Consider the following 43358-nt stretch of genomic DNA (forward strand, 5'->3'; position numbering starts at 1 on the left):
AGCGCGTCCAGGTCGGTGTGGCAGCGCTCTTCGGGGATGTGGTGGACGCCCGCGACACGGGCGAGGGTCGCGGGCGTGCGTGTCTGCAGGTGCAGCTCGACCCCCGGCAGGGTGGTGAGCACCGGCAGATACGCCTTCTGCGCGATGTCACCGAGTCCGATACAGCCGACCTTCACCACTGTCCCCTGTCTCCTTGCCGCTGTTCTCACGCTGCGCGAGTTCCGTCCCCGCAGCATACGGCTGCTGCGGCGGGCGCCAGTCGGCGATGGAGGCGAAGCTGCGCAGGATGAGGTTGGGCCCCAGACGTGCGGCCCCGGCGACGAGTGCGTCGCGCACGGCGATGAGCGGAGCGCTCGTCAGGTGGTTCATGCGGGCGGCGCGCGCCGCCTGCCGGACGATGGCCGTCGTACGGGGCACCCGTACCGCGCTGTAGCCGGCGAGGCCCGCGGCCAAGTCGCCGCCGGGGGCCGCGTGGTGGGCCAGGACGACGGCGTCCTCGATGGCCTGGTTGCCGCCCTGGGCCAGGGTGGGCGCCATGGCGTGCGCGGCGTCGCCGATGAGGGCGACCCGGCCCTGGTGGTAGTGGCTGAGCGGCGTGCTCATGTGGCGCACGTCGTTGCGCAGGATGTCCTCGGGGCGTGCGGCGGCGATGATCTCGGGGATCGGGTCGTGCCAGTCGGCGAAGCGGCGCGCCAACTCGGCCCGCTCGCCGTCGGGGCTGTGGCCGCCTTCGGGGACGGTCGCGGTGGCGTACGCGTAGATCCTGCCGTCCTTGAGGGGGTGCGTGCCCCAGACGCCGCCGCGTCCCCAGGTCTCGTGCGGTGCGAAGGGGCGGTCGGGGGCCGGGACGACGAGGCGCCAGGCCGTGAAACCGGCGTACGTCGGCTGGGGGTGCGCGGGGAACAGAGCTGAGCGCACGGCCGAGTTGATGCCGTCGGCGCCCACGACGAGGTCCGCCTGGATGTCTCCCTCATCGGTACGGACGACGGCCCTGCGGCCTGCCGCTCCCGGATCGGCGAGCTCGGCCCGCACTCCGGTGCGCAGGGCGTCGGCGGGCAGCGCCGAGACGAGCAGGTCGACGAGGGTCGCGCGGTGCACGAGCACGAGCGATCCGCCGAACTCAGCCGCGGCGGCGGTGGCGCTCATCCGCACGAGCCAGCGTCCGCTCTGCGCGCGCATCCCGCCGTCGCCCTCCCAGGCGGCGAGGTCGCGGACCCGGTCGCCGAGGCCCAGGACGTCAAGGGCGCGCTGGGAGTTGGGCGCGAGTCCGATGCCGGATCCGATGGGCTCCAAAGTGGCGGCCCGCTCCAGGACGGTGACCCGCCAGCCCGACTGGTGCAGGGCGATCGCCGCGGTGAGCCCGCCGATGCCGCCTCCGATGACTACCGCGTACGGCGCGCTGCCCTGCTGGGGCTGCCCCATGGCTCCTCCTCGAATCCGTTCACTACAGCTGTAGTGCTCGACGGTTCGACCGTACTACAGCTGTAGTGAACGGCGCTAGAGTGTCCTCCATGTCCGTACGCGCCGCGGGGTCGCCCCGCACCGAACTGATCGCCGATGCGGCCCTCGCCCTGCTCTCCGAGCGCGGCATGCGCGGGCTCACCCACCGGGCCGTGGACGAGACGGCGGGGCTCCCGCAGGGCTCGACCTCGAATTACGCGCGCACCCGGCTCGCCCTTCTGGAGGCGGCGGTACGGAGGCTGGCGGAGCGGGAGGCGAGCGCGCTCCTCCCGGCTGAGCGTGGCGACGGGAGCGACAGCGGCGGGAGTGACAGCGGCGGCGGGCGCGAGCCGCTGGTCGCGTCGCTCGCCATGGCCCTGCACCGCTACCTGACCGGCGAAAACCGCCACCTGCTGGTCGCCCGCTACGAACTGGCCCTGGAGGCGACCCGCAGGCCGGAGCTGCGCGCCTACTACGACGCGGCGGGCGCGCGGTTCAGGGCGACCCTGGCGGCGATGCTGCGGGCAGCGGGCTCACCGGACCCCGAGCGGCACACGCTGTCGCTGGTGGCGTGGTGCGACGGCCTGATGTTCTCCTGCGTGGCGGGCTCGTACCACGCGGTCGTACCGAGCGAGAAAGACCTGCGCTCCAGCATCGGGGAGCTGCTGCGGGGAATGCTGGACGGGGCATAGCCACGCCGGGCCTCACCTCCCCCCTGAGGGGAACAAGGCCCGTCACCCATGCGGGCCAACTTCCCCCCGTTGACTCGCCGAAAGGCACCCGCACCGTTCAGAGTTGCGCGAATGCACCGCACCACGACCACCGCCACGCTCCTGGTCACCGTCGCCGTCACCGCCGTCTCCGGATGCGTGAGCGTCGACCGGCAGCCCGCGCCAGGACCGTCCGCCGCGAGCGCGCCACCCCCGGCGCCGCGCCCCGACGGCAACTCCCGCCCCCGCGTCGTGGAAGCCCCCGCCCGCGAGGCCCTTGAGCTCATCGGCCCGCCCCACGAACCGGCCCCTCACGCCACCGGCAGCACCACGATGACCCCCGCCGCACCGCCACGGGCCACCCACCCCCCGCAGCCGGAACCCTCCGGCCCGCCCCCGCACCGCCACGGCCGGCGCCCCGAGGCCGCCGAACCGCCCACCCTCCGCGTCCCCTCCCCGCTGCCCACCCAGGCCGACCCCTGCGCCCTCGGCAAGCAGTACGGCGGCTGGCAGCCCGGCAGCCCGGAGGCAACCATCTGCGAGAACGTCTACGGCCGTTGACCACTCCCCCGGCTCCGCCCCGGCCTTCTCCTCAGCCTTCTCCCCTGCCTCACTCCACCTCGCTGCCCTCCCCCAGCTGCCGCTCAAGCCGCCCGATGGCCGCCCGGACCCCGTCCCCGTAGCCGTCGTCCCCCAGCGCCCCGACCGCGCCCCGCGCCCGCCGGATGTGATTGCGCGCCGCCTCGGGGCGCCCCAGCTTCGCGTAGTCGGCCGCGAGGTTGAGGTGCAGGGAGGGATAGAAGCCGCGGACCGCGATCGAGTCGTGGTGTTCGTGCAGGCGCTCGTCCGTGAGCTCGTCGGCGGCCGACAAAGCCCGCAGATCCCAGGCCAGTTCGGCCGAGGGATCCTCCTGCGTGTCCGCCATGTAGTGCGCGAGCGTGCAGCGGTGCAGCGGGTCGCCCTCTTCGCCGATCTCCGACCAGAGGCCGAGGAAGCGGCCCTGCGCCTCCTCCCTGTCACCCCCGTGATGCAGCATGACCGCCTGTCCGATCCGGGTCATCATGGCGTCTTCCGCCGCCGTCTCCTGCTGCTCCGCCACCGGGTCCTCCACACTCGTACGCCCATGGTGCCAACCGCTCTCGACGCTATCGGCCGCCACTGACAATCACGGTCAGGCGCGATCGGCCGCGAGGCGCTCACCCGTACCGCTGGGCCAGGCCGGTGACGGTCCTCGCCAGCTCGGTGCGGAGTTCGGGCGGGCCGAGCACCTCGGCTTCGAGGCCGAGCCTGAGCAGGTCGCTCACGGCCACGGGCAGCGTCTCGACCTCCAGATCGACCACCTGACGGCCCTCCGCGTCCGGCGCCTGAGCCGTCCGAAGGGCCCGCGTCCCCGCCTCCCCGAACAGCGCGGGCAGCAGCCGGAGCCCGGCCGGGGTGACCCGCACCCGCGCCGTGCCCCGCAGCACGCGCGCCCGCAGGTCGCGGGAGGCCGTCTCCCAGTAGGCGGCCAGGTCGAACCCCGCGGGACGCACGGAAGGCTCGTCCACCCCCGTCACCTCAAGGAAGCGCGAGACCCGGTACGTGCGTACGGTGCCGTCGGCCGCCGCCACCAGATACCAGTTGCCCGCCTTGAGGACGAGACCCAAAGGGTGGAGTTCGCGCCGCACTTCGCCGCCCCACCGCTGGTAGTGGGCCCGCAGGACGCGCTGCCTCCAGACCGCGTCCGCCACGACGGAGAGCAGGGGTGCGGGATCGGCCGAGCGGAACCAGCCCTCCGCGTCGAGATGGAATCGCTCCTGGATCCGCCGGGACCGCTCACCGAGACCGGCGGGCAGTGCGGCACCCAACTTGAGCTGCGCGGTGACCAGTTCGGCACCGAGGCCCAGGTCGGCCGCGGCGCCCGGCATGCCCGCGAGGGCCAGGGAGTCGGCCTCGTCGTCCGTGAGACCGGTCAGCCGGGTGCGGTAGCCGTCCATGAGCCGGAAGCCGCCGGCCGGGCCGCGCTCCGCGTACACCGGAACCCCGGAAGCGGCGAGCGCCTCCGCGTCCCGGTAGACGGTCCGCACCGAGACCTCCAGCTCCTCGGCGAGCTCGGGCGCGGTCATGCGGCCGCGGTTCTGGAGCAGCAGGAGCAGGGCGAGAAGCCGGTCGGCGCGCATGGGAACCAAGTCTGCACCGGTACTTGACAGAAGGTGTCAGGTACCGGTGAAAGTCTCTTCTCACAGCCAACGCAAGCCAACGCCGACGCCAACGAGCCAAGGCGAACCATCCGGAAGGGCCTCACATGATCACGAACAACACCAGCCCCGGCACCTTCACCTTCTCCCAGTGGGACGAGAAGCCCGTCGCCGGCGCGGACGGTGGCGCCCGCATCGCGCACGCCTCCGTCACCAACGACTTCACCGGCGCCATCGAGGCCACCGGGACCTCCTGCGAGTACACACTCGTGTACGCCGACGAGACCACCGGCGCCTTCGTCGGCTACGAGTTCATCGAGGGGACGGTCGGCGGCCGCACAGGCTCGTTCGTCCTGGAGCAGCGCGGCTCCTTCGGCGCCGACTCCACGATCACCTGCGTCCTGACCGTGCAACCCGGCTCCGGACGAGGCGAGTTGGCGGGGCTCACCGGCACCGGTGGGTTCACCGCGCGGCACGGTGAGCCCAGCGTGCCGTACACCCTCACGTACGACTTCGGCTGAGCTCAGCCGAGGTCCGGGATGCGCCAGTCGATCCTCTCGTGGCCCTGTGCGGCGACCGCCGCGTCGATCTGGGTGAAGGGGTGTGAGCCGAAGAACCGCTTGGCGGAGAGCGGCGAGGGGTGGGCGCCCTTCACGACCACGTGCCGCTCCTCGTCGATGAGGGGGAGCTTCTTCTGGGCGTAGTTGCCCCACAGGACGAAGACGGCGGGGTCGGGGCGGTCGGCCACCGCGCGGATCACCGCGTCCGTGAACTTCTCCCAGCCCTTGCCCTTGTGGGAGTTGGCCTCCCCCGCGCGGACCGTGAGGACCGCGTTCAGGAGCAGGACGCCCTGCTGGGCCCACGGCATCAGATAGCCGTTGTCCGGGACGGGGTGGCCGAGCTCGTCCTTCATCTCCTTGTAGATGTTCCGCAGCGAGGGCGGGGTCCGCACGCCGGGCCGCACGGAGAAGCACAGGCCGTGCCCCTGGCCCTCGCCGTGGTAGGGATCCTGGCCGAGGACGAGCACCTTGACCTGGTCGTACGGCGTCGCGTCGAGCGCGGCGAAGACCTCGTCACGCGGAGGGTAGACGGGGCCCTTGCCCCGCTCTTCCTCGACGAACTCGGTGAGCTCCTTGAAGTAGGGCTTCTGCAGCTCCTCGCCGAGGACTCCGCGCCAGGACGCGGGCAGCATGGCGATGTCGGTCACGTCAACAACCTCCGGTGTGCGGTCACTTCTCACCACAGAACCTACCGGCGGCCACTGACAATCGGACCGGGCGCCTGCTGCCCGCGTAGCCCGCTACCAGCTGGTCTTGCGCTCCAGCTCCCACATCATCATGATCGCCGACGGGTCGAGGGCGCGTTCGCCGCCCGCGATCTCCTCGCTCGCCATGATGTACTGCTTGCCCTGCCACAGCGGGAGCAGCCGGACGTCGTCGACGAGCAGCTGCTGGGCCCGCTCGAAGTCGTCGGCCACCGCGCCGCGGTCGGGCTCACGGCGTGAGCGAGGCAGCACCTCTTCGGTGATCTCGCGTGACGGGTAGGGCGTGTTGAGCACGTTCTTCGTACCGACGAACGGCGCGATGAAGTTCTCCGCGTCGGGGAAGTCCGGGAACCAGCCACGGCCGAAGACGGGGTACTCGCCCTTCTTGGTGCCCGCGTCGAACGCGGTCCAGGGGCGGCTCTTCAGCGTGATCTTGAACAGCCCCGAGTCCTCGAGCTGCCGCTTGATCTCGGTGAACTCCGCGGCGGTGGCGGAGCCGTAGCGGTCGGTCGTGTACCAGAGCGTGAGCGGCACGGGCCCGTTGATGCCCGCGCCCTTGAGGATGTCCGCGGCCTTGGCCACGCTCGGGTCTCCGTAGTCGTCGAAGAAGCCCGTGCCGTGCCCGGTGAGCCCCTGGGGGACCATCGAGTAGAGCGGCTCGACCGTGTCCTGGTAGACCTTGTGGGCGATGGCGGGACGGTCGATGACCTGGGCGAATGCCTGACGGACCGGCTTCTTGCGGACCCAGGGGTCGTCGGGGTTGAACACCAGGTAGCGGATCTCGGTGCCGGCGCCCTCGACGAGCTGGATGTCCTCGCTCTCGTGCTTGCCCTGCATCTCGACGATGTCCGACGACGCGAGACCACGGAAGGTGACGTCGATCTGCTTGTTCTTCAGGGCGTCGACCATGGCCGACGACTTCTTGAAGTAGCGGATCGTGACGGCGTCGTTCTTGCGCTCGGCCGCGCCCTCGTAGTTCGTGTTCTTGACCAGCTCGGCCCGCTCGCCGGGCGTGTACGACTCCAGGCCGTACGGCCCCGAACCCGCGATCGTGGTGCCCTCGCGGAGCTTGTCCGCCGGGTACTCGCTGGGGTCGACGATCGACATGGCCGGTGTGGAGAGCACGAACGGGAAGGTGGCGTCCGGCTTCTTGAGCCGGAACGTGACCGTTCGGTCACCGTGCGTCTCGATGGTCTTGAGTGATCCGAGCAGGCCTGCGGGGCCGCCCTTCACGTCGATCTTCCGCATCCGGTCGAAGGTGTACTTGACCGCCTTGGCGTCGAGCGCGTGGCCGTCGGAGAACTTCAGCCCCTCGCGCAGCTCGCAGGAGAAGACCATGTCCGTCGCATCCGTGAACTTGCAGGACTCAGCCGCGTCCGGTTCCGGCTCGGCGGCCCCGCTGGGGAAGCTCAGAAGCGTCTGGAAGACATTCCGGTACAGCTCCCAGGAGCTGTCCCAGGACGCGGCGGGATCGAGAGTGCTCGGCGCACTCATCGTGCCGACGGTGATCTGCTGCTCCTCGTCGGGCTCGTCCGACGAGAGGACTCCGCACCCCGCGACCAGGGACACGGACACCAGCGCCGCGGCCGGGCGCAGGCCCCGGCGGGGCAGCCCGGCCAGACCGCGGAGACCCGCCGCCGCCACCAGGCGAACTTCACTGAACACGCGCACGCTCCTCGATCGGCCATGCCATGGGTCGGCAGACAATATCGCAATGCCCCGCCGGGCCAACTTGTGGCGCCGACGGGGCACTTGATGCGTGCGTACGTCCCTTTTAGGGGGTGTACCTCGCGGTTGCGCGGGCTTCGTCAGCTCACGCCCGCATTGAGGAAGATGCCGCCATCGACCACGAGTGTCTGTCCCGTGATCCAGTCGGACTGGGAGGACGTGAGGAACGCGGCGGCGCCCCCGATGTCCTCCGGCACGCCGAGCCGCCCCAGGGGGTACGCGGCGGCGGCCTCGGCCTCACGGCCCTCGTACAGCGCCTGCGCGAACTTGGTCTTGACGACGGCCGGCGCGATCGAGTTGACCCGCACCTTCGGCGCGAACTCGTGCGCGAGCTGGAGGGTGAGGTTGACCATGGCGGCCTTGCTCATGCCGTACGCGCCGATGAACGGCGAGGGGGCGACGCCCGCGACGGAGGCGATGTTGACGATCGCGCCGCCGTTCTCGCTCTGCCAGGCCTTCCAGGTCTGCTGGGCGAAACCGAGCGCCGAGATCACGTTGGTCTCGAAGACCTTGCGTGCCACATTGAGGTCGAGCTCCGCCATCGGCCCGAACACCGGGTTCGTACCGGCGTTGTTGATCAGGAAGTCGACCCGTCCGAAGGCCTCCATGGCGCGCTCGACGGCGACCGCCTGGTGGGCCTCGTCGTGGGCCTTGCCCGCGACGCCGATGACGCGGTCGGAGCCGAGCTTCTCGACGGCCTCCTTGAGCGCGTCCTCGTTGCGTCCGGTGATGCACACGCGGTCACCGCGGGCGACGAGCGCCTCCGCGATGCCGTAGCCGATTCCGCGGCTGGCGCCCGTGATGAGCGCCGCCTTTCCACTGTCCTGCACTGTCATCTCCGCATCCCTCCGGGCTCCGGGTTACCGGACTAGTTGAGCGGGCCGCCGGCCACGTACATGACCTGACCCGATACGAAGCCCGCCGCGTCGCCGGTGAAGAAGGCGATGGCGTTGGCGATGTCCTCGGGGCGGCCGACGCGCTGCACCGGGATCTGGGTCGCGGCAGCGGCCTGGAAGTCCTCGAAGCCCATGCCGACGCGGTCGGCGGTGGCCTTGGTCATCTCGGTGACGATGAAGCCGGGGGCGACGGAGTTGGCGGTGACGCCGAACTTGCCGAGCTCCTTGGCGAGGGTCTTGGTGAAGCCCTGCAGGCCGGCCTTGGCCGCCGCGTAGTTCACCTGGCCGCGGTTGCCGAGCGCGGAGGACGAGGAGAGGTTCACGATCCGGCCGAACTTGGCGTCCACCATGTGCTTCTGGATCGCGCGGGACATCAGGAACGCGCCGCGCAGGTGCACGTTCATGACCATGTCCCAGTCGCTCGCGCTCATCTTGAAGAGGAGGTTGTCGCGGAGCACACCGGCGTTGTTCACGAGGATCGTGGGCGCGCCGAGCTCGTCGGCGATCCGGGCGATGGCGGCCTCGACCTGCGCCTCGTCGGACACGTCGCAGCCGACCGCGATCGCCTTGCCACCGGCAGCGGTGATCTGCGTGACCGTGTCCTTACAGGCGGCCTCGTCGAGGTCGATCACCGCGACGGCGCGGCCTTCGGCAGCCAGGCGCACGGCGGTCGCCGCGCCGATGCCTCGCGCTGCTCCGGTCACGACCGCGACACGCTGCTCAGTGGTGGACATGCTGGTTCTCCTCGCCCTTGGGATGCGGCTCTACGGTACGCCCCGATGGTGAGCGACCGCTTAGTACCTTCAGCTGAACGAGACGCTAGAAGCCCTGGCACCCGGTGTCAACGGCACACCGGGGGCTGTGATTCTTTACCTCACCAGGAGGTCGAGGAGCCGGTCCACCTCCGCGGCGGGATCCGCCGTCAGACCTGTGTGCACCGGCCCGGGCTGTACGACGGTGGAGCGCGGCGCGATCAGCCACCGAAAGCGCCGCCCGGCATCGTCGCGCTCGGCCTGACCCGCCCCTTCGCCACCCGCGCAGATCCGCTCGACGGCGCCGAGCGCGGCCCTGATGCCGCCGACGTCGGCCCGCGGGTCCAGGGCCCGCAGCTTGCTCTCGTCCAGGTGGGTGCGGGCGGCCACGAAGGACTTGGCCCGGCAGTAGACCACCACGCCCGCGTTGAACTGCTCCCCGCGCTCCACGCGCGGCACGACGCGCACCAGGGCGTACTCGAAGACGTCCCGCTCGGCCGACGGCTCCTTGGTCACTGGGTGGCGCCCTTCCGCTGCGGCTCGGGCAGCTGGATGCGTTCATGGATGGTCTTGGCGCGCGGCAGCAGGGCCGCCACATAGGCGCGGCGCACGGCGTCGGGGTTCTCGAAGCCGGGCTCGTCCGCCAGCCACGCGTCGGGCACGTCGGCCGCGGCCGCGGCGAGCAGCTCGGGCGTGACGAGCGGGGCGAGCTCGGCCGCGGCCGCCGCCACGTCGGGCGCGAACGGGGTCAGGGCATGGTCGGAGGCGTCGTACGGCTTGGCGGACGCGGTCTGCGCGGTGCGCCAGTTGTGGTGCCAGATCATGCTCGCGCCATGGTCGATGAGCCACAGCTCACCGCCTACGACGAGCATGTTCGGGTTGCGCCAGGAGCGGTCCACGTTGTTGATGAGCGCGTCGAACCACACAACGCGGCCCGCCTCTGCCGGGTCGACGTCGAAGGCGAGCGAGTCGAAGCCGAGCGCGCCCGAGAGGTAGTCCATCCCCAGATTGAGGCCGCCGCTCGACTTGAGCAGCTCCTGCACCTGCTGGTCGGGCTCGCCCAGGCCGAGCACGGGGTCGAGGCCGATGCCCACCAGACCCGGCACCCTGAGGCCGAGGCCGCGTGCGAGGCGCGCGCAGATCACCTCGGCGACGAGCGTCTTGCGGCCCTGTCCGGCACCGGTGAACTTCATGACGTACGTCGCGTACGTCCCCTCGGCGTCGGCGGCCTCGACGAGTCCGGGGAGCGATCCGCCCTCCCGCAGGGGCGTGGCGTAACGGACCGCGGTGACTTCGGTGAGCATTGCCCCAGGTTAATGCCGGTCCGAACGCGGGCCGCGCAAGTAGTGCTTGAGCGTTTGAACACAGCGGTTCGCCGCCTCGTACCACCAGGCATGACCCTTTCCAAGGAATCCCTGCCCGCGCCCTCCCGCCGTTCCGTCGTCACGGCGGCGGGCGTCGTCAGCCTGGCCGCCGCGCTCGCCGCCTGTGGAGAAGGCGGCGACGGCAAGGACAAGTCCGCACCCGCCGGGGCGCAGAAGCCAGATGACGTCGAGGAACCCGGTGGGGCCGCCGGGGCCGCGCTCGCCAAGACGTCTGAGATCCCGGTGGGCGGCGGCAAGATCTTCAAGGAGGAGGGGGTGGTGGTCACCCAGCCGACGAAGGGCGAGTTCAAGGCCTTCTCGAACCGCTGCACCCATAAGCAGTGCCCGGTCACGAGTGTCGAGGGAGGCACCATCAACTGCCCCTGCCACGGCAGCAAGTTCGACATCGCCGACGGTAGCGTGAAGGAGTCGCCCGCACCGAAACCGCTGCCCGCCGCCAAGATCAGCGTGGACGGGGACTCGATCACACTGGCCTGAGGCGCTTCCAGCTGCCGAGGACGTCCTTGGTGGTGGTGATGGTGGCGACCAGGGCGAGCGTGTTGCGGATCATCGCGGGGGTGTAGTCGGAGGGGACTCCCGCGATGGCGTCCGAGGGCACGACGGCGGTGTAGCCCAGGTTCACGGCGTCGAAGACGGCGTTCGGTATCGCCACGTTCGCCGAGACGCCGGTCACCAGGAGGGTGCGGCATCCCAGGTTGCGCAGCAGCGGGTCGACGTCGGTGCCCGCGAGGGGCGAGAGCCCGTGCAGCCTCCGTACGACGAAGTCCTCCTCGGCGACTTCGATGGGCGGCGCGATCCGCACGGCCCTGGTCCCGGAGAGCTGCTGCACGGGCAGCCGCCCGGCGGCGCGGAAGAGGCGGGCGTTGCGGTTGGCGCCGCGCCCGTCGGGCCGCCGTTCGGCGACGGCGTGCAGCACCTGGACCCCGGCCAGGTGGGCGGCGGACACCAGGCGCGCGACGTTGGCGAGTGCGCCCGATGAGCGTGCCTCCGCGGCGAGTTCGGGCAGCGCGCTCTCCGTCCCCACCACGCCTTGCTGGCACTCGACAGTCATCAGCACGGTGGTGGCGGGGTCGAGGAGTTCCCTGAGTTGTTCGTACGACGGCATTGGCTCCCCCAGTCGAAAAGGCCCGGGCCGGCCGGGTCACCGCGCACCCCGTGCCCGGGATGCGCGGAGGTTAGCCGCCATTGCGTCATGGCGGAAGAGGCCGCATGCTTTCCTGACGCGGCGCTCTGACGGTTCGTCAGTTCCGTTGGTGCGCCGACCTTTTCTTATGCCGCGGAGGACCGATGACCGTCACACAGCGCCGGGGCCGCAGGATCATGATGTCGCCGGACGAGCTCGACGCGTTCCTCTCCACGGAACGCACCTGCCGGGTCGCGACCGTGTCCAGCGACGGCGCCCCGCACGTCAGCGCGCTCTGGTTCACCTGGGACGGCACTTCGCTGTGGCTGTTCTCGATCACCCGTAGCAAGCGCTGGGCCGACCTGCGGAGCGATCAGCGGATCGCCGTGGTGATCGACGCGGGTGAGGAGTACGGAGAGCTGCGGGGCGCGGAACTTTCCGGAACGGCGGTCTTCGTCGCCGAGTCACCGCGCATGGGCGAGCCCTGCCCGGAACTCGACGCCCCCGAGCGGCTGTTCGCCGGGAAGTACTTCGGGATGGACTCGATGCCGTACGACGGAAAGCACGCGTGGATCCGGCTCACGCCGGACGCGATCGCGTCCTGGGACTTCCGGAAGCTGGCGGAGCTTCAGGGCTCTTGAAGCCTCCTCGCCCCACTGACTCAGCCCTGCCCCCGCTGGCTCAGTCCCGCCCCCACTAGCTCAGTCCCGCCCCCGCCCCCTGAAGCGCCTCCACCGCCGCCCTGATCGACGGGCGGCGGTCCGCGTCCGCGCGCCACACCACGTACACATGGCGCCGCACCCGCTGCCGCACCGGAACGGTCCTGACCCCGGGCGGCATCGGATCGCGCCCCAACTGGGGGGCCACGCACACCCCGAGGCCCGCGGCCACCAGCGCGAGCTGGGTGTGATGCTCCTCCGCGCGGTGGGCGATGCGGGGCTCGATGCCCTTGGCGCGCAGCGTGAACATCAGCCACTCATGGCAGAACTGCCCCTCGGCCCAGGTGATCCACTCGTCGTCCACGAACTCGTCAAGGTCCACTTCGGCGCGGTCGGCCAGGGGATGCGCCGCGGGCATCGCGACATCGGCGGGATCGTCCAGGAGGGGCGCCTTGACCAGGCCTTCGGGCATCGGCAGCGGCTTGTTGTACCAGTCGAGGACCACCGCCATGTCGATGTCGCCGCGCACCACGGCTGCCACTCCCGGCTGCGGCTCAAGCTCCTGGGAGCGGACGCGCAACCCGGGGTGCCCGGCCCGCAGCGCGGTGAGCGTCGCGGGCAGCAGGCCGCGCATCGCGGTGGGGAACGCGGCGATCCGCAGCTCGCCGACCGCCTTGCCGCGCTGCTCCTCCAGGTCGGACTGGGCCAGCTCCACCTGCGAGAGGATCCGCGCGGCGTGCTCGGCGAGCAGCCGCCCCGCGTCGGTGAGACGCACCCCGCGGCCGTTCTTGGCGAGGAGCTGCTGGCCCACCTCGCGCTCCAGCTTCGTCATCTGCTGGGAGACGGCCGACGTCGTGACGTGCAGCCCCGCGGCGGCTCCGCTGACCGAGCCGTGCCGGGCGAGGGCGTCGAGCGTACGCAGGCGCTCCAAGTTCAACATGAACGCTCCAGGTTCAACATGTAAGCGATGCTACGCGATATCGGGCACTTAATTTCGCTTGTTCTACGAGGTCAACTGCTTCAAGGTGACATACATGCGCGTCACCACCACCCCTCCGGGCACCCCCATCACCCCCGCCTCTCCCACCACTCCCACCACTCCCACCACACCGAAGCGCCGACGCGCCCTCGGCTGGCAGCTGCGCTTCGGCATCCTCGCGCTGATCTGGGGCTTCAGCTTCCTCCTGATCAAGGTCGGCACGGAGGGCTACGCACCCTTCCAAGTCGCCCTGGGACGCCTGGTGTTCGGCGCTGCGGTCGTCGCCGCCGTGCTCGTCGTCAAGCGCGAGCGACTGCCGCGCGGGGCGCTGACATGGGTGCATCTCGCGGTCGCCGGGCTGTTTCTCAACGCCCTGCCGTTCTCGCTCTTCGCGTACGCGGAGCTGACGATTCCGTCCACCCTCGCGGGGATCTGCAACGCGGCCTCACCTCTGTGGGGCATGGCGCTCTCCCTGGTAGCGCTCTCCGAGGACCGCCCGACGCGGCGCAGGGTCGCGGGGCTCGGGATCGGCTTCCTCGGGGTCCTTACGGTGCTCGGCGCCTGGCAGGGCTTCAGCGGCCTGGACTTCGGCGGTACGGCGATGGCGCTGCTCGCCTCGCTGAGCTATCCGATCGGCTGGATCTACGTACGCCGCACGCTGGCCCGGCACGGCCACTCGAACCTGTCGCTTTCCGCCGGTCAACTGCTGATCGCGACCGTCGAACTGGCCGTGGTGACACCGCTGTTCACGTCCCTCCCCACGCACTTCCCCATGGTGCCGCTCCTCGCGATCGTGGCCCTTGGAGCACTCGGCACCGGGCTCGCCTTTCTGATCCAGTACGGCCTTGTCTCCGAGGTCGGGCCGACCACCGCCCAGATGGTCACGTACTTCGTCCCGGTCATCGCCACGGCCGCGGGCGTCGCCGTACTGGGCGAGTCCCTGAGCTGGTCGACTCCGGTCGGCGCGGTGATCATCCTTGCGGGCGCGGCGCTCACTCAGTCAAGGCCGCGCGAGCGCTCACAGAAGTAGGCCGCTCACAGAAGCAGACCGCTCACGGAAGTGGGCCGCTCGTCCCTCACTCGTAACGCCGCGCGGGTGCGGGCCCGGTGGCCGAAGCGACCGCGTCCGCCACCGCCTCGATGTCCTCGCCCCCGAGCGTCGACACCGTGATCCGCACCCCGGGCCGCGCGCCCATCCGGAACCGCGCCCCCGGGGCGACGGCCCACCCCGCGTGCAGCAGCCTGGCGACCGCGCCGGTCTCGTCCGGCACCGGCACCCATACGTTCATTCCGCTGCGCCCGTGTGCCTCGACGCCCCGCTCGGCGAGCGCCGCGATCAGGGCGTCGCGCCGCTTCCCGTAGGACGCCGCGACCTCGGCCGCGTCCACCGCCTCGTCCCTCCACAGCCGCACCATGGCCCGCTGCGACAGATGGCTCACCCACCCGGGGCCGAGCCGCTGCCGCCCTTGTACGCGATCGACGGTGACGGCGTCTCCGGTGAGCAGCGCCAGGCGCAGGTCGGGGCCGTACGCCTTGGCCGTCGAGCGGACGAAGGCCCAGCTGCGGGTCACCCCGGCCAAGGGGTGCAACGGCAGGTCGACGATGCAGTGGCCGTGGTCGTCCTCGATGAGCAGCACCTCCTTGTGTGCGGCGAGCACTTTACGCAAGGCACGCGCGCGTGGAGCGCTGACCGCCGCGCCCGTCGGGTTCTGGGCGCGGTCGGTGACGATGAGCGCGCGGGCGCCACCGCTCAGCGCCGCTTCCACGTCGCCGGGCAGCGGCCCCTCGTCGTCGAGAGCCACGGGGACCGTACGCAGTCCGAGCACCGGCATCAGATCAAGGAGACTGCCCCAGCCGGGGTCCTCGACCGCCACCGCGTCGCCGGGCTTGAGGTGGGCGGCGAGCACGCGCTCGATGGCGTCGAGGGACCCGGAGGTGACGGCTACCGGACCATCGGGCACGCCGTCCTCGTCCAGGGCCACGCGCGCGTGGCGGGCCATGTCGGGGTGCACGGCCGCCTCCCCGTACATGACCGGATGCCGGTCGCCTTCCGCCGCCGCGGCCGCGAACGCCCCGGCGAGCGCGGGGAGCAGCGCCGGGTCCGGATTACCCTTGGAGACGTCCCGCACGCCCTCCGGAACATCCACGCGGATCAGCTCACGCGCCGTCGTCGCGGGCTTGGGCCGTACGCGGCTTCCGCGTCGCCCCGCCGTCTCGATGACGCCGCGTTCGCGCAGCGTGCGGTAGGCGGCGGCCACCGTATTGGGATTCACCCCGAGCCGCTCCGCCAACTCCCGCATCGGCGGCAGGTGTTGCCCTGGCTGCAGGCCCCCGTCACCCACCCCGCGCTCCACGCTGGCAGCGATCTCAGCTGCGCGCCGGCCTTCGATCCGATACTCTCCTAGCACAAAGCTGATTATGCACTAGTGCAATGGAGAAGGCAATGAGCGTCGCATCCGAGTCCGGCATCGAGAGCGCAACCGGCGAAAGCGCCACCGACACCGCCTCGTACGCGCCGACCGATCTCACCGTCCCCACCCGCGGCCGTGACCGCGCCGCGTACGACCGGGAGTTGGTGCACGCGATACTCGACGAGGCCTATGTCTGCCACCTCGGTTTCGTGCGCGACGGAGCTCCCGTCGTCCTGCCTACGCTGTACGGCCGAGTGGGCGAGCGCCTGTACGTACACGGTTCGACGGGTTCCCGGCCGCTGCGGATGGCGGGCGACGGCCGCCCGGAGAAGGACCCGGGGCTCGCGGTCTGCCTGACCGTCACCCACGTCGACGGCCTGGTCCTCGCCCGGTCGGCCTTCCACCACTCGATGAACTACCGCTCCGTGGTGATCCACGGCACCGCGCACCAGGTCACGGACCCCGAGGAGAAGCGCACCGCCCTCGACGCCCTCGTCGACCACGTCGTGCCGGGCCGCTCCGCCGACTCCCGCCCCGCGAACGCGAAGGAGCTCGCGGCGACCGCCGTGCTCAGCCTCGACCTCGCCGCGGTCTCCGCCAAGATGCGCACCGGCGGCCCGAACGACGACCCCGAGGACCTCGGCCTCCCCTACTGGGCCGGCGTCGCCCCGCTGCGCAAGGGCCACGACCCGCTCATCCCGTCGGCCGACCTCGCCCCCGGCATCGAAGTCCCCGACTACCTGATCGAACTCTGACGCGATGCGCCCCGAAGGGGCGCGGGGAACGGCGCGACCAGCCATGACGCACCGCAGGTGCTGGACGGCGGGCGCGGAAGCACATCCGGCGGAGCGTCCAGCGGCGGCGCAGTCGGTGCGGCCGCTGCTGTCCCGCTCCTGGACGCCCCGCTCCCCTCACACCAGCGCCATGTCCCGCCGCGCCGCCACCGCGCCCCGCGTCTCCGCGACCGCGAGGCCTGTCACCGCGGCCAGCATGAGCAGCGTGCCGGCCACGGTCGACACGGTCAGTTCCTCGCCGAGCAGCACGACCGCGATGACCGCGGCGCTCAGCGGTTCGAGCAGCGTGATCACGGAGACGGTCGCGGAACGGATGACGGCGGCGCCCGCGAAGTACAGGGCGTAGGCGACCGCCGTCGGGATCACGACGATGTACAGCAGATAGAGGCTCATCCGCGCCGGATCGGCGGCGTGCGGAACAAGGCCCTCCACCGCCGCGAGCGGCAGCAGGCAGAGCGACACCACGGCGAACGACCAGACCGTCGTGTCCGAGGAGTCGGCGCCGCGGTCCCGTCCCCACCACCGCGTGAGGAGCGTCATCGCGGCGTACGCCGCCGCCGAGAGCAGCCCCCAGCCGACGCCGAGCGGACGCACGCTCGCGCCGCCACCGCCCAGGACGAGCACGACGAGCCCGGCCAGCGCCCCGGCCACGGCGACGACCCCGCCGAGCCCGAGCCGCTCCCGCATGGTGAACCGTGCTCCGAGCGCGATGAGCACGGGCCCGGATCCCATCGTGACCACCGTGCCGACCGCGAGGCCGGTCGACTCCACGGACGCGAAGTAGGCGGTCTGGAACACCGCGAGGGTCACGCCGGTCGCCACGATCCGCGGCAGCCTGCGCCGCGGCGGCACGCTCACGGTGGCGTACGGAGACGAGGCCCGGCGGCGCGAGCGCATCAGGCGGACGGCGTACAGCAGTACGAAACCGCCCGCGCAACGCCAGAAGGACAGACCGACCGGGCCCATGTCACTGGCCTTGAAGACCAGCGCGGCGGCGGCACCCGCGGTGCCCCAGGCCGTTCCGGCGACGATCAGATAGAAGAGGCCTCGTCCGACGGACAGGCCGGAGTCAGCAGTCGACACATGCGACACGTGAGTTCTCCGCAGAAAGAAAGAAGGTCCCTGGCTCCGTCTGCGGGCAGCGTCGTTCCACCCGGCCACCGGCCGGGTGTGATCCAAGGGGTGCCCGCGCCTAAGCGGCGGGAGGCGGCAGAACGAGCGCGCGTGAATGCATGATCAGCACCCTAAGCGGCGCTGCCGGTCTTGGACAACTGCTCTTGTGGCACCCCGCCCGCGGCGGGCCCGCCCCCGGGTTTGACCGGTGTGGACGACTGCGCGATGAACGCACCCGCGAGCACCACCACGCCCCCGATGATCTGCGGCGCGGAGAGGTGTTCGCCCAGCAGGACCCAGGCGAGCACGGTCGCTATGACGGCTTCCAGACAAGCCACGACGCCCGCCACCTGCGGCGAGAGCCGACGCACCGAGAGGACTCCGGTGACGTACGCGACGACCGTCGCGATGAGCACGATCCAGCCGATGAGCGCCCACGCGGGGACGGCCGAGCCGTCCATGTCCGCGCTTCCCGCGAGCACCGCCCAGTCCATGGTCCAGGGGCGCGCCACGGCGGTCAGTACGACAGTGCCGATGAGCAGGCCGAACGCGATGACGCCGAGCGGATCGGGGGCGTCGTCCCCGGCGTCGCTGCCCTGGTCGGACAGGACGAAGTAACCGACCTGGCAGCACGCGGCGCCCAGCGCGAGCAGCAGGCCCACGGCGTCGAAGCTCAGCCCGGCCCACACCTCGACGACGCAGGCGAGCCCGCCGACCGCGAGCACCACGCCCACGGCGGCGGCGCGCGTCACGGGCCGCCGCTGCACGAAACGTACCCAGCCGAGGACGAGCGCCGGGGCGAGGTACTCGACCAGGAGTGCGACGCCGACGGGGATGCGGGAGATCGCCGCGAAGTAGCAGGCCTGGACACCGGCCACGGCGAGCAGGCCGAAGCCGAGCAGGAGCGCGGGCCTGCGCGGCAGCAGTCGGCGGTGGCGCCAGGCGACGGGCAGCATCACCAGAGCGGCGCCCGCCACCCGCAGCCATACGACATGCAGCGGGTCGAGGCCCGCTTCGATCAGCGGCTTGGCCGCGACGCCTGATCCGCCGAAGGCGACCGCCGAGCCCAGGGCGAGCCCCAGTCCGACGCCTCTGCCCCGGCTTGTCTGATTCCCCTGAGACGCTTGCACCGGCACATCATGACAGGACGTGTCATGAGCGTCACCCCCGATAGACCCTGTCTCAATCGGCGGACGTACCGGCGTACGGGTCGGCGCGGGGATCGGCATACGGATCGGCGCGGGGATCGGCGTACGGATCACTGCGGGAATCCGCGGAGGTCCTCCCGGTCAGCGGATCCTCCCCGATCCGCCGGAGTATCGCCTGCGCGTCGACCCCCGCCCGGCCCAGGACCTCGACCGCGCGGCAGTCCGGGTCGGCGACGAGTGCCGCCAGGAGGTCGATACCGAGGGCGCGCGGTTCGCCGCGCAGGTCGGCCCGCTCGAAGGCCGCCTCCATGGCGGCGATCGCGGACGGCGACCAGCCCGCCTCTTTCACCGAGTGGCCGGAGGGAGCGGAGTGGTCAGAGGGCGTGGAGTGGTCAGAGGGCGTGGAGGGGCCGGAGTCCACCACCGGCACGGCCCCGGAGTCCTCCACGGTCCCCTGCCACCGCAGGCCGTACCCGATGCTGCGCTGGACGAGATAGCCGAGGAGCCGCACCACCTGCGCCCCGCCGTCGATGGCCGCCCGTACGTCGGGGTCGGTCTCCAGGAGGGAGTGCAGCAGATGCGCGGTGTCGATCTGCCGGTCTCCGTCACGCAGAGCGCGCCGGCGCGCGCCTGCCACCACCGACGCCAGCTCGGCGCTGAGTCGGGAGTCGATTTCTGTCCGGATCGGGCCGGGATCGGCGCCCCGCGGGGTACGGCTTTGCACATCTCCCACCCCATCAGCCCCCAAAGGGGACGTCATCGGCGGCGGGAAGCATCTTCGCGTCCGACATAGGTTGGGTACGCATGAGTATGTTCTCCTCCTTACGGATGAGATCGGACCGTTCTCCCCCGAGGGGCGCGCGCCGCCTTGATTCGCGCCCGGCAGGCAACCACGGCGCACCGGTCACTCGTCTTTCAGGTATGGAGTGCGAGTGCTGGATGGTCGCGCTGTCGGCCATCGACGGCAGGGAGTACGTGTACCGCGTGTACGCACCTGACGACGCGCTGCCCGCCGACCTGTTCTGGGAGGCCTGGCACTGCCACGACGAAGGCCCGTTCCCCAGGGCGTGCGACCTCTTCGACACGGCAGTGATAAGCAAGGTCGGCTGACGCCCCGCGCCACGCGCCGAGAGGGACCTACGCGGGCCGCGTCCCGATGACGACCGTCGCGTACATCTCGTCGTCGCTCACCGCCCGCGCCACGAGCCCGCCGTCGGTGACCGCTTCCAGCGCGTACGGCACCTGCCGCTCACTCGTCTCGAACAGCAGCCGGCCGCCGGGGGCCAGCCAGCGGGCCGCGTCCGCGGTGACGCGACGCAGGACGTCGAGGCCGTCGGCGCCGCCGTCGAGCGCGACTCGCGCCTCGTGGATACGGGCTTCCGGCGGCAGCAGGCCGACCTCTTCGGTGGGTACGTAGGGGACGTTGGCCAGCAGTATGCCGACGCGGCCCCGGAGCGCGACGGGCAGCGGCTCGTAGAGGTCACCCTCGTACACCCGCCCCTCCACTCCGGCGATGTTGCGCCGCGCGCACCGCACCGCGGCGGGGTCGATGTCGGCGGCGTGCAGTTCGACCCGCTCGACGACGGCGCCGAGTGCGGCACCCAGCGCGCCGGAGCCGCAGCACAGATCGACGACGACCGTTCCGGGGGCGGCGAGGGCGGCGGCCTGCTGTACGAGGAACTCGGTGCGCCGCCGCGGCACGAAGACCCCGGCGTCCACGGCGATCCGCAGACCACGGAACTCCGCCCAGCCCAGGACGTGTTCGAGCGGATGGCCGATGACGCGGCGCTCCACCATGACGGCAAGTTCGGCGGGGTCACGCGCGGCGGAGAGGAGCAACTCGGCCTCGTCCTCGGCGAAGACGCAGCCGGCGGCGCGCAGCCTGGTGACGACGGCGGAAGAACTGAGGGGATCTATGGGCGATGACGCGGAAGATTCCGCGGAGGGCGAAGGTGTGACCGACATGAGAAGAAGAGGAACCTTTCGGGATGCCGATGGGGCTCCCTCGGTCACCTATGCCGGGTATGCCGGGTGAACCGTGCGGTCGCGAGAGGGGAGCACCCGACCTGCTGCTGCGGTAATGGGTCTCACCTCCCGGGTCGCTCTCCCCGCGTCCGTCGCGGGGGAGGGCAACAGTACCTGACCTGGCACCGGAAGGCGCAGGGAGGTGCGCGCCGCGGAGTCCACGACAGCGCACACCATCTGACGCATCTGACGGTTCATCAGTATTGAATGTTCAGGGCCCTGCGGCTACGTTCCGCGACACCGCAGCTGCGCCCCGCCGCAGCGCTCAACGAAAAGGGGTCGTCGCATGGCCGAAGTCAGCGCGGAAGCACGGATCGAGGCGCCCGCCGAGAAGGTCTGGGCCCAACTCACCGACTTCTCCTCGTACGGCGAGTGGAACTCCACGCACACCAGCTTCCCGAACGGCGGCCCCAGCACGCTGGAGGTGGGCGGCACGTTCGCGGAGAACATGAAGCTGATGGGCTTCCCGGCCGAGGTCAACTGGACGATCGAGGACCTGGAGGCCGAGCGCACCCTGGCGATCAAGGGCAAGGGCCCGATGGGCGTCACGGTCGGCACCCGCTACACGCTGACCCCCGACGGGGACGCGACGAACGTCCGCATAGACGGGGAGTTCACGGGCGCGGCGGTGTCCCTGATGGCGGGCAAGCTGAAGGACTCGGCGACGGCGGCGCTGACGGAGTCACTGCGCAAACTGGCGGGCTTGGTGGCGTAAGCACCCTTCACGCACCTCCACACCGCTCCACACCGCTCCATGCCGCCCCATGCCGCTCCACGCACCTCCACGCAAAGAGGCGCCCCGCACTGCGACGTGCGGGGCGCCTCAGGAGGGCGGGGGCCGGCGGCCCCCACCACCTCAGCCCTCATCGGCGAGGATCAGGTACAGCTTCTTGCGGGCGTCGTTGATGACCGTAAGAGCCTTCTCACGCTGCTCCTTGCTGCCGGTCTTCCAGACCTGGCCGAACGCCTCCATCAGACCGAAGCCGGCCTGCCGGATCTCGTTCAGCGTCTCCCAGTCGACCCCGCGCCCTGCCTCTTCCCAAGGCGCTTCGGGACCCTCGTCGGCCGCGGTGCGGCCGTCCTCGGTGAGCGAGAAGAGCTTCTTGCCGCCCTCGCTCGCGCTGCTGATCAGGCCCTCGTCCTCCAGAAGCTGGAGGGTCGGGTAGACCGAACCGGGGCTGGGCTTCCACGCCCCGCCGCTGCGCCCGGCGATCTCCTGGATCATCTCGTAGCCGTGCATCGGCCGGTCCTTCAGCAGGGCCAGGATCGACGCGCGTACGTCACCGCGCCTCGCCCTGCCTCGCGGACCGCCCCGGCCCCCGCGCCCGCCCCAAGGACCACCGGGGCCTCCGGGACCACCGAAGCCGGGCCCAAAGGGACCGAACGCCGCGCGCCGCCCCTCGAAGCCGCCTCGGCCTTCGCGACCGGGGCCGCGCCGACCGTGTCCGTGCTCATGCTCGTGCTCATAGTCGTGGGAACGCATAACAATCACTCCTCGTTGGGTTGATCTCTGTCGATCTGTGGCGATCTATCGGACAGTCTTTGATCTGTCGCGATACCTCAACGATATATCGGAACTGTTCGGCTGGCAATCCCCCGAATCCAAAACGCTGGAGGGACCGCGGTTGTGCGGATGCCACGGGCGGCTGAGCAGACGAGAAGACCGGTCCACCCGCCCCCGATTGGCCTTGGCCCGCGCCCCCAGTGGCCCGCTAGCGTCATCGACATGCCGACTTCGCACCGCATCCGTATCGTCGACGCCTTCACCGACCGCCCCTTCACCGGCAATCCCGCGGGCGTCCTCCTCCTCGACGCCTTCCCCGACGACACCTGGCTTCAGAACGTCGCCGCGGAGGTCAACCACGCCGAGACCGCCTTCGCCCACCGCCTCCCCGCGGGCGGCGAAGCCGACTGGGCGCTGCGCTGGTTCACACCCGCCACCGAGGTCGACCTCTGCGGCCACGCCACGCTCGCCACGGCCCACGTCCTGCAAGTCACCGGCGCCGTCGAAGGCCCCGTACGGTTCGCCACCCGCAGCGGTGTCCTCACGACGACCGCGCAGGCCGACGGCGCCATCACCATGGACTTCCCCACCGCTCCGCTCACCCCGGCCGCGGTCCCCGACGGCGTGGCCGAAGCGCTCGGCGCCGAGCCGCTCGCGGTGTTCGACGCGGGGGCGAGCCTCGGCGATCTGCTGGTCGAGCTCGCGGACGAGAAGACGGTGCGCGCCCTCACCCCGGACCACAAAGCCCTCGTCCGGCACTCCGAGCGCGGCATCATCGCCACCGCACGCGCGGAAGACCCCTCCCGCGGCTACGACTTCGTCTCACGCGGCTTCTTCCCCCGCGTCGGCATCGACGAGGACCCGGTGACCGGCAGCGCCCACACCGCCCTGGCGCCCTTCTGGTCCGAGCGCCTGGGCCGCGCGGAACTCACCGGCCTTCAGGCCTCCGCCCGCAGCGGCTTCGTCCGCACGGAACTGCGCGGCGACCGCACCCTGCTGACCGGCCGCGCGGTCACCGTCATCGAGGGCGAGCTGTTCGCCTGACACCACTGTGGGGACGTACGAAAAGCCGTACGTCCCCACAGAAGCAGAACCCGAAGTCCCGCCAGAACCCTCACCCCCGCCCGCCGCCTAAGGCGTAGGCAGCCACCCCACCCTGCCCGCCAGCACCGCGTACCCCACGAACGCCCCGACATCCAGCAGCGCATGGGCCACCACCAGCGGCCCGACCCGCCCCCACCGGCGGTACAGGAGCACGAAGACGACCCCCATCGCCATGTTCCCGATGAACCCGCCGATGCCCTGATAGAGGTGGTACGAGCCGCGCAGCACCGAACTCCCGATCAGCGCGGCCATCGGAGTCCACCCCAACTGCCCCAGCCTGCGCAGCAGATAGCCGACGACGATCACTTCCTCGAGCACCGAGTTCTGCACCGCGGACAGCACAAGCACCGGGTACTTCCACCACACGTCCGGCAGATCCTCCGGCACCACCGTCAGGTTGAACCCCAGCCCGCGCGCCGCCAGATAGAAGGCGATCCCCGTGCTGCCGATCACCGCGGCGATCGCCGCCCCCCGGCCCAGGTCCGGCCACGGCCGGCTCCGGTCGAAGCCGATCGTGCGCAGCCCCGCACCCTCTCTGACCAGGAAGTGCGCGACCAGCGCCACCGGAATCAACGCGGTCGAGATCCCGAACAGTTGCCACGCGAGATCAAGCCATGGCCGCCCGGGCGCGGCCGACGCGTTCAGGGTCGCCGCCTGATCCTTGAGACCGCCCGGCTTGGTGACCGATCCCACAAAGCTGATCAGCGCGGACACACCGCTCGCACCCAGCGAAAGCGCCAGGACGAGCAGCGTCTCGTCCCGGAGGATTCGTCGCGCAGGCCCCTCCGCACGATAAGAACCGGCCAACGACCCGGGCTCCGCTTGCACTCCGCCTCCAGTTGAGTAATCCCGCCTCATCCCCATCCTCGTCCCGCTAGGGTCTCGAAAGAAGTTACGAAGATCGTGCGCGACAGGCCGAGGGGGACGGACGCCGACTGCGGTCATGCCGCCCCCTCTTTCCTTGCTACATCACTCAAGGAGGGGCACCACCGCCATGGGACGTCACAGCTTGCCCGATGAGTACGGGAAGGCCGCACCCGACCCGGGTCCGCGACGGCGCGGCCGGACCGTGGCCATCGCGACGGCCCTCGTCCTCACGGTCGCCGCGGGCACCGCGCTCGCCGCCCGCAGCGATCTGCTCTCCTTCGGCGGATCGTGCCACGACACGGTGAAGCTCGACGTCGTCGCCGCCCCCGACATCACCCCGGCGCTGCGCGCGGCGGCCGACGACGCACGTGAGAAGGACGTCACGTCCGACGGTTCGTGCATCGACGTACGGGTCACCGCCCGCGATTCGTACAAGGTCGCCGACGAACTGCGCGCGGGCAAGGGCGATCCGGGCTACGACGTGTGGGTGCCGGACTCCGAGCTGTGGGTGCAGCGTGTCGGCCTGGGCGGAAAGCAGACCAAGGTGTCGGCGGCGGGCAACATCGCCTCGTCGCCGGTTGGCATGGCCATGATTCCGCATGCCGCGGAATCCCTTGGCTGGCCCAAGAAGACGTACGCCTGGCCGGAGTTGACCGCCGCGGCCACGAAGGGCGACAAGCTGCGGCTCGGCTCCGCGGACCCCGCGCGCAGCGCGACCGGCCTGCTCGCCCTCGCCAAGCTGAGCGCGTCGGCCAAGAAGACGGGCGGCAAGGACGGGGACACGCAGGCCGCCGGGATGGCCAAGGCGCTGTCCACGCGCACGTCCGACAGCGACGGCCAGCTCCTAGACACCCTGGCCCGCGACTCCTCCGGCACCGAGCAGGGCAACCCACGGCGCAACCAGGCACTTGTCCTCTCCGAGCAGGCGGCGTTCGAACACAACGCGTCGGCGGGAGAGGAGAACAGCCTGAACATGTTCTATCCGAAGGACGGCTCGCCGCGTCTCGACTACCCGTACACGCTGGTCGAGGAGGACAGGCTCTCCACCGACCAGAGCCGGGCCGCCCTGCGCTTCATGACCCTGTTCAGCGACGACGCGGGGCACGCGATCCTGGAGAAGCACGGCTTCAGGACCGGCGTGGACGACTCCCCGTCGGAGAAGCTCGTCACGGCGGCGGGCGGCCGCACCCCCCAGCCGTACGCCGGCGAGGCGAGCGAACCGCCCTCCGACAAGGACCTCCAGGAGACGCTCGGCATGTGGACGATTACCGTCCAGAGCGCCCGGATCAGCACGGTCGTCGACGTCTCGGACTCCATGAGCGAGCCCGTGCCGGGCCGCGAGCAGTCCCGTATGGAAGTCACCAAGTCCTCGCTCCTGCAAGCGCTGGCGGGCTTCACCGACGAGGACGAGATCGGCCTCTGGGAGTTCGCCACCCTCCTGGACGGCAAGCGCGACTACCGCAAGCTCGTCCCCACGGAGCGGCTCGGCGACCGCGAGGGCGGCGGCACCCAACGGGACAAGGTGTCAAAGGCCTTCAGTGATCTCACGCCCATCCCGGGCGGCGCCACCGGTCTGTACGACACCACGCTCGCCGCGTACAAGGAAGCCGCGTCCACCTACGCGAGCGGCAAGTTCAACGCGCTCGTCGTACTCACCGACGGCGCCAACCAGGACCCCGGATCCATCTCTCGCAGCAACCTCATCTCGCAGCTGGAAGACCTCTCCGACCCCAAGCACCCGGTGCCGCTCATCGCCATCGCGGTCGGCCCGAACGCGGACAAGGAGGAGGTCATGCAGATCGCGGAGGCGACCGGCGGCTCGGGGCACCAGGTCGACGACCCGGCACAGATCCACGCGGTCATCCTCAAGGCCATCATGGAGGCGGGCAGCCACGGCTGAGCCCGCCCCCGCCCCTCGTTTGTCAGTTCAGCTCAGCACGGCGGGCTCGGGCAGCCCCACCGGCCAGGTGTGCACCGGCTCCCCCGCGTGCATCAGCTCGGCGTAGCGCCGGGTGGTGGCGGCGAGCGCGGCCTCGCGTTCGAGTCCGGTCTCCAGGGCCTGGTGGTAGGTGGCCGCCTGCCAGGACGCCCCGTTCACCCGTCGCCGGCACCGCTCCTCGATCACGCCGAGGTAGAAATCCCGGTCGGCGGGCTCGACACCCCACGCGTCGAGCCCGGCCGCGGCCAGCGGCAACAGCTCGTCGCGTACGAGAGCGACCGCGGGCACCTCGACGAGCCCGCCGTACCGGCCGCGCCTCGGCCACCGCAGCCGGGCTTCGATGCCGTCGCGGCACGCGGTGTCGAAGTTGTCCGCCGCGGCCTCGAAGGGCAGCCGGGTCCAGATGGGCCGCGGTTCCTCGGCGAGGGCGCGTACGACTCCGTAGTAGAAGGCGGCGTTGGCGATGACGTCGGTGATGGTGGGCCCGGCGGGCAGCACGCGGTTCTCCACGCGCAGATGCGGAACCCCGTCGGCGATTCCGTACACGGGGCGGTTCCAGCGGTACACGGTGCCGTTGTGCAGGACGAGTTCGGCGAGCTGCGGCACGCGTCCGTCGTCGAGCACCTCCAGCGGATCCTCCTCGTCGACGAGGGGGAGCAGCGCGGGGAAGTAGCGCAGGTTCTCCTCGAAGAGCTCGTACGCGTCGGTGATCCAGCGCTCCCCGAACCAGGTCCGCGGCCGCACACCCTGCGCCTGGAGTTCAGGCGGGCGCGTGTCGGTGGACTGCAGAAAGAGCGGGGGCCGCGACTCCCGCCACAGCTCGCGCCCGAACAGGAAGGGTGCGTTGGCGCCGACGGCGATCTGTGCGGCGGCGACGGCCTGCGCCGCGTTCCACACGTCGGCGAACCGGCCCGGCGTGACCTGGAGGTGCAACTGCACGGATGTGCACGCAGCTTCGGGCGCGATGGACGAGGACGTGCAGGTCAGCCGCTCCACGCCCTGGATGTCCAGGACGAACTCCTCGCCGCGCGCGGCCACGATCTGATCGTTCAGCAGCACATAACGGTCGACGTCGGAGAGGTTCTGGGAGACCAGGTCGTGGTGCGCGAGAGTCGGCAGAATTCCGATCATCACGATGCCCGCGTTCACCTCGTTCGCTTTGCGGTGGGCATAGGCGAGGCCGGTCCGCAACTCCTCGGCGAGACGGTCGAGAACGCGTCCGCCCAATCGATGCGGAGCGATATTGACTTCGAGATTGAACATTCCGAGTTCCGTCTGGAAGTCACGACTCGCGATGCGTTCGAGAACTTGCGCATTCATCATTCTCGGCATGCCGTCGGGCCCCGCGAGATTCAGCTCGATCTCCACACCCATCAGGTTCTTGGGCCGGTCGAACCGCTCCTCGTCCAGGAGTCTCCGCAGCCCCGCCAGACACTCCCTGAGCTTGCTCCGGTACCGGCGCCGCTCGGCGAGGTCAAACGTTCCCGCTACGACCTTCTCCCCCATCGAAGCGTCCCCTCCTCGGATGGGCAGCCAATGATCCGGCCGCTGTGTCTCGGGGGATGATGCCCTGCCTTGTGATCGATAACGCCCCGCACATGCCTCCGGCCCAGTACACTCGACGCGTTGTTCACGCGGCACATTCGCCAGGCATGAGGCGCGTCACGGAATCCCGGGGCCGACCCCTGGTGAAAAACACCGATGGGAATCGGCCGTCCGCTCCCGGGCTGGGAACCGAGGTCAAACGCACGGGCTTCCACCAGAATAGGGGTAAAGCCCACAAAATGGCGACCGGATAACGCCTTGCCGGAAATATCTGATGCGGCTAGACGAAACCCCGCCTGAACACGTGTCGTATAAACTCCGCGAACGAGGAAGAGAGTTGGCGCTCGCGGTCCCCTGCCCCCGCCCCTCTGACCCCGGAGCAGACAGCGCCGTCCGCACCTGATCCTCGTCCCACCGTGCCTGTCGAGTGAGAGAGGCGACCCATCATGCCGCTGCAAGTTCCCCCGGCTCCAGCGCCCGCCCTGCGCAGCGTCCTCGCGGCACTCGGTTCACCCACCGCCGTACGCGAGGCGCGCACCCCGTCCCTGCGCGCCGCGCAGGGACCCGCGAGCCCCGAACTCCCGTTGCCCGTCCACGTCCTGGACCGGATCACCCCGTCGGGCACCTCGCCCACCCGGCTCGCGGGGTGGCGCTTCCTGATCCGCTGCGGGGAACGGGCCGTCGCCGCGGCGGACACGATGCTGACACCTGACGGATGGGCCTTCTCGCACTTCTTCGAGGGCCCGTACATCGCGGCGACCGAACGCGCCCTGCGCCACGCGGAGGCGATGCCGATGCCCTACCAGCCACGTCTGCTGTCCGTGCCCGAGCTCTACATGCTGACGCTGTGGCTGCACGGCGACTGCTCGGCGGACGGCGCGAGCGGGCCGCTCGCGCCGTCCGACATCCTCGTGCCCCTGGCGCCCGCGCCCCCCGGCATCGCGGCACACCGCCCGCACCGCGCCTCGGAACTGCTCGAGGTCCTCACCCACCGCATGACCCCGGCGCCCCTGCTCGGCTCACCCGCCTGACCTCGCCGTACGTCCCGTGCCCCGCCGCCGTCAAGGCCGCGGGGCACGGTGCGTCATGTGCCCATACGGACTAGCCCGGTATGACCACCCCGAACCACCCGAAGAGACAGTGCAGTTGAGCTGAACCGTCCGGGCGGGTGATACGTCATTAAGCAGTAAGGAGCGCTGCCGCTAAATACCTGCGGATTGGCGTCCGTAGGGCAACACTGGGACCGGACCGACTGAACGGGGGGCGGCCATGAACACCGCATCGAGCCGCAGGACAGACGTCACAGCCATCACACCGCAGCGAAAGAACCCTTCCATGTGCCAGCACCAACCACCGTGCCCGACAGCCGACTCCGCCGACCGGGAAGCCGCGCTCCTCATGGCGAGCCACCCGGAACAGGGCTGGAGCCTGCTGTGCAACGGAGTCCTGCTCTTCGAGGACACCGGTGAGCTGCTGCCGGACGGCCAGATCATCGCGCCGCACCGACCGCTGGGCACGGACACGATCATGACCGCCGCCTGAGACGACGGCACCGCAGCACGGACCACGAAGGGGCCGACCCGGAGAAGCATCTCCGGACCGGCCCCGACGCATGTGCCGGACCAGGTATCAGTCCTCGTACGCATCCAGCGGCGGGCAGGAGCAGACCAGGTTCCGGTCGCCGTACGCCTGGTCGATGCGGCGCACCGGCGGCCAGTACTTGTCCGCGGCGACGACACCGGCCGGGAAGACGGCCTCCTCGCGGCTGTACGCGTGCTCCCACTCCCCGCCGAGCGCGGAGGCGGTGTGCGGCGCGTTCCGCAGCGGGTTGTCCTCGGCGGGCCACTGACCGCCGCCGACCTTCTCGATCTCCGCGCGTATGGCGATCATCGCCTCGCAGAACCGGTCGATCTCGACCAGGTCCTCGCTCTCCGTCGGCTCGATCATCAGCGTCCCGGCGACCGGGAACGACATGGTCGGCGCGTGGAAGCCGTAGTCGATGAGCCGCTTGGCGATGTCGTCGACGCTGACGCCGGTCGCCTTGCTGAGCGGCCGCAGGTCGATGATGCACTCGTGGGCGACGAGCCCGCCGGGGCCGGTGTAGAGCACCGGGTAGTGCGGCTCGAGCCGCTTGGCGATGTAGTTCGCGGAGAGCACGGCGACCTGCGTGGCCCGCTTGAGGCCCTCGCCGCCCATGAGGCGTACGTACGCCCAGGAGATCGGCAGGATTCCGGCCGAGCCCCACGGCGCGGCGGAGATCGGCCCGACGCCCGTCTCGGGGCCCGCGGCGGGCTGCAGCGGGTGGTTGGGCAGATACGGCGCGAGGTGCTCGCGCACACCGACCGGACCGACACCGGGGCCACCGCCGCCGTGCGGGATGCAGAACGTCTTGTGCAGGTTCAGGTGCGAGACGTCGCCACCGAACTTCCCCGGCTGGGCCAGGCCCACCAGGGCGTTGAGGTTCGCCCCGTCGACGTACACCTGACCGCCGGCGTCGTGCACGGCGGCGCAGATGTCGGCGACGTGCTCCTCGAACACACCATGCGTGGACGGGTAGGTGATCATGAGCACGGACAGCTCGTCGCGGTGCTTCTCGATCTTGGCGTGCAGGTCATCGATGTCGATCTCGCCGTCGTCGCTCGTCTTCACGACGACGACCTTCATGCCGGCCATCACGGCGCTCGCGGCGTTGGTGCCGTGCGCGGAGGACGGGATGAGGCAGACGGTGCGCTGGTCGTCGCCGTTGGCCCGGTGATAGCCGCGTACGGCGAGAAGTCCGGCCAGCTCACCCTGCGAACCCGCGTTGGGCTGCAGGGAGACCTTGTCGTACCCGGTGACCTCGGCGAGCCGCTCCTCCAGCTCACGGATGAGCGTCAGATAGCCCTGCGCCTGCTGGGCGGGCGCGAAGGGGTGCAGCTGTCCGAACTCGGGCCAGGTGACCGGCTCCATCTCGGTGGTCGCGTTGAGCTTCATGGTGCAGGAGCCCAGCGGGATCATGCCGCGGTCGAGCGCGTAGTCGCGGTCGGCGAGCTTGCGCAGGTAGCGCAGCATCGCGGTCTCGGAGCGGTACTGGTGGAAGACGGGGTGCGTCAGGTACTCGTCGCCGCGCAGCAGGCCCTCCGGGAGGCTGTCCGCGGTCTCCGCGTCGAGACTCTCGATGTCGGCCGCGACCCCGAACGCGCTCCAGAGCGCGGTCAGTTGCTTGCGCGTGGTGGTCTCGTCGCAGGCGAGGGAGACCTGGTCCGCGTCGATCTGGTGGATGTTGACGCCACCCTCGCGGGCGGCGGAGACGAGCTCCTCGGCCCGGCCGGGCACCCGCACGGTCAGAGTGTCGAAGTACGCGCCGTGTACGACCTCGACCCCGCCGGCGGTGAGCCCCGCGGCCAGCAGCGTCGCGTAGCGGTGGGTACGCCGCGCGATGGACTTGAGGCCCTCGGGCCCGTGGTAGACCGCGTACATCCCGGCCATGACGGCGAGCAGCACCTGGGCCGTACAGATGTTGCTGGTCGCCTTCTCGCGGCGGATGTGCTGCTCACGGGTCTGCAGCGCGAGCCGGTAGGCCTTGTTCCCCTCGGCGTCGACGGAGACGCCGACAAGCCGTCCGGGCAGGCTGCGCGCGAACTTCTCACGTACCGCCATGTATCCGGCGTGCGGACCGCCGAAGCCCATCGGCACACCGAAGCGCTGCGTCGTTCCGACGGCGATGTCGGCGCCGAGCTCACCGGGCGAGGTGAGCAGCGTCAGCGCGAGCAGGTCGGCGGCGACGGAGACGACGGCACCGATCTCGTGCGCCTGCTCGATGAGCGGCTTGATGTCGCGTACGGCACCGGAGGCACCGGGGTACTGGATCAGTACGCCGACGACACCGCGCTCGGCGATGTCCGCCGGGATGCCCTCGCTCAGATCGGCGACGACGACCTCGACACCGGTCGGCTCGGCACGGGTCTGGATGACGGCGATGGTCTGCGGCAGGGCGTCGGCGTCGACGAGGAAGACGCCGTTCTTGACCTTGCCCATGCGCCGCGAGAGCGCCATGGCCTCGGCGGCGGCGGTCCCCTCGTCGAGCAGCGAGGCACCGGAGGTGGGCAGTCCGGTCAGCTCGGCGACGACGGTCTGGAAGTTGAGCAGCGCCTCGAGACGACCCTGGGAGATCTCGGGCTGGTACGGGGTGTAGGCGGTGTACCAAGCGGGGTTCTCCATGACGTTCCGCAGGATCACCGGCGGAGTGAAGGTCCCGTAGTAACCGAGCCCGATCATGGAATCGAGAACCTGGTTACGGTCCGCGAGGGAGCGCAGCTCGGCCAGCACCTCGGCTTCGGTACGCGCTCCGGGCAGGTTCAGCGCCTCGGCGTTCTTGATCACATCCGGTACTGCGGCGGCGGTCAGCTCGTCGAGCGAGCCGTAACCGACCTGCGCGAGCATCTTGGCCCGTGCTTCCCCATCGGGACCGATGTGCCGCTGCTCGAAGGGGATGCCCTGTTCAAGCTGGGAGAGCGGGATGCGATTGGTGGCGGTCATTGCGGAGGCCTCCTGGTCTGACGCGACCTGCGAGGGGCACCACGGCGCGGGTACCCGGACGGCCTCCCCCTCTGTCATCTCAACCTGAGAGCTTCACCGGGGCCAGGCCCCGCGAGAGGCGCCGTCCCGGCTTTCACCGTCGGTGAGGGAAGGTTTCGGCCGTGCCGGCCCGTCGCCCGCCCTGCTTTCCAGAGTGACCTCGTCCGTGCGGTACAGGGGCCTGAGAGATTCCGGGGAGGAGTTGCTCCTTCGGCGCCTCCGGTATCACCACCGGAGAGCTCTCCCGCACGGGGTCAGCAGCCATGCGCCAGCCTACCAGCGAGGACAAGGCCGATCCCTCGAGTGGCCGCCTGCCCCGAAGTGCTCTTTCGTAGTGATTACGAACGAACAAGGATGAGTTACGCACCGAGTTACGCACCACTTCGACAAGCCTCGACCAGTTGGAGGGACCGTGCAGACCGACATCGATCCGCGCAACCTGATCGGCCGCAAGGCTTTCGACCGGAACGGGGCCAGGATCGGCACGATCGACGAGGTCTATCTCGACGACGCGACCGGCGCTCCTGAGTGGGCGGCCATACGCACGGGCCTGTTCAGCCGGGACGCGTTCGTCCCCCTGGAACCCAGCGAACTCACCAGCGAAGGCACCCTGCGCATCCCCTTCGAGCGCTCCCTGATCAAGGACGCCCCCGACTTCGGCGTGGGCCGCCACCTCTCCCCCGAACAGGAACTGCAGCTCTACCACCACTACGGCCTGGACACCACACCTCCCCCGGCCACGCCCCCGCCGGACAAGGACTTCGGCCACATAGCGGGCCAGGAAGACCCCTGATCCCGCACCGGCCGCCCCAGCCGCCCCACTGACCCCGCAGAGGCCGGAACCCGACGGCCACAGTCCTCACTGCGCCTCCAAGGCCTCCGGGGCCTCCAGGCCCTCCTCAGAGGGCGCCACCAAGGGCAACGGCTCCGCGGGCTCGAGCGCCGGGTCATCCGTCCGGAAGGTCCGCACCCGCCCCGGCGCCGACACCGGCGTCTCGAAGCGCACCGTCACGCGCCCCAGGCCACTGCCCTGCACCCACCCGTGCCCGTACTCGGCATGCCGCACATCGTGCCCGGCGGCCCACCGCCGCTCCGCGGGCACGACCGGCACGGCAGGCACAACCGGCGTGACCGGCACCTCCACGGCCCCGCCCACGCTCTCCCCCGGCGCCTCCCCGCCCCGCTCCTCCCCCTGGTCTTCCGCCTCCCGCGCCTCCTGAGCCTCCACGGCCTCGGCCTCAGCCTGCGCCTGGGCGAAGAGATCCTCCTGCGTGTAGTCGGCGAGCCCCGTGACACCCACCCCGAGGAGCCGCACGCCTCCCGTGGTGTCCACGGACTCCAGGAGCCGCGCGGCGGCCTCCCGCACCACTCCGGGGTCGTCCGTGGGCCCACGCAGCGTCTCGGACCGTGTCAGCGTCGAGAAGTCAAACCGCCGCACCTTCAGGACAATGGTCCGCCCCGAGTGCCCCGCCGCCCGCAACCGCTCCACACACCGGTCGGCAAGCCGCGCCACCTCGCCCCTGACCCGCACCCGGTCATGGATGTCCACGTCGTATGTGTCCTCGACGCTGACCGACTTGGTGTCCCGCTCGGCCACCACGGGCCGCTCGTCCCGCGCCAGCGCCATCGCGTAAAGCGCACTCCCGTGCGACTTCCCCAGGAGCCGTACGAGCTCGTCCTCGCCCGCCCCCGCGATCTCCCCCACGGTCAGAATCCCGCCCCGCCGCAGATGGTCCCCGGTGGCCGGCCCGACACCGGGCAGCGTCCGCACCGACATCGGCGCGAGCAGGTCCCGCTCGGTCCCCGGCTCTATCAGCCGCAGCCCATCGGGCTTGGCCTCCTCCGAAGCGATCTTCGCCAGCATCTTGGACGCGGCGAGCCCGACCGACCCCGTAAGCCCCGTCACCGCCTTGATGTCCGCGCGGAGCCGCTCCCCCACCGCCAGCGCCGACGCCCTGTCGTCGGCCACGCCGCCCGCCTCCAGGTCGACGAAGGCCTCATCCAGGCTGAGCGGTTCCACCAGCGGCGACAACCGCCGAAGCAGCGTCATCACCTGCTCGCTGACCTCTCGGTAGAGCCCGAAACGCGGCACCAGATACGCGGCATTGGGTGCCAGGCGCCGCGCCTGCCCCATGGGCATCGCCGAGTGCACACCGAACTTCCGCGCTTCGTACGAAGCCGTCGCCACCACACCCCGCGGCCCGAGACCGCCCACCACCACGGCTTTTCCGCGCAGACTCGGCTTCGCGGCCTGCTCTGCAGACGCGTAGAAGGCATCCATGTCGAGATGCAGAATCGTCGGCGCGGTTCTCACACCTCTGATGCTGCCCTACGCCACTGACAACGCCCCCTCGCGCCCGCCCCAGCACCCCGCGACGAGCGGCCGGCTCGCCTCACACGGCCCGGTTGCGCCGCCGCGCGAGCTCATCGGCGGGGTTCTGCCGCACCAGCGTCTCGCCGGTGTCGATCCGCTCCCCGTGCAGCTGCGAGAGCGCACCTTCCACATCCCGCCACACGACACCCACGGCGATCCCGAAGATCCCCTGACCGCCCTGGAGCAGATCGTGGACCTCGTCCGGCGACGTGCACTCGTAGACGGTCGCACCGTCGCTCATGAGCGTCATCCGCTCCAGATCCTGGAACCCGCGGCCACGCAGATGCTGGACCGTGGTCCGGATGTTCTGCAGGGACACACCGGTGTCGAGGAAACGCTTCACGATCTTCAGGACGACGACGTCCCGGAAGCTGTAGAGCCGCTGGGTGCCCGACCCGCCCGCGGACCGCACACTGGGCTCGACCAGTCCCGTACGGGCCCAGTAGTCGAGCTGTCGATAGGTGATGCCGGCGGCCGCACACGCGGTGGGGCCCCGGTAACCGATCTGTTCCTGTTCGGACTGTCCGGACGTGGCGTCCCCGCTCCCCTGAACGCTCCCCTGCACCGCCACCGGCCTCTTCGGAGAGTGACCGGCCGCGCTGCTCTGAAGCGGATATGGACCGCCCACCGCCGTACCGTCGCCGCTGCTTCTCACGCCGACCTCCGTCCTTGACCTGCCTGCACGACGGTAGGCAGTCACCAGGGGCTCGTCAACGATCGCCACACTCGGCACGCCGAGTGATAATCACCCTGAGAGTGGTTTGCCGTACCGCGTCGCCGGGAACAGCTAGCCGAATGGCCCGCCGGGACTCTCCGTGAGCGACGCGTTACTGGCTGTTGGTACCGAAGTCCTCGGGCGAGATCTGGTCGAGGAACTCGCGGAACTTCTCCACCTCGTCCTCCTGCTCGTCCGGGATGGCGATGCCCGCGTCGTCCAGGACACCGTCACTGCCGTAGATCGGCGTCCCGGTGCGCAGCGCCAGCGCTATGGCATCGGAAGGCCGCGCGCTCACCTCGACTCCACTGGCGAAGACCAGCTCCGCGTAGAAGACCCCTTCCCGGAGGTCCGTGATGCGCACCTCGGTGAGCTCCTGACCCACCGCCTCCAGCACGTCCTTGAACAGGTCGTGGGTCAGCGGCCGTGCGGGCGCCATCCCCTGCTGTGCGAAGGCGATCGCGGTCGCCTCCCCTGGTCCGATCCAGATGGGGAGGTACCGATCACCTCCCACTTCACGCAGGAGCACGATCGGTTGGTTGGAGGGCATTTCCACCCGGACACCTACGACGTCGAGCTCGTTCACACAGCAACCCTAGGACGTGCCCGGCAGGTTTGGGTAGTCGGGCACCCCCTGAGTCAAGGCAACCTCACCCCGAGCGCCGTCTGTACCAGTGCAGAGTGCAGCTTTCCGGTCAGCCCCGCGAGCTCCTTCGTACGGGCTTCCGCATGCGCTCTGGTCTGCGGATTGCGGTGCCTGCGCAACGGCGCCACGACCTGGTCGACCAGACCGGCCTCACGTTCGGCCGCCGACTTCAGGACGCGCAGATGCCGAGGTTCGATCCCGAAGCGTCCGAGTTCGACGACAAGCGCGGCGACCGTCACGGCCTCCGCGTCATAACCGCCGTCCGGCAGGGGCGCGATGAGCCCGTACGTCTCCCACTCGGCGAGCTGCTCCGCGTCGATCTCGGCAGCGGCGAGCAGCTCGGCATGGCCCACGCGGGCCGCGGTGGGCTCTTCGGTGTCACCGACGCCCCAGGCGTCACCGGGCTCGCGCGGCTGCCCCAGGGGAGCCACTGGAGCCCCTTCTCCGCGCTCCAGGGCCTCAAGGTGCTCCCGGATCACCTTGAGCGGCAGATAGTGGTCCCGCTGCATCCGCAGGACGTGACCGAGCCGCTCGACGTCCTGCCGGCTGAACTTGCGGTAGCCGGACGGGGTGCGTTCGGGCTCGATGAGCCCCTCCGACTCCAGGAAACGGATCTTGGAGATCGTGACCTCGGGGAATTCGTCACGCAGCGCGTTCAGTACGGCGCCGATGCTCATCAGCCGATGGTCCTCGGCGGCGGTGCCGTTCCCGGCACCGCCCCTCGGTGTGTGAAGCATGGACCTTCCCTGGGGGTGTCCCCCCGGACAAAGTCCGGGGAGGGTCAGATGGCCCGCTGGCTCGCGTAGAAGACCAGGCGGTACTTACCGATCTGCACCTCGTCGCCGTTCGACAGCGCGACCGAGTCGATGCGCTCGCGATTGACGTACGTGCCGTTGAGGCTGCCCACGTCGGCGACGGTGAAGGAACCGTCCCCGAGGCGACGGAACTCCACGTGGCGGCGCGAGACGGTCACGTCGTCCAGGAAGATGTCGCTCTGCGGGTGGCGCCCCGCCGTGGTCAGCTCGCCGTCCAGGAGGAAGCGGCTGCCCGAGTTCGGCCCGCGGCGCACCACGAGGAGCGCGGAGCCGAGCGGCAGTGCGTCAACGGCGGCCTGGGCCTCCGGCGAGAGGGCGGGCGAGGCGGTCTGCCCCGTCACCTCCGCGTCGTAGGCCTCCAGACCCGAGATGGAGATGGTGGAGGTCGTCTCGGACGGGCGCTCCGGCGCGGCCCCGGCCCGCAGCGGCGCGCCGCAGTTGGAGCAGAACCGGCTCGCCTCGGCATTGCGGTTCCCGCACCTCGTACACACCAGGGCCATGGACGGATCCTCCTGCCGCGGCTGCCCCGCGGGGGCATTCGATGCGTACGGACCGGGGGTAAACCCTCCACCCGTACTTGAGGTTGACGGTTCTCCGAAACCTATGCGGCCCGGACCGGCAGGGTCAACAGACGACGCGCCCTGAGCGCCCGAAATGTCACCGCCTGGCCCACCGACCTGGTCACGGAACATCGGGCGGTCCTCGCCCTGTCCCTCAGCATCTCCATGGCGCGGGGCACGGTGCCGGGCAGTGGCGGGGTTGCCGCTGTCCTCACGTGCGCTCTTGCCGAACAACTTCGCAAACAACTTCACGGGCGATTCCCCTTGACCGAAACAGACCCGCCCGTGGGGCAGGACGAACCCTGATTGCACTCACCGGCGTACATCGGCAGTGCAGACATCCTCACAACGTCCGCACCCGCCAAACAGTTTCCACCACGCACCACGCTTACGGTGCGCCGACCCCCCGCAACCTCATGCCCTCGACCGGCGGCCCCCATGCACCCCCGCCTCACTGGGACGACGACCGAGCGTAGTCAGGCCGCTTCGCCGGTCGCAAGGCGTCCACCACGATCTTCTCCACTCGCGTCACGGTGACGGTGGCCTGCTCCTTCTCCAGAGTCTGCACCACGCCACCTGGGATGTTCAGCGCCGGCTCCAGGTCCTGCGGCTTGCCGATCACCTTGAAACGGTAGGGCTTGCCGACCGTGCGGCCGTCCACCCGGATGCCACCACCGTCCGTAGCCGACAGATAGGTGTTGGCTACTACGCGTACGTCATTGATCTGGATGGCCTCGGCCCCCGCGGCGCGCAGCTCTTGAATGGCGTCGAGCAGCATGTCCGCCTCGACCGCTCCCCTCTTGTCGTCGATGGTCAGCGTGATACCAGGACCCTGCGCCGCCACGGTGCCCGCCAGAATGCCGAGTTGACGTTCCTTCTCGACAGTCTGCTTGCGGGCCTCCTCGGCCTGGTCCGAGCTGTTCTCCAACCCGGTGCGCTGGTCCTCGAGACGCTGCTTCTCATCTTCCAGACGCTGTGTACGGTCATCCAGTTCATCGAGGATGCGTACGAGATCTTCCTGACGTGCTCCTCGAAGCGCACTGCTGTCGTTGTTGGAGCGCACCTGGATGGCCAGGCCCAGGCCCAGCACGAACAGCAGCAGGGCGACGATCAGTTGGGGGCGCGTGACGCGCGGCGGCCACAGCCCCTCCGCCAACCGCCGACGGCCGCTGAGCTGCGGCTTCTCCTCCGGCTCAGGCGAAGAGCCCTCGACAGGCTCCTCGGGCGCCTTGTCCACGGGCTCAGCGGGCGCGTTGTGCACGGGCTCGGCGGGCGCGCGGGGCACCTCGGCGGGAAGCTCCTTGCGCCGGTTCTCGCTTCCGGGCGTCTCTTCCATACCCATCCGCGTCACGCCCGGAAGATGTGTCGGCGGATGGCGGCGGCGTTCGAGAAGATCCGGATGCCGAGCACCACGACGACGCCGGTGGACAGCTGGGCGCCCACGCCCAACTTGTCGCCCAGGAACACGATCAGGGCGGCCACCACCACGTTCGAGAGGAACGACACCACGAAGACCTTGTCGTCGAAGATCCCGTCGAGCATCGCCCGCAGGCCTCCGAACACCGCGTCGAGTGCAGCCACCACGGCGATCGGAAGGTACGGCTCGACCACCGCCGGAACCTCCGGCCGGACCAACAATCCGGCCACGACTCCCACGACGAGGCCCAGTACGGCGATCACTTTGTGCCCTTTCCTGCCTTCGGCTCTGCTGTTCGTACGGTCACACTCGGTGCTGCCGGCAGCCGGACATCTCCCTGAGCGGAAATGCTGGTCCTGACGCCGAAGTTCTCCTGCAGAGCATGCAGATACTGACCGTCGCGACTGTTCTGGAATCTCGTGCTCAAGCGCTGCCCGTCCCCCACGGCAAGCACCGTATAGGGCGGTACCAGCGGCTTGTTGTCGACCAGTATCGCGTCACCGGCGGCCCGGATCGCCGACAGCGCGGTCAGCCGCTGGCCGTTGATGGCGATCGCCTCCGCGCCCGACTGCCACAGGCCGTTGACGACCCGTTGCATGTCACGGTCGCGGACCCGCCCCGTGTCGGAGAAGCCGGCGCTCTCCCGCGGCCCGCCCCCGCCCTGGTCGGCCTCCTTGGCGTCGTCCACCACCAGCTTTACGCCGTTGCCGTGGACCTCGGTGGCACCCGAGAGCAGAGCCACCAACTCGCCTTTGCTTCCCCCGTACTTCTTCAGCGCCGCACGCTGGCGTTCACCCACGTCGTCGCGGAGCGCTTCGACATCCTTCTCGAGCTCGTCCGCATCCGTGGTCGCCGAGTCGATCCGGTCGATGAGTTCCCCGCGCTCCTTGGCCACAACCGGAGCGGCTATCCGCGCCTGCGCGGCACCCACCGTCACCACCAGGGCCGCGAGCACCAGTCCGAGGGCAAGCCCCAGCTTCGCCCGCAGCGGGCGAGGGACACCGCCGTCACCCTGCGCCTGCTTGCGCGCCGCTGCTTCCGCGTAGCCCTCGTCCAGGCTGTGGTCCATGACGGTGGTCAGCAGCGACATGGAGGCGTCCGGGCGCGGGGGGCGCGAGGGGGTGCTCCGAACGGGGGGCTGCTGCGGCATGCCGCACATCGTCGCACGTCGCGGCCACTACCTCCGAATGGCCCCACCGGCGTGCCGGACAGCACCCCTCACGGGTGCCGTCCGGCTCCTGCGACCGGTCAGCGGCCGGCGCCGTCCACCACGGCGGACCACTCGTCGAGCAACGCCTGAGCGGACGCGTCGTCGGGACCCTCGGCCCACAGATGAGTGACGGCCTCCGCCGGGTCCGGCAGCACCAACACCCAGCGCCCGTCGGCCTCCACGACCCGCACGCCATCGGTCGTGTCCACCGACCGGTCGCCCGCCGCCTCCACCACGCTGCGCATCACAAGCCCCTTGACCGCCCACGGCGTCGCGAGGTCACGCCGCTGCACATGGGCGCGCGGGATGCGTGCGTCGATCTGGCTCAGCGTGAGCTGCGTCCGCGCCACCAGGCCGATGAGCCGCACGAATGCGGCCGTACCGTCGAAGACGCTGCTGAACTCCGGGATGATGAAGCCACCGCGGCCGTCGCCACCGAAGATGGTCGACTCGTCGCGGCCCACCCGCGTCAGATCGTCCGGCGACGTGGTCGTCCAGTCGACCTGCGTCCCGTGGTAAGCGGCCACCTGTTCGCCGATGCGCGTCGTCGTGACCGGCAGCGCGACCCGACCGCTGCGGCGCTCCGCGGCGACGAGGTCGAGCATGACGAGCAGCGCCCGGTCGTCCTCGACAATCCGCCCCTTCTCGTCGACGAGCGACAGCCGCTCACCCACCGGGTCGAACCGCACACCGAAGTCGGCACGCGACGACGCCACGATCTCACCGAGCCGCACAAGCCCCGACCTGCGAGTCTCGTACGTCTCCGTCGGCCGGGACTCGTCGAGACCCGGATTGACGGTCAGCGCGTCGACCCCGAGCCGCCCGAGCAGACTCGGCAGCACAAGGCCCGCACTGCCGTTGGAGGCATCGACGACGACCTTCAGATCGGACTCGGCCACACCGGTGGTGTCGATGTTGCGCAGCAGCGAACCGGTGTACGAGTCGAAGACGCTGGACGGGAAGTGGAGATCCCCGATCTCCCCGGGGAAAGCACGCCGGTACTCCTGACGCGCGTACACCCGGTCCAGCTTCCGCTGACTCCCCTGCGACAGATCGGCCCCGCTCCCGTCGAAGAACATGATGTCCACGGAGTCGGGCACACCCGGCGTCGTCCGGATCATGATCCCGCCGGCGCTGCCCCGAGCCGTCTGCTGCCGCGCCACCGGCAGCGGCACATTCTCCAGATCGCGTACGTCGATGGCGCTGGCCTGCAACGCCGAGATCACCGCGCGCTTCAGCGCCCGCGCGCCTCTGGAGTGGTCACGGGCGGTGGTGACGGTCGAACCCTTCTTGAGGGTCGTCGCATACGCCCCCGCGAGCCGCACCGCGAGCTCGGGCGTGATCTCCACATTCAGGATGCCGGAGACCCCGCGCGCCCCGAAGAGATGGGCCTGGCCCCGGGACTCCCAGATGACGGACGTGTTGACGAAGGCGCCGGCCTCGATCGTCTTGAACGGGTAGACCCGCACATTGCCCTGGATGATCGATTCTTCACCGACGAGGCACTCGTCGCCGATGACGGCACCGTCCTCGATACGGGAGGCCCGCATGATGTCGGTGTTCTTGCCGATGACGCAGCCGCGCAGGTTGCTGTGCTGCCCGATGTAAACGTTGTCGTGCACGACGGCCTTGTGCAGGAAGGCACCGGTCTTGACCACGACATTCGAGCCGATGACGGTGTGCTCGCGGATCTCGGCGCCGGCCTCGACCTTCGCGTAGTCCCCGATGTACAGCGGCCCGCGCAGGACGGCGTCAGGGTGCACCTCGGCGCCTTCGGCAACCCACACACCGGGCGAGATCTCGAAGCCGTCGAGCTCGACGTCGACCTTGCGCTCCAGCACGTCGGCCTGCGCCTTGACGTAGCTCTCGTGCGTGCCGACGTCCTCCCAGTAGCCCTCGGCGATGTAGCCGTAGACGGGCTTGCCTTCCTTCATGAGCTGAGGGAAGACGTCACCGGACCAGTCCACCGACACATCGGCGTCGACGTAGTCGAAGACCTCGGGCTCCATGACGTAGATGCCCGTGTTCACCGTGTCGGAGAAGACCTGCCCCCAGGTCGGCTTCTCCAGGAAGCGTTCGACCTTTCCTTCTTCGTCCACGATGGTGATACCGAATTCCAGCGGATTGGGAACGCGCGTCAGACAGACGGTGACGAGCGCACCCTTCTCCTTGTGGAAGTTGATCAGCTCGGTGAGATCGAAGTCGGTCAGAGCATCACCGGAGATCACAAGGAAGGCATCATCTTTCAATGCCTCTTCTGCGTTCTTCACACTCCCGGCAGTACCGAGTGGCTTTTCCTCGTTGGCATAGGTGAGCTCCATTCCGAGCTCTTCACCATCACCGAAGTAGTTCTTGACGAGGGAAGCCAAGAACTGGACGGTTACCACGGTCTCGGTGAGCCCATGCCTCTTGAGCAGCCGCAGCACATGCTCCATGATGGGCCTGTTGGCCACAGGCAGGAGCGGCTTGGGCATGCTGGAGGTCATCGGGCGAAGGCGTGTGCCTTCGCCTCCAGCCATTACGACGGCCTTCATGTCGGAAGCGTCCTCCTCAATAGACGACGATCTGGCCGACTTGGCCCGCCGGGCCAGGCCCGTATGTGTCGCTTACGGGCCTGCAAGCTCTACAGCTGTCGAATCGGCAAGCTCAATCGGCCGTGGCGTTCGCACGGACAAGTCGGCGGACCTGAACCACGTAGAGGATCCCTGCCCACCAGTACAGCGTTGTACCCCATCCTGCGAACGCCCATCCGAAAATAGCAGCGAGAGTGTTGATCCAGCCACTTCCGTCACTGAGCAGCAGTAGTGGAAAGGCGTACATCAGGTTGAAGGTGGCGGCCTTGCCGAGGAAGTTCACCTGAGGCGGCGGATAGCCGTGACGCCTGAGGATGCCGACCATCACCAGCAGAACCATCTCGCGCAGGAGCAGCGCCGCGGTCAGCCAGAGCGGAAGAATCTCCCGCCAGGTGAGCCCGACCAAGGTCGACAGAATATAGAGCCGGTCAGCCGCAGGATCGAGCAGCCGCCCAAGCTTGCTGATCTGGTTCCAGCGACGGGCCAGCTTGCCGTCGAGATAGTCGCTGATACCGCTCAGCATCAGCACCAGCAGCGCCCAATGGTCACTCTTGGGCCCGCCGAACTCGGGCCTGAGGATCAACCACAGGAAGAGGGGTACGCCGACGAGGCGCGCCATGCTGAGGATGTTCGGGATGGTGAGGACTCGGTCCGTCTGGACACGTGTCTCCTGGACCTCCACCCGGGGGCCTCCTGTGGGAAACGAGCCGATGATGCCCCCTGACCTTACCCTCAGTTGTCAGCCGGCGGTGCAGAGGGGTAAGCGAAAGCCAGAAACACAAAAAAGCCGTGGCCCCTGGACAATTAAGTCCAGGGACCACGGCTATAAAATAAGTTCGGCGGCGTCCTACTCTCCCACAGGGTCCCCCCTGCAGTACCATCGGCGCTGTGAGGCTTAGCTTCCGGGTTCGGAATGTAACCGGGCGTT

Annotated in this window: 45 protein-coding genes, 1 rRNA gene and 1 riboswitch (1 of these 47 only partly in view); of the genes, 14 read left to right on the forward strand and 32 right to left on the reverse strand. The window is 70.0% G+C overall.

What is annotated here, in order from left to right:
• A protein-coding gene (locus ACGFX9_RS30165) for a Gfo/Idh/MocA family protein (RefSeq protein ID WP_393479636.1) crosses the window boundary here: on the reverse strand, positions 1–176 show its 5' end (the start). The gene continues 730 nt to the left of window position 1, outside the view; only the first 176 of its 906 coding nucleotides appear in the window; its start codon is at positions 174–176; the stop codon falls past the left edge of the window.
• A complete protein-coding gene (locus ACGFX9_RS30170; RefSeq protein WP_393479440.1) occupies positions 148–1422 on the reverse strand; it encodes an FAD-dependent monooxygenase in 1275 nt (424 codons plus the stop codon). Before ACGFX9_RS30170 ends, ACGFX9_RS30165 begins: the two co-directional genes overlap by 29 nt.
• Before the next feature lie 89 nt (positions 1423–1511).
• On the opposite strand from ACGFX9_RS30170, the gene ACGFX9_RS30175 reads away from it, so the two are divergent.
• Positions 1512–2132: a TetR/AcrR family transcriptional regulator gene (locus ACGFX9_RS30175; RefSeq protein ID WP_393479442.1), complete on the forward strand. Its 621-nt coding sequence runs from the start codon at positions 1512–1514 to the stop codon at positions 2130–2132.
• A gap of 111 nt (positions 2133–2243) precedes the next feature.
• Positions 2244–2711 (forward strand): hypothetical protein, encoded by a 468-nt coding sequence (locus tag ACGFX9_RS30180; protein WP_393479447.1) that lies wholly within the window; start codon positions 2244–2246, stop codon positions 2709–2711.
• A gap of 49 nt (positions 2712–2760) precedes the next feature.
• Here the strand turns inward: ACGFX9_RS30180 and ACGFX9_RS30185 are convergent, their stop codons facing one another.
• Positions 2761–3249, reverse strand: coding sequence for a hypothetical protein (locus ACGFX9_RS30185; protein ID WP_393479450.1), 489 nt, complete (start codon positions 3247–3249; stop codon positions 2761–2763).
• Between the two features lie 97 nt (positions 3250–3346).
• Positions 3347–4309, reverse strand: coding sequence for a helix-turn-helix transcriptional regulator (locus ACGFX9_RS30190; protein WP_393479454.1), 963 nt, complete (start codon positions 4307–4309; stop codon positions 3347–3349).
• 125 nt (positions 4310–4434) lie between these two features.
• On the opposite strand from ACGFX9_RS30190, the gene ACGFX9_RS30195 reads away from it, so the two are divergent.
• Positions 4435–4848 carry a DUF3224 domain-containing protein gene (locus ACGFX9_RS30195; protein WP_393479459.1) on the forward strand — a complete coding sequence of 138 codons (414 nt, stop codon included), beginning with the start codon at positions 4435–4437 and terminating at the stop codon, positions 4846–4848.
• A 2-nt stretch (positions 4849–4850) separates the two neighbouring features.
• Here the strand turns inward: ACGFX9_RS30195 and ung are convergent, their stop codons facing one another.
• The 6 genes from ung to ACGFX9_RS30225 form a co-directional block, all read right to left on the reverse strand.
• Positions 4851–5534 carry a uracil-DNA glycosylase gene (gene ung, locus ACGFX9_RS30200; protein ID WP_393479464.1) on the reverse strand — a complete coding sequence of 228 codons (684 nt, stop codon included), beginning with the start codon at positions 5532–5534 and terminating at the stop codon, positions 4851–4853.
• A 93-nt stretch (positions 5535–5627) separates the two neighbouring features.
• Entirely contained in the window at positions 5628–7211 is a 1584-nt protein-coding gene (locus ACGFX9_RS30205; protein ID WP_393479641.1) for an ABC transporter substrate-binding protein, read from the reverse strand.
• Between the two features lie 188 nt (positions 7212–7399).
• Positions 7400–8155 (reverse strand): SDR family oxidoreductase, encoded by a 756-nt coding sequence (locus tag ACGFX9_RS30210; protein ID WP_393479469.1) that lies wholly within the window; start codon positions 8153–8155, stop codon positions 7400–7402.
• Positions 8156–8187: 32 nt separating this feature from the next.
• Complete coding sequence (gene fabG / locus ACGFX9_RS30215; RefSeq protein ID WP_393479473.1) at positions 8188–8949, reverse strand: 3-oxoacyl-ACP reductase FabG; 762 nt, start codon at positions 8947–8949, stop codon at positions 8188–8190.
• A gap of 135 nt (positions 8950–9084) precedes the next feature.
• Positions 9085–9483: a DUF3037 domain-containing protein gene (locus ACGFX9_RS30220; protein WP_393479477.1), complete on the reverse strand. Its 399-nt coding sequence runs from the start codon at positions 9481–9483 to the stop codon at positions 9085–9087.
• A complete protein-coding gene (locus tag ACGFX9_RS30225) occupies positions 9480–10271 on the reverse strand; it encodes a HipA family kinase (RefSeq protein WP_393479481.1) in 792 nt (263 codons plus the stop codon). Before ACGFX9_RS30225 ends, ACGFX9_RS30220 begins: the two co-directional genes overlap by 4 nt.
• A 90-nt stretch (positions 10272–10361) precedes the next feature.
• Between ACGFX9_RS30225 and ACGFX9_RS30230 the strand changes: the two genes are divergently transcribed.
• Positions 10362–10829 carry a Rieske (2Fe-2S) protein gene (locus tag ACGFX9_RS30230; RefSeq protein ID WP_393479486.1) on the forward strand — a complete coding sequence of 156 codons (468 nt, stop codon included), beginning with the start codon at positions 10362–10364 and terminating at the stop codon, positions 10827–10829.
• Here ACGFX9_RS30230 and ACGFX9_RS30235 read toward each other — a convergent pair.
• Complete coding sequence (locus ACGFX9_RS30235) at positions 10816–11457, reverse strand: cysteine hydrolase (RefSeq protein WP_393479491.1); 642 nt, start codon at positions 11455–11457, stop codon at positions 10816–10818. The two genes, ACGFX9_RS30230 and ACGFX9_RS30235, sit on opposite strands and share 14 nt — an antisense overlap.
• Positions 11458–11639: 182 nt before the next feature.
• Between ACGFX9_RS30235 and ACGFX9_RS30240 the strand changes: the two genes are divergently transcribed.
• Positions 11640–12116, forward strand: a complete 477-nt coding sequence (locus ACGFX9_RS30240; protein WP_393479496.1) for a pyridoxamine 5'-phosphate oxidase family protein — start codon at positions 11640–11642, stop codon at positions 12114–12116.
• A 55-nt stretch (positions 12117–12171) separates the two neighbouring features.
• Here the strand turns inward: ACGFX9_RS30240 and ACGFX9_RS30245 are convergent, their stop codons facing one another.
• Positions 12172–13074, reverse strand: a complete 903-nt coding sequence (locus ACGFX9_RS30245; RefSeq protein WP_393479501.1) for a LysR family transcriptional regulator — start codon at positions 13072–13074, stop codon at positions 12172–12174.
• Positions 13075–13168: 94 nt separating this feature from the next.
• On the opposite strand from ACGFX9_RS30245, the gene ACGFX9_RS30250 reads away from it, so the two are divergent.
• Positions 13169–14143, forward strand: a complete 975-nt coding sequence (locus ACGFX9_RS30250; RefSeq protein ID WP_393479506.1) for a DMT family transporter — start codon at positions 13169–13171, stop codon at positions 14141–14143.
• Between the two features lie 46 nt (positions 14144–14189).
• On the opposite strand, the gene ACGFX9_RS30255 is transcribed toward ACGFX9_RS30250, so the two are convergent.
• A complete protein-coding gene (locus ACGFX9_RS30255; protein WP_393479509.1) occupies positions 14190–15521 on the reverse strand; it encodes an aminotransferase class I/II-fold pyridoxal phosphate-dependent enzyme in 1332 nt (443 codons plus the stop codon).
• A 35-nt stretch (positions 15522–15556) separates the two neighbouring features.
• Here ACGFX9_RS30255 and ACGFX9_RS30260 point away from each other — a divergent pair, with 35 nt between their 5' ends.
• On the forward strand, positions 15557–16279 hold the full coding sequence (locus tag ACGFX9_RS30260) for a pyridoxamine 5'-phosphate oxidase family protein (RefSeq protein ID WP_393479513.1): 723 nt from the start codon (positions 15557–15559) through the stop codon (positions 16277–16279).
• 156 nt (positions 16280–16435) lie between these two features.
• On the opposite strand, the gene ACGFX9_RS30265 is transcribed toward ACGFX9_RS30260, so the two are convergent.
• The 3 genes from ACGFX9_RS30265 to ACGFX9_RS30275 all read right to left on the reverse strand — a co-directional run bounded on the left by ACGFX9_RS30265 (position 16436) and on the right by ACGFX9_RS30275 (position 19303).
• The gene (locus tag ACGFX9_RS30265) at positions 16436–17401 is read right to left on the reverse strand and encodes a DMT family transporter (protein WP_393479516.1); all 966 of its coding nucleotides are present in this window, start codon (positions 17399–17401) and stop codon (positions 16436–16438) included.
• Between the two features lie 161 nt (positions 17402–17562).
• Positions 17563–18567, reverse strand: a complete 1005-nt coding sequence (locus ACGFX9_RS30270) for a DMT family transporter (RefSeq protein WP_393479519.1) — start codon at positions 18565–18567, stop codon at positions 17563–17565.
• Positions 18568–18613: 46 nt separating this feature from the next.
• Positions 18614–19303: a Clp protease N-terminal domain-containing protein gene (locus ACGFX9_RS30275; RefSeq protein WP_393479522.1), complete on the reverse strand. Its 690-nt coding sequence runs from the start codon at positions 19301–19303 to the stop codon at positions 18614–18616.
• 197 nt (positions 19304–19500) lie between these two features.
• Between ACGFX9_RS30275 and ACGFX9_RS30280 the strand changes: the two genes are divergently transcribed.
• Positions 19501–19689: a hypothetical protein gene (locus ACGFX9_RS30280; protein ID WP_393479525.1), complete on the forward strand. Its 189-nt coding sequence runs from the start codon at positions 19501–19503 to the stop codon at positions 19687–19689.
• Between the two features lie 27 nt (positions 19690–19716).
• Here the strand turns inward: ACGFX9_RS30280 and ACGFX9_RS30285 are convergent, their stop codons facing one another.
• Positions 19717–20544 (reverse strand): putative protein N(5)-glutamine methyltransferase, encoded by an 828-nt coding sequence (locus tag ACGFX9_RS30285; RefSeq protein ID WP_393479528.1) that lies wholly within the window; start codon positions 20542–20544, stop codon positions 19717–19719.
• Positions 20545–20890: 346 nt separating this feature from the next.
• On the opposite strand from ACGFX9_RS30285, the gene ACGFX9_RS30290 reads away from it, so the two are divergent.
• Complete coding sequence (locus ACGFX9_RS30290) at positions 20891–21319, forward strand: SRPBCC family protein (protein WP_393479531.1); 429 nt, start codon at positions 20891–20893, stop codon at positions 21317–21319.
• 141 nt (positions 21320–21460) lie between these two features.
• On the opposite strand, the gene ACGFX9_RS30295 is transcribed toward ACGFX9_RS30290, so the two are convergent.
• On the reverse strand, positions 21461–22087 hold the full coding sequence (locus ACGFX9_RS30295) for a PadR family transcriptional regulator (RefSeq protein WP_393479535.1): 627 nt from the start codon (positions 22085–22087) through the stop codon (positions 21461–21463).
• A gap of 243 nt (positions 22088–22330) precedes the next feature.
• Here ACGFX9_RS30295 and ACGFX9_RS30300 point away from each other — a divergent pair, with 243 nt between their 5' ends.
• Positions 22331–23152, forward strand: coding sequence for a PhzF family phenazine biosynthesis protein (locus ACGFX9_RS30300; RefSeq protein ID WP_393479539.1), 822 nt, complete (start codon positions 22331–22333; stop codon positions 23150–23152).
• A gap of 87 nt (positions 23153–23239) precedes the next feature.
• Here the strand turns inward: ACGFX9_RS30300 and ACGFX9_RS30305 are convergent, their stop codons facing one another.
• Complete coding sequence (locus tag ACGFX9_RS30305; RefSeq protein WP_393479544.1) at positions 23240–24040, reverse strand: CPBP family intramembrane glutamic endopeptidase; 801 nt, start codon at positions 24038–24040, stop codon at positions 23240–23242.
• Positions 24041–24206: 166 nt separating this feature from the next.
• Here ACGFX9_RS30305 and ACGFX9_RS30310 point away from each other — a divergent pair, with 166 nt between their 5' ends.
• Positions 24207–25979 (forward strand): substrate-binding domain-containing protein, encoded by a 1773-nt coding sequence (locus ACGFX9_RS30310; protein ID WP_393479549.1) that lies wholly within the window; start codon positions 24207–24209, stop codon positions 25977–25979.
• A 27-nt stretch (positions 25980–26006) separates the two neighbouring features.
• Here the strand turns inward: ACGFX9_RS30310 and ACGFX9_RS30315 are convergent, their stop codons facing one another.
• Positions 26007–27524, reverse strand: a complete 1518-nt coding sequence (locus ACGFX9_RS30315; RefSeq protein WP_393479553.1) for a glutamate--cysteine ligase — start codon at positions 27522–27524, stop codon at positions 26007–26009.
• Between the two features lie 485 nt (positions 27525–28009).
• Between ACGFX9_RS30315 and ACGFX9_RS30320 the strand changes: the two genes are divergently transcribed.
• On the forward strand, positions 28010–28594 hold the full coding sequence (locus ACGFX9_RS30320) for a hypothetical protein (protein WP_393479558.1): 585 nt from the start codon (positions 28010–28012) through the stop codon (positions 28592–28594).
• A gap of 304 nt (positions 28595–28898) precedes the next feature.
• Positions 28899–29105 carry a DUF5999 family protein gene (locus tag ACGFX9_RS30325; RefSeq protein ID WP_190084166.1) on the forward strand — a complete coding sequence of 69 codons (207 nt, stop codon included), beginning with the start codon at positions 28899–28901 and terminating at the stop codon, positions 29103–29105.
• Positions 29106–29192: 87 nt separating this feature from the next.
• Here ACGFX9_RS30325 and gcvP read toward each other — a convergent pair whose 3' ends face one another.
• Positions 29193–32081, reverse strand: coding sequence for an aminomethyl-transferring glycine dehydrogenase (gene gcvP, locus ACGFX9_RS30330; RefSeq protein WP_393479562.1), 2889 nt, complete (start codon positions 32079–32081; stop codon positions 29193–29195).
• Between the two features lie 198 nt (positions 32082–32279).
• Positions 32280–32377: riboswitch (glycine riboswitch) on the reverse strand.
• Positions 32378–32532: 155 nt separating this feature from the next.
• Between gcvP and ACGFX9_RS30335 the strand changes: the two genes are divergently transcribed.
• Complete coding sequence (locus ACGFX9_RS30335; protein ID WP_393479566.1) at positions 32533–32913, forward strand: PRC-barrel domain-containing protein; 381 nt, start codon at positions 32533–32535, stop codon at positions 32911–32913.
• Positions 32914–32979: 66 nt separating this feature from the next.
• Here ACGFX9_RS30335 and ACGFX9_RS30340 read toward each other — a convergent pair whose 3' ends face one another.
• The 11 genes from ACGFX9_RS30340 to rrf all read right to left on the reverse strand — a co-directional run.
• Complete coding sequence (locus tag ACGFX9_RS30340) at positions 32980–34434, reverse strand: DNA polymerase IV (RefSeq protein ID WP_393479571.1); 1455 nt, start codon at positions 34432–34434, stop codon at positions 32980–32982.
• Between the two features lie 79 nt (positions 34435–34513).
• On the reverse strand, positions 34514–35149 hold the full coding sequence (locus ACGFX9_RS30345) for a MerR family transcriptional regulator (protein ID WP_393479574.1): 636 nt from the start codon (positions 35147–35149) through the stop codon (positions 34514–34516).
• A 172-nt stretch (positions 35150–35321) separates the two neighbouring features.
• Entirely contained in the window at positions 35322–35795 is a 474-nt protein-coding gene (locus tag ACGFX9_RS30350; protein ID WP_006123076.1) for a bifunctional nuclease family protein, read from the reverse strand.
• A 53-nt stretch (positions 35796–35848) separates the two neighbouring features.
• Complete coding sequence (locus ACGFX9_RS30355) at positions 35849–36592, reverse strand: MerR family transcriptional regulator (RefSeq protein WP_393479579.1); 744 nt, start codon at positions 36590–36592, stop codon at positions 35849–35851.
• Positions 36593–36636: 44 nt separating this feature from the next.
• Entirely contained in the window at positions 36637–37170 is a 534-nt protein-coding gene (locus ACGFX9_RS30360; protein ID WP_393479582.1) for an FHA domain-containing protein, read from the reverse strand.
• A gap of 511 nt (positions 37171–37681) precedes the next feature.
• Positions 37682–38572 (reverse strand): DUF881 domain-containing protein, encoded by an 891-nt coding sequence (locus ACGFX9_RS30365; protein WP_393479645.1) that lies wholly within the window; start codon positions 38570–38572, stop codon positions 37682–37684.
• Between the two features lie 5 nt (positions 38573–38577).
• On the reverse strand, positions 38578–38910 hold the full coding sequence (locus tag ACGFX9_RS30370) for a small basic family protein (RefSeq protein ID WP_030794354.1): 333 nt from the start codon (positions 38908–38910) through the stop codon (positions 38578–38580).
• On the reverse strand, positions 38907–39806 hold the full coding sequence (locus tag ACGFX9_RS30375) for a DUF881 domain-containing protein (RefSeq protein WP_393479586.1): 900 nt from the start codon (positions 39804–39806) through the stop codon (positions 38907–38909). Before ACGFX9_RS30375 ends, ACGFX9_RS30370 begins: the two co-directional genes overlap by 4 nt.
• An 89-nt stretch (positions 39807–39895) precedes the next feature.
• Positions 39896–42391 carry a sugar phosphate nucleotidyltransferase gene (locus tag ACGFX9_RS30380; protein WP_393479589.1) on the reverse strand — a complete coding sequence of 832 codons (2496 nt, stop codon included), beginning with the start codon at positions 42389–42391 and terminating at the stop codon, positions 39896–39898.
• A gap of 112 nt (positions 42392–42503) precedes the next feature.
• On the reverse strand, positions 42504–43112 hold the full coding sequence (locus ACGFX9_RS30385; RefSeq protein ID WP_393479592.1) for a CDP-alcohol phosphatidyltransferase family protein: 609 nt from the start codon (positions 43110–43112) through the stop codon (positions 42504–42506).
• A 152-nt stretch (positions 43113–43264) separates the two neighbouring features.
• Positions 43265–43358 (reverse strand): 5S ribosomal RNA (gene rrf, locus ACGFX9_RS30390); the annotation flags it as partial.

This window comes from Streptomyces sp. NPDC048436 (assembly GCF_043200355.1).
Classification (GTDB): Bacteria; Actinomycetota; Actinomycetes; order Streptomycetales; family Streptomycetaceae; genus Streptomyces.

Excerpts from the sequence above, each read along its gene's own strand:
- ACGFX9_RS30170 (WP_393479440.1), bottom strand. The coding sequence starts at position 1,422 with ATGGGGCAGCCCCAGCAGGGCAGCGCGCCGTACGCGGTAGTCATCGGA.
- ACGFX9_RS30175 (WP_393479442.1), top strand. The coding sequence starts at position 1,512 with ATGTCCGTACGCGCCGCGGGGTCGCCCCGCACCGAACTGATCGCCGAT.
- ACGFX9_RS30180 (WP_393479447.1), top strand. The coding sequence starts at position 2,244 with ATGCACCGCACCACGACCACCGCCACGCTCCTGGTCACCGTCGCCGTC.
- ACGFX9_RS30190 (WP_393479454.1), bottom strand. The coding sequence starts at position 4,309 with ATGCGCGCCGACCGGCTTCTCGCCCTGCTCCTGCTGCTCCAGAACCGC.
- ACGFX9_RS30195 (WP_393479459.1), top strand. The coding sequence starts at position 4,435 with ATGATCACGAACAACACCAGCCCCGGCACCTTCACCTTCTCCCAGTGG.
- ACGFX9_RS30210 (WP_393479469.1), bottom strand. The coding sequence starts at position 8,155 with ATGACAGTGCAGGACAGTGGAAAGGCGGCGCTCATCACGGGCGCCAGC.
- fabG (WP_393479473.1), bottom strand. The coding sequence starts at position 8,949 with ATGTCCACCACTGAGCAGCGTGTCGCGGTCGTGACCGGAGCAGCGCGA.
- ACGFX9_RS30225 (WP_393479481.1), bottom strand. The coding sequence starts at position 10,271 with ATGCTCACCGAAGTCACCGCGGTCCGTTACGCCACGCCCCTGCGGGAG.
- ACGFX9_RS30230 (WP_393479486.1), top strand. The coding sequence starts at position 10,362 with ATGACCCTTTCCAAGGAATCCCTGCCCGCGCCCTCCCGCCGTTCCGTC.
- ACGFX9_RS30235 (WP_393479491.1), bottom strand. The coding sequence starts at position 11,457 with ATGCCGTCGTACGAACAACTCAGGGAACTCCTCGACCCCGCCACCACC.
- ACGFX9_RS30240 (WP_393479496.1), top strand. The coding sequence starts at position 11,640 with ATGACCGTCACACAGCGCCGGGGCCGCAGGATCATGATGTCGCCGGAC.
- ACGFX9_RS30245 (WP_393479501.1), bottom strand. The coding sequence starts at position 13,074 with ATGTTGAACTTGGAGCGCCTGCGTACGCTCGACGCCCTCGCCCGGCAC.
- ACGFX9_RS30250 (WP_393479506.1), top strand. The coding sequence starts at position 13,169 with ATGCGCGTCACCACCACCCCTCCGGGCACCCCCATCACCCCCGCCTCT.
- ACGFX9_RS30260 (WP_393479513.1), top strand. The coding sequence starts at position 15,557 with ATGAGCGTCGCATCCGAGTCCGGCATCGAGAGCGCAACCGGCGAAAGC.
- ACGFX9_RS30280 (WP_393479525.1), top strand. The coding sequence starts at position 19,501 with ATGGAGTGCGAGTGCTGGATGGTCGCGCTGTCGGCCATCGACGGCAGG.
- ACGFX9_RS30285 (WP_393479528.1), bottom strand. The coding sequence starts at position 20,544 with ATGTCGGTCACACCTTCGCCCTCCGCGGAATCTTCCGCGTCATCGCCC.
- ACGFX9_RS30290 (WP_393479531.1), top strand. The coding sequence starts at position 20,891 with ATGGCCGAAGTCAGCGCGGAAGCACGGATCGAGGCGCCCGCCGAGAAG.
- ACGFX9_RS30295 (WP_393479535.1), bottom strand. The coding sequence starts at position 22,087 with ATGCGTTCCCACGACTATGAGCACGAGCATGAGCACGGACACGGTCGG.
- ACGFX9_RS30300 (WP_393479539.1), top strand. The coding sequence starts at position 22,331 with ATGCCGACTTCGCACCGCATCCGTATCGTCGACGCCTTCACCGACCGC.
- ACGFX9_RS30310 (WP_393479549.1), top strand. The coding sequence starts at position 24,207 with ATGGGACGTCACAGCTTGCCCGATGAGTACGGGAAGGCCGCACCCGAC.
- ACGFX9_RS30315 (WP_393479553.1), bottom strand. The coding sequence starts at position 27,524 with ATGGGGGAGAAGGTCGTAGCGGGAACGTTTGACCTCGCCGAGCGGCGC.
- ACGFX9_RS30320 (WP_393479558.1), top strand. The coding sequence starts at position 28,010 with ATGCCGCTGCAAGTTCCCCCGGCTCCAGCGCCCGCCCTGCGCAGCGTC.
- ACGFX9_RS30325 (WP_190084166.1), top strand. The coding sequence starts at position 28,899 with ATGTGCCAGCACCAACCACCGTGCCCGACAGCCGACTCCGCCGACCGG.
- gcvP (WP_393479562.1), bottom strand. The coding sequence starts at position 32,081 with ATGACCGCCACCAATCGCATCCCGCTCTCCCAGCTTGAACAGGGCATC.
- ACGFX9_RS30355 (WP_393479579.1), bottom strand. The coding sequence starts at position 36,592 with ATGCTTCACACACCGAGGGGCGGTGCCGGGAACGGCACCGCCGCCGAG.
- ACGFX9_RS30360 (WP_393479582.1), bottom strand. The coding sequence starts at position 37,170 with ATGGCCCTGGTGTGTACGAGGTGCGGGAACCGCAATGCCGAGGCGAGC.
- ACGFX9_RS30365 (WP_393479645.1), bottom strand. The coding sequence starts at position 38,572 with ATGGGTATGGAAGAGACGCCCGGAAGCGAGAACCGGCGCAAGGAGCTT.
- ACGFX9_RS30375 (WP_393479586.1), bottom strand. The coding sequence starts at position 39,806 with ATGTGCGGCATGCCGCAGCAGCCCCCCGTTCGGAGCACCCCCTCGCGC.
- ACGFX9_RS30380 (WP_393479589.1), bottom strand. The coding sequence starts at position 42,391 with ATGAAGGCCGTCGTAATGGCTGGAGGCGAAGGCACACGCCTTCGCCCG.